Raw genomic sequence first — 55,849 nt, 5'->3', positions numbered from 1 at the left:
GTGACCCATGCGTATAGACCGTTTAACCAGCAAATTGCAGTTGGCGTTGTCCGATGCCCAATCCCTGGCTGTTGGCCACGATCATCCTGCCATCGAGCCGGCGCATTTGATGCAGGCCATGCTTGAACAGCAGGGTGGTTCGATCAAACCCCTGTTGATGCAGGTGGGCTTCGACGTCAACAGCTTGCGTAAAGAGCTGACCAAAGAGCTCGATCAATTACCGAAAATCCAGAATCCGACCGGCGACGTCAACATGTCGCAGGATCTGGCGCGTCTGCTCAACCAGGCCGATCGTCTGGCCCAGCAGAAGGGCGATCAGTTCATTTCCAGCGAGCTGGTGCTGCTCGCCGCGATGGACGAGAACAGCAAGCTCGGGAAGTTGCTGCTCGGCCAGGGCGTGAGCAAAAAGGCTCTGGAAAATGCAATCAACAACCTGCGCGGTGGCGAGGCGGTCAACGACGCCAACCACGAAGAGTCGCGTCAGGCACTGGATAAGTACACCGTCGACCTGACCAAACGCGCCGAAGAAGGCAAGCTTGACCCGGTGATCGGCCGTGACGACGAGATCCGTCGCACCATTCAGGTGCTGCAACGCCGTACCAAGAACAACCCGGTGCTGATCGGCGAGCCTGGCGTGGGTAAAACCGCGATTGCCGAAGGTCTGGCCCAGCGCATCATCAATGGTGAAGTGCCGGACGGCCTGCGCGGCAAGCGTCTGCTGTCCCTCGATATGGGGGCGCTGATTGCCGGTGCCAAGTATCGCGGCGAGTTTGAAGAGCGCCTGAAAGCGCTGCTCAACGAGCTGTCGAAGCAGGAAGGGCAGATCATTCTGTTCATCGACGAACTGCACACCATGGTCGGCGCCGGCAAGGGCGAAGGCTCGATGGACGCCGGCAACATGCTTAAACCGGCCCTGGCCCGTGGTGAGCTGCATTGCGTCGGCGCGACCACGCTCAACGAGTACCGCCAATATATAGAGAAGGACGCGGCCCTCGAGCGACGCTTCCAGAAAGTGCTGGTGGACGAGCCGAGCGAAGAGGACACCATCGCGATCCTGCGTGGCCTCAAGGAGCGTTACGAGGTTCACCACAAGGTGGCGATCACCGACGGCGCGATCATCGCGGCGGCCAAGCTCAGCCATCGCTACATCACTGACCGGCAGCTGCCGGACAAGGCGATCGACCTGATCGACGAAGCGGCCAGCCGCATCCGCATGGAGATCGACTCCAAGCCGGAAGTGCTGGATCGTCTGGAGCGGCGCCTGATTCAACTGAAAGTCGAATCCCAGGCCCTGAAGAAAGAAAGCGACGAAGCGGCGATCAAGCGCCTGGAAAAACTCCAGGAAGAAATCGTCCGCCACGAGCGGGAGTATTCGGATCTGGAGGAAATCTGGAACTCGGAAAAAGCCGAGGTGCAGGGTTCTGCACAGATTCAGCAGAAGATCGAACAGTCCCGTCAGGAGCTGGAAGCCGCGCGCCGTAAAGGCGACCTGAACCGCATGGCCGAGTTGCAGTATGGGGTGATCCCGGATCTGGAACGCAGCCTGCAAATGGTCGACCAGCACGGCAAGAGCGAAAACCAGTTGCTGCGCAGCAAGGTGACCGAAGAGGAAATCGCCGAAGTCGTTTCGAAGTGGACCGGTATTCCGGTGTCGAAAATGCTCGAAGGCGAACGCGACAAGCTGATGAAGATGGAAAGCCTGTTGCATCAACGCGTGATCGGCCAGGACGAAGCGGTGGTGGCAGTAGCCAACGCGGTGCGGCGTTCCCGTGCCGGGTTGTCCGACCCGAACCGCCCGAGCGGCTCGTTCATGTTCCTCGGCCCGACCGGTGTCGGTAAAACCGAGCTGTGCAAGGCGCTGGCCGAATTCCTCTTCGATACGGAAGAGGCGATGGTGCGAATCGACATGTCCGAGTTCATGGAGAAACATTCCGTGGCACGGTTGATCGGGGCACCACCGGGCTACGTCGGCTACGAAGAGGGTGGCTACCTGACCGAAGCGGTACGGCGCAAGCCTTACTCGGTGATCCTGCTGGACGAAGTCGAGAAGGCGCATCCGGACGTGTTCAACATCCTGCTGCAAGTGCTGGAGGATGGTCGTCTGACCGACAGCCATGGCCGCACGGTGGACTTCCGCAATACCGTGATCGTCATGACCTCCAATCTCGGTTCGATGCAGATCCAGGAACTGGTCGGTGATCGTGAAGCACAACGGGCAGCGGTGATGGATGCGATTTCCACCCACTTCCGTCCGGAGTTCATCAACCGCGTTGACGAAGTGGTGATCTTCGAGCCATTGGCGCGGGATCAGATCGCGGGCATCACCGAGATCCAGCTGGGCCGTTTGCGCAACCGTCTGGCCGAGCGCGAGCTGAAGCTGGAACTGAGCCCTGAGGCGATGGACAAGCTGATTGCCGTCGGTTACGACCCGGTCTATGGCGCACGGCCGCTGAAGCGGGCGATCCAGCGCTGGATCGAGAACCCGTTGGCGCAGTTGATCCTGTCGGGACGCTTCATGCCGGGCGAGACCGCAACCGGTGTGGTGGAGAACGACGAGATCACGTTCAACTGACACCTGCCGGTGGTGAAGTAAGGAAGGCCTCGCACTGCGAGGCCTTTTTTTTCGCCAGGCTGTTGAACTCAAAGGAAAAGGCTTGTAAAGTGCGCCCCGCAGTCAGTCACCAACACGGTTTCAGCTCACTGAGCAGAAATCTGAAATAAGTTGCAAATCATTAACTTGAAAGCAATTTAGGGGGTTGACAGAGGTGTTCTAGGTTGTAGAATAGCGCGCCTCAGACACACGAACGCAGCGATGCGAAAACGATGTCGAGAAGCTGCAAGTTTCACCGTTGTAAATTGAAATATGTAGTTCCGTGATAGCTCAGTCGGTAGAGCAAATGACTGTTAATCATTGGGTCCCAGGTTCGAGTCCTGGTCACGGAGCCAATTTCAAACCGGGGTATAGCGCAGTCCGGTAGCGCGCCTGCTTTGGGAGCAGGATGTCAGGAGTTCGAATCCCCTTACCCCGACCATTTTTGGGTCGTTAGCTCAGTTGGTAGAGCAGTTGGCTTTTAACCAATTGGTCGTAGGTTCGAATCCCACACGACCCACCATTTTTGAAACCAGGTAACACTGGGATCGAATCTTAAGATCAGAGGCCAAAAGCGCTGATCGAAGAAGGCGATCTTTGAAAGGTCGCCTTTTTTTTACCGGGGTATAGCGCAGTCCGGTAGCGCGCCTGCTTTGGGAGCAGGATGTCGGGAGTTCGAATCCCCCTACCCCGACCATATTAAAAATCCTCGTATCGAAAGATACGGGGATTTTTTTTGCCCTGCGGAAATGTTTCATTCAAGTCGTCATACAACTTGCCGATAGCCCGCTAACGAAAGGGGCCTGCCGCATCAAGCGCCCCTGAATTCTGCCAATACAAGAAAAAGGGCGTTCGTCATGTTGCTTCGTCAGTTGAATATTGCTCCCCGTGCCGCCTTGGGCTTCGCCCTGATCGCGGTGCTGGTGGCATTGCTGGGGGTGTTTGCGCTGGGGCAGATGTCGAGCATCCGCGACAGCGAAGTGGCAGTGGAGACGCAATGGCTGCCGAGCATTCGCGGCGGTGACGAGATTCGCGAGATCATGCTGCGCATTCGCACCATCTCCCTGCGCATGGCGCTGGATCAGGATCCGGCCAACATCGCCACGTACCGGAGCCAGATGGACACCCGCGACAAGGAACTGAGCGAGAAAATCGCCGCTTACGACCGGCTGGTGACGACCCCGGAAGGTCAGCAGTTGTACGATCAGTTCAAGAAAACCTTCGCCGCCTACCGTACCGGGATCGCTCAGTCATTCACTCTCGCCGAGCAAGGCAAGCGCGATGAGCTGACCAAGCTGCTGCTGGTCGACATGAAAACCGTGGTCGACGGCTCCGGTAAACAACTCAATGACCTGGCAGACCTGTTCGCCCGTCAGGTCGCCGCTGAAAGCCAGAACTCTGCCGCCCACTACGAAACCTCGCGCACTATCGTGAGCTTGTTCATTGCTTTGGCGGCGCTGGCCACCGTCGCCTTGGCCATGTTGCTGACCCGCAGCATCGTCCGCCCCCTGAGCGCCGCCGTCGACGCCGCTGAGCACGTCGCCAGAGGCGATCTGACCCGTCCGATCGAAACTCACGGCAACGATGAGGTCAGCCGTCTGCTCAAGGCGTTGGCGACCATGCAGCAGAACCTGCGCGAAACCCTGCAGGGCATCAGTGGCTCGGCCACGCAACTGGCGACCGCTTCCGACGAACTGAGCGCGGTGACCCACGACAGCACGCAAGGGCTGCAGCAGCAGAACAACGAAATCGAACAAGCCGCCACCGCGGTCAACGAGATGACCACAGCGGTGGAGGAAGTCGCTCGCAATGCGGTGTCGACGTCCGACGCCACCCGCCAGTCCAGCGAGTCGGCGCAGTTGGGCCAGGAGCGGGTCAGTGAAACTGCTGGCGCCATCAACGCCCTGGCCAGTGAAGTCGAGCACACTGGTGAGTTGGTGCAATCGCTGGCCAATCAGTCGCAAGACATCGGCAAAGTGCTGGATGTGATCCGGGCGATCGCCGAACAGACCAACCTGCTGGCGCTCAACGCCGCCATCGAAGCCGCGCGGGCCGGGGAGAGCGGACGCGGGTTTGCGGTGGTCGCCGATGAAGTCCGGGCGCTGGCTTATCGCACTCAGCAATCGACCCAGGAAATCGAGCAGATGGTGCAGGGCATGCGCAACGGTTCGAGCCTGGCGCTGGAGTCGATGCAGGCCAGTGCCTCGCGGGCGGCCACTACGCTGGTGCTGGCGGAGCGGGCCGGTGAAGCGTTGCAGACGATCACGGCCTCGGTAAACGAAATCCACGAGCGCAATCTGGTGATCGCCAGCGCCGCCGAAGAACAGGCGCAGGTGGCGCGGGAAGTGGATCGCAATCTGGTGAACATACGCGATCTGTCGGTGCGCTCGGCGGCGGGTGCCGATCAAACCAACGCGTCGAGCCATGAACTGTCGCAACTGGCCAACGCCCTGCAAGGCATGGTGCGACGCTTCCAGCTGTAATCGTGCAGGCGTGAAAAAGCCGCGCTTCTCGTCAGAGAAAGCGCGGCTTTGTTTTATCGGGCAGGCTGAGAAATCAGGCACCGTCCTGGTCTTTCAGGTGTTCGAACAGACCTTTGGGCATTTTCTTGCCGTTGGCTTCGAAGTTGGCTTTGACGTTGTTGTACGCCTCTTGCTCGTCGATGAAACCGTCGTGGTTGGTGTCGATCTTGTCGAAGTCGGACTTCGGAGCAACTTTCAGAAACTCGGCGCGCGAAACCTTGCCGTCGCCATCGGTGTCGGTCTTGGCCATCGACGCATCGCCGCATTTGCCTTCACCGCATTTGCCTTCCGGGGTTTTCACCGAGGTCTCGGCCGAAGCGACCATGTAGCCCTGGGCCAGCGGTTGCGCGGCGAATACCGAGCCGGACAGCATCAGGCCGCCAGCCAGTACGGCACCGACCAGGCCAAGGGAGTTTTTGCCGATTTTCGAAGTACGGGACATTGCATTCTCCTTCGGTTGCACAGCGCAACCACACGTTAAGGGCGATCAAGCCGGAGCAGGTGTGCTCGGGTGTGGCCATTAAGCTTTGGCGGTGTATCGCGTCTGTGTCGAGGAGCGGGGCGTTTGTAAGCGAAGGTGGGGAAAGCTGGGGCAGATACAGTAGAAAACAAAACACCGTGAGGGCGAGCCCGCCCCCACGGTGTTTTTACATCAGTGCAGCTTCAGGCGCGGCTCGGTGCCGCGTCCGATCTTGCTGCCGAGCATCAGCATCGCCGTGCGGAACGGCCCGTACAGCGCCATCTGGTGCATGCGGTACAGCGACACGTAAAACATCCGCGCCAGCCAGCCTTCGAGCATCACGCTGCCGGTCAGGTTACCCATCAAGTTACCCACAGCCGAAAAACGCGACAGCGAAATCAGCGAGCCGTAGTCGGTGTACTTGTACTCCGGCAAGGTTTTGCCTTCGATCCGCAGTTTCAGCGATTTGGCCAGCAGCGACGCCTGTTGGTGCGCAGCCTGGGCCCGTGGTGGAACGTTGCGATCGGAGCCCGGTTGCGGGCAGGCGGCGCAGTCACCGAAGGCGAAAATATTTTCATCGCGGGTGGTTTGCAGCGTCGGCAGCACTTGCAACTGGTTGATGCGGTTGGTTTCCAGCCCGTCGATGTCCTTGAGGAACGCTGGCGCGCGGATCCCGGCGGCCCAGACTTTCAGGCTGGCCTTGATCTCGTTGCCATCGGCGGTGATCAGGCTGTCAGCGGTGACCTGGCTGACCGAAGCGTTGGTCATCACGTTGACCCCGAGTTTCTCCAGAGTCTTGTGCACCGGCCCGCTGATACGTTCAGGCAGTGCTGGCAGCACCCGTGGCCCGGCTTCGATCAGGGTGATGTGCATGTTTTCCGGTTTGATCCGGTCCAGACCGTAGGCGGCCAGCTCATGAGCGGCGTTGTGCAGTTCTGCCGCCAGTTCGACGCCCGTGGCGCCGGCGCCGACGATGGCCACGCTGATCTGCTGGACCGCATCGGTCTGCCCGGCGTGAGCGCGCAGATAGTGATTGAGCAGTTGCTGGTGGAAACGCTCGGCCTGCTTGCGGGTGTCGAGGAACAGGCAGTGTTGCGCGGCGCCTTGGGTGCCGAAGTCGTTGGTGGTGCTGCCGACCGCGATCACCAGCGAGTCATAGGGCACTTCTCGCGCCGGCACCAGCTCAACGCCGTTTTCGTCGTAGGTGGCGGCCAGCTGGATCTTCTTCTGCTCACGATCGAGCCCGCTCATGCGCCCCAGCTGAAACTCGAAGTGGTTCCATTTGGCCTGGGCGACATAGTTGAGTTCGTCTTCGGAGGAGTTCAGCGATCCGGCGGCCACTTCGTGCAGCAGCGGTTTCCAGATGTGCGTGAGGTTCGCGTCGACCAGCATGATGCTGGCGGTGCCGCGTTTGCCCAGGGTCTTACCCAGACGGGTAGCCAACTCCAGACCGCCGGCGCCGCCGCCGACAATGACAATACGATGGGACATAGGGATAGCTCGCAAGGTTTTGAAAGGAAATCGGTGCAGCTACCCGAGCGAGCGCGATGCAGCTCATAGCGTCAGGTAACTGATTAAACGGCTCAACAGGCCCAGACCAATGGTCACTGCCAGCACCAGCACCAGGAGCATCCACGGCCGGAATGGCCGGCGCTCGACACGGTGTTGGGACAACTGCAGGTACTCTTCGACATGCTTCTGGTCTTCGGGGTTCAGGCGGCTGGTCATAAAGGCCTCGTCAGGTAGACGTTACTGAATGAGAACACGCTACAGCGGTTTTCAACCGGGATTGAACGCAGCATAGCCACTGTCCGGGACCGGTTCGACAGACACACTGTCCCCGAGGCGAATGATCCCGCTTTGTAACACTCGCGCGGTGATTCCGCCATGCCCGCGCACGGCCTGGAACGTTCCGGGGCCAAGGTTGTTTTGCAGACGCGCACACGGCTGGCACCAGCCTGTGGTTTCGAAAATTGCCTGACCAATGCGAAAGCGCCGCCCCTTGAGGCTGAACAGGTTGATCCCGCTTATAACGAGATTGCGCCGCAGATCTTCAGGCGTGACCGGTTGTTCGGCCGACCGGCCCATCAGGCCGCTGATCACGGCCAGATGTTCCCACTGAATCAGCGTCACCTGCCGCGCATTGCGCACACCGGTCCGCGCGTGGTCGCCGGTGAGCCCGGCTTCCAGCCGCGCTTCCACGGCGTCGAGCGCGAGCATCGGCCCCCGTGATTCGGGGCGCACGCCAATCCAGCGCACGCTTCCGGTCTGCGGAACATCGGCGATCAATTGTTGAAGTGGCGTCACAGGCTGATCCCTACATCGAACACGATACTGCGCCCCAGATTGCCGCGCAGGAAGTCCGGCGCGTCGGGATGGGCGAACAGCACCCGTGCAAAGGTCGGCCCGACCAGCGACAACGAGCGCCAGCCCTGACGCAGGTATTCGGTGGGCGGCGGAAAGTGGCTATTGAGGTCGAGCACTTCGCGCTTGAGGCTGGCGAAGGCAATGATGTCCAGCTCGCCGAGATCCATGCCGCGTTCCTTGTAGTTGTGCGCTTTCTTGCGCAAGGTCGGCGCCAGTCTCAGCAGAAATTCATTGGCCGGAATCCGCCGCGGCTTGGCTTCACGCCGCACCAGTTGGCTGAGGGAAAACGCACTGCGCCGACGTTGCAGCTCATCGCGCCATTCGTCGTTCAGCCGACGACCTTCGTCGAGGACGAAAAACACCTCGAAATTGGCGTCGCGAAACAGCACGTCCGGCGGCTCACCGGCCGGGGCGAATTCGTCGGCGCGATAAGGAATGTTCAAGCCTTGCAGCAGGCGCTGGCAGACCCAACGCTCACGCTCCCATTTGCGGGCATTGGACAGAAAGGCGTTGGCTTGCTCGGCCGCGATGGTCAGCAGGCGTAAATAATCTGAGTCATCCATAGGCCCAAGCTTAGCGTTCAATTGCGACAAGCAGAAAGCGTTCGCGCGGCAAAGTGCATCAGTAGGCAGTCCGGAGGGGCGGTGTAGACTGATGGCACCGTGTATCAACGTCGAATGAAAGGGGCTGAATGTGAAATTTCGCTGGCTGTTGTTGTTCGCTGTCGTTCCGCTGTGGGCCCATGCGCTGGAAATCGGCGAGCGGCTGGCACCCTGGACGCTGCTGGATCAGTACGATAAGTCGTTCACTCTCGATAACTCCACTACGACGCTGTTGGTGGCGCGCGACATGGACGGCGCGAAACTGTTCAAGCAAGCCATGGCGGATCAGCCCAAGGGCTATCTGGAGGCGCGGCATGCGGTGTTTGTCGCCGATATCCAGCGCATGCCGGCGCTGATCGCGAAGATGTTCGCCGTTCCGGCGATGCGTGACTACAGCTATCGAGTGCTGCTTGATCGCGAAAGTCGCGTGGCCTCTCGCTACCCCGGGGCCGAAGGTGCGGTGCTCTGGTTGCAGCTCAAGGACGGGCGCTTGCTGGCCCGGCACGAATACACCCAGGTGGCGGAACTGCGCGAGGCGCTGGAGCAGGCGCGCCCATGATCGGCGCCGAGTTGCTGTCGTCCGCAAGCCTGCTACTGGGGTGGCTGGTTTACTTGCCAGTGGTGATTTGGGCGATCTGCCGCGCACCGTGGGTCGAACTGTTCAGCGACAGCCGCCGTCAGCACTTGCTGTTCGGCACGGTGTTCGCGTTGTTTCTGCTGTGGCTGGTACGCAGGGATTTCGATACCGGCGTGTCTTACCACTTCATTGGCATGACGGCAGTGACGCTGCTGCTGGACTGGCCGCTGGCGATCGTCGGCGGACTGGTGGCGCAACTGGGACTGGTGCTGTTGGGGCGTCAGGATCTGGTGGCTGTCGGGGTCAACGGCGCCTTGCTGATCCTGTTGCCGGTGCTGATCACCGAGTGCGTGGCGATCCTGGTCGAGCGCGCCCAGCCGCGCAATCCGTTCGTGTACATCTTCTGTTCCGGTTTTTTCGCCGCGGCGCTGTCGGCGTTGTTCTGCCTGACGCTGAGCCTGACTTTGCTCTGGTACGACGGCCTCTTTGCCATGCCGGAATGGCTGGAAGATTTCATCGGTTACCTGTGGCTGCTGATATTTCCCGAAGCCTTCATCAACGGCATGGTGGTCAGCGCGTTGGTGGTGTTCTGCCCGGAATGGCTGGAGACCTTCAACCGCACCCGCTACCTTTCGGCGCCGTGGAAGGACGACGATCCCAAGTCTTGATCCACATCAAATCCACTCTGCGCGCGGCATTTCATGCTCGGCCAAATCCCTTCAGGAGCAGCGGCATGAGCGTGTACGAGTGGGCGAGGCAGGAAACCCGGCAGAGTCTGGAGATGGCGCAGGAGGTGGGGTTCGATCCGGGCCTGAGCCTGCGCGCCTTGCTCAGTGCGGTGGTGCAGCAGAGCAAGGCGGTGCGCAACGCCGAAGACCTGGCCGACGAGTTGCGCTTTCTGGCGGAAAACCTCGACGACGATCAGGACTACGGCTTCATGCGGCCCTGAGCGCGATCAGTGACGCGGGTCGAAGTCGCCGGAAAACAGTTCGTCCTCGGCATCCGGGGCCACCGGAATCTTGTGTTCTTCCGACGCCCAGGCGCCGAGGTCGATGAGTTTGCAGCGGTCCGAGCAGAACGGACGGTATTTGTTCTCCGGGGTGAATTCCACGGGCGCGCCGCAAGTCGGGCAGTTGACGGTTGGGGTCTGGCTCATGATTGGCCTCCGGATAAAGTCAGGTAAAAGTGATGCAGGCGCTCGACCTCGCTGTGCAGCCAAGCGAGGTCGCGGTCGTTGACCACCACATCGTCGGCACGGCTGATGCGGTCTTCGCGGCTGGACTGGGCTTTGAGGATCGCCTGGACCTGCTGTTCGCTGGTCTGGTCACGCTGCAAGGTGCGTTCGATCTGCAGTTGTTGCGGTGCGTCGATTACCAGAATTCGCTGGGTCATCGCGTATTGCCCGGATTCGATCAGCAGCGGCGAAACCAGAATCGCATAAGGCGATTTTGCCAGCGCCAGGTGATGGGCGATTTCTTCGGCGATCAACGGATGCAATAAGGCTTCGAGCCAGCGCCGTTGCTCCGGCACCTCGAAGATCAGTTTGCGCAGGGCTGCACGATCCAGCGTGCCGTCGGCCTGCAACACGTCGGGGCCGAAGTGTTCGGCGATCTTCGCCAGCGCCGGACGGCCCGGTTCGACCACCCAGCGCGCCGCGTGATCAGCGTCCACCACGTGGATACCAAGATCGATGAAGTGCTGGGCGGCGGCGCTTTTGCCGCTGCCGATGCCGCCGGTCAGGCCGAGAATCCAGGGTTTTTCCACAGGGGTATTCATTTCAAACCGACAAACTGCCAATAGAAGCCGGTTATTTGACCACCCCAGAGCAAGGCAATCCAGCCGGCAATTGCCAGATACGGGCCGAAGGGAATCGGCGTCGAGGTTTTCTGGTCGCGCAGCTTGAGCAAAATCACCCCGAGCACGGCGCCCACCAGCGAAGACAGCAGGATGGTCAGCGGCAGAATCTGCCAGCCGCCCCAGGCCCCGAGCAGCGCCAGCAGCTTGAAATCGCCGTGACCGATGCCGTCCTTGCCGGTGATCAGTTTGAACAGCCAGAACACCGACCACAGCGCCATGTACCCAAGCACCGCGCCCCACAGGGCATCGTGCAGCGGCACGAACAGCTCGAAGCTGTTGACGATCAGCCCCAGCCACAGCAGCGGCAGCACCAGCACGTCGGGCAACAATTGATGTTCGGTGTCGATCAGGCTCATGGCCAACAGGCCCCAGGTCAGCACGATCAGCAGGCACGCCGGCCAGCCGAAACCCAGGTGCCAGGCGATGAACGCCGAGAGCAGGCCGCAGGCCAGTTCGGTCAGCGGGTAACGCTTGCTGATCGGTGCGCTGCAACTTGAACAGCGCCCGCGCAGAAACACGTAACTCAACACGGGAATGTTTTCCCAGGCCCGGATCCGGTGGCCACAGTGCGGGCATTGGGAGTGCGGCAGCATCAGGTTGTAAGTGGGTAACGGTGCTTCACCGGGCAGCCCCAAAACATCGTGAGCCTGCTGGCGCCATTCACGCTCGAGCATTTTCGGCAGGCGCCAGATCAACACGTTGAGGAAACTGCCGACCACCAGCCCCAGCAGCAGGGCGGTGAAGACAAAGGCCAGCGGATACAGGCTGAAGAGTTCGTCGATAGGCATGTCAGATCGCTGAGCCGAGTTGGAAGATCGGCAGGTACATCGCCACCACCAGACCGCCGACGATCACCCCGAGCACCACCATGATGAACGGCTCCATCAGGCTGGTGAGGTTGTCGACCATGTTGTCCACCTCGTCCTCATAGAAACCTGCGACCTTGTCGAGCATCTCGTCCAGTGCGCCGGACTCTTCGCCGATGGCGGTCATCTGCACCGCCATGTTCGGAAAGATGCCGGTGGAGCGCATCGAGAAATTCAGCTGCATGCCGGTGGAAACGTCCTGACGGATGCGCAACACGGCGCGCTTGAACACTACGTTGCCGGTGGCCCCGGCCACCGAATCCAGTGCTTCCACCAGTGGCACGCCGGCCGCGAAGGTGGTCGACAGGGTCCGGGCAAACCGCGCCACGGCGGACTTGTACATCAATGTGCCCACCAGCGGCAGCTTGAGAAACCAGGCGTCACGCCGGTCGCGCAGCGCCTGGGATTTTTTCAGGGCATGGCGGGTGCCGAAAAAACTGGCCACCAGCAAACCGAGAATCGCCCACCACCATTGCTGCATGAATTCGGACAGGCTGATCACCATCAACGTGAAGGCTGGCAGTTCGGCACCGAAGCCAGAGAACACCGACTGGAACTGCGGCACCACCTTGACCAGCAGAATCCCGGTAACCACCGCTGCCACCAGCACCACGGCCGACGGGTAGGTCATGGCCTTCTTGATCTTGGCCTTGAGGCTTTCGCTCTTTTCTTTGTAGGTCGCGACCCGCTCCAGCAGGGTGTCGAGGGCGCCGGACTGCTCGCCGGCATCCACCAGGTTGCAGTACAACTCGTCGAAATATTGCGGTTTCTTGCGCAGCGCGGCGGCGAAACTGTTACCGGCGGCGACCTCCTGTTTCACCTCGTCGACCAGCTTGCGCATGGCCGGGTTTTCGAAGCCTTCGCCAATGATGTCGAACGACTGCAACAGCGGCACGCCGGCCTTCATCATGGTCGCCATCTGCCGGGTGAAGAGGGCAATGTCCTGGGCCTTGATGCGCTTGCCGAAGCTCAGCAACGAGGCGGATTTCTTGCGCACCTTGCCGGGGTTGATGCCCTGCTTGCGCAATTGGGCCTTGACCAGCGCGGGGTTCTGGCCGCTCAGCTCGCCGGTCACCTTGCTGCCTTTGCGGTCCGTGCCTTCCCAGGCATAGACACTGATTTTCGCTGCCTTGACGGCCATGTTCAGTCCTTGGTGACCCGGTTGATTTCTTCAAGGCTGGTGATGCCTTGCATGGCTTTGATCAGGCCCGAGGTGCGCAGGTCGTTGAAGCCGTCCCGGCGCATCCGGGTATCGATTTCCAGTGAGTTGCCCTCGGCCATGATCAGCCGTTGCAACTCGGGAGTGTTCTTCACCACTTCATAAATCCCCACGCGACCCTTGTACCCGCCGTTGCAGTGATCGCAGCCGACGGGCTCATAGATTGTGAAACTGCCGATGCGTTCCTCGGGGAAGCCTTCCTTGAGCAAGGTTTCGCGGGGAATCTCGATGGCTTTCTTGCATTGGCTGCAGAGTTTTCGCGCCAGACGCTGGGCGATGATCAGGCTCACCGACGTGGCGATGTTGAAGCCGGGAATGCCCATGTTGTGCAAGCGGGTGAGTGTCTCGGCGGCGCTGTTGGTGTGCAGCGTGGAGAGCACGAGGTGACCGGTCTGCGCTGCTTTGATGGCGATCTCGGCGGTCTCGAGGTCACGGATCTCGCCGACCATGATCACGTCCGGATCCTGACGCAGGAACGAGCGCAGGGCCTGGGCAAAGTCCATCCCTTGGCGCGGATTGACGTTGACCTGGTTGATGCCTTCCATGTTGATCTCCACCGGGTCTTCAGCGGTAGAGATGTTGATGTCGACGGTATTGAGGATATTCAGCCCGGTGTACAGCGAAACGGTCTTGCCCGAACCGGTGGGGCCGGTGACCAGAATCATTCCTTGCGGCTGTTTCAGGGCGGCCATGTACAGATCTTTCTGCTCCGGCTCATAACCGAGGGCGTCGATGCCGATCTGCGCGCTGGAGGGGTCGAGGATCCGGATCACCACTTTTTCGCCCCACAGGGTTGGCAGGGTGTTGACCCGGAAATCGATCGATTTGGTCTTTGACAGGCGCATCTTCAGGCGCCCGTCCTGAGGTTTGCGGCGCTCCGAGATGTCGAGGCTGGCCATCACCTTCAGGCGTGCGGCGATGCGTCCTGCCAATTGAATCGGTGGCTTGGCCACTTCGCGCAGGATGCCGTCGGTGCGCACCCGCACCCGGTAGTTTTTCTCGTAAGGCTCGAAGTGCAGGTCGGAAGAGCCGCTCTTGATTGCGTCCAGCAGCATCTTGTGCACGAAGCGCACCACCGGCGCATCGTCGGCATCGAGCCCGCCGATGGCGTCCTGCTTGCTGTCATCGATGGACTCGACGTCCAGCCCGTCGAGGTCGACATCGGCCATGTCTTCCAGGCCGGAGGCGTGGGTGTCGAAGAATTTCTCGATGGCGTCGGTGAGCTTGTCGTCCTCGACCAGAATGGCTTCGGTGCTCAGCCCGGTGCTGAACTGGATGTCGTTGATCGCCTGATGATTGCTCGGGTCGGAGATCCCCACGAACAGCTTGTTGCCGCGACGCCACAGGGGCAGGGCATGGTGCTGGCGCACCAGTTTTTCACTGACCAGACCCTTGGGCTGGGTTTCCCTGTCGAGACAGTTGAGGTCGAGGAACGCCATGCCGAAGTGCTCCGAGGCAATCTCGGCGACCTGCGCGCTCTTCACCAGTTTGTTTTGTACCAGATAGCTGACCAGCGACAGGCGATTGCGCTGGGCCTGCTGCCAGGCGTGCTGGGCGCTTTTTTCCGTGAGCAGTTCGGCCTGTACCAATTGCTTGGCCAGACCGCTCAGAGCGATGTCATTCATGGGAATCCCGGATGCAGACAGTTCATGACTTATAGCCTAGTCAAGTGACAGCGCCAAACACGCGGGGTGCAGGTGACAAAAAGTGTCAGATAGTGCGGTTACGGGTTGTAGGAATCGGCAGGGAGTCCGGGTCACGCCCAGCAGGCCGGGGCTGCGAGCGCTTGGCACGGGCTGTGCTGAGTCAATTTCAGATCATGAGATTCCGACTCATGCATGGAGCGTGTCTATGAAGAAACAACAAGGTTTCACTCTGATCGAGCTGCTGATCGTTGTGGCGATCATCGGGATTCTGGCGACGATTGCCTTGCCGCAGTACTCCAAATATCAGGCGCGGGCCAAGGTCACGGCGGGGATTGCCGAAGCGTCGGCGCTGAAGGTCAACTTCGAAGATGTCATCAATGCCGGCTCTACTGATCCGAGCATAACTAACGTCAATGCAGGTACGACTGCTACACAAAATTGCACGCTGGCGGCGAGCGGTAAAGTTGCCGACGGCACAGGGACCATCACCTGCACCTTGCTCAACGCTCCGGCGCCTGTGTTGGGGCAAACCGTCACCCTGACCCGTACAGCGGCAGCAGGTTGGTCGTGCAAGTTCTCTGGTTCGAAAGACTATTCGACCACCAGTTGCCCGGGCGTTTGATCCACACTGCTTAAAGCTGCTGCTCTATAAAGAATGCCCCGCACTGCGGGGCTTTTTTTTGGCTGACGGTTTAATAAAAGCTTCAATTATTTCAGCGAGTTAGGAACTTTCAGAAAAGCCGTAACTTGCACGTCTTTTTGCACAGGGTCATGCAAATTGCATGATTTCGGAGATTTTATTAATTTGTAAGTTGTTGATTTGTAAAGATTTAGTTGATTTTTAAAAGTTGGCACAGCGTTCGCAATATCTCCAGTAACCCTGCTGACAAGACAACCAGCAGACTTTCCAGAAAAACAGGAGTTACTCGTATGAAGAAGTTCGCTATCACTGCCGCTGCTGCTACCGCGCTGACCCTGACCATGGCTTCCGGTGCATTTGCTCAATCGACTCAGACTACTCAGGCTCCAATGACCCTGGCTGCCGGTGAAGTCACCAAGGCGAAAGAAGCTACTTCCGATACCTGGATCACTACCAAAGTGAAAAGCGATCTGGTAACCGAAAAAGGCATTCCTGGTACCGACATCAAAGTCGAAACCAACAAAGGTGTGGTTTCCCTGTCCTCTGATGTCGCGATCACCGAGGCTCAGAAAACTACTGCTGTAAACATCACCAAGAAAATCAAAGGCGTGAAAGCGGTCTCCGCTGACGGCCTGAAAGCCGAGTAAGGCAAGACTTCTCGCCTGGACAGGGAGAAGACGCGACAGGCGGGCCGAGCAATACGTCTGCCGCACTTTAGAGTTCATGCGACCGGCCACACGGAATGTGGCCATTACAGGCCCCGGCATTTATGTCGGGGCCTGTTCTATTTCTGGGGAGGAAAAAGTGCGGAGGTCAGTTGCCGCGTTTGCTGTTGATCTGCTTCAGGCGATTGCCTTCAAAACGCAGGTATTGGTACATGCCGTTGCTCGGGCCGTAGGTCCATTCCTCGACCTGAAACTCTTCCCGGCGGTTGACGCTGCGCTTGTAACCGAGCAGATCGCGACTGACCGGCTCACCGCATTTTTGCAGCACCTCGCTGGCACGGTCGCCAAGGCTTACCAGCTGGCTGCCGCAGCGCAGGGTATCGGACGCCGCAGCCTGGCTGGCGATCAACGCCAGCCCCATTGCAGTCAGCCAGTTTCGGTTCATCACTCGGCATCCAGATGCATTTGCGTCACCACCCGGCCGTCGCTCTCCGCTTCGCCGAGATTGGCGTCGATGAAGTACACGCGATCGTCGGCCAGTTGGCCCTTGTCCACCAGATAGTCCTTGATGCTGCTGGCCCGGTCCTGACCGAGCTGGCGCAGCAGCACGTCGCTGGAGCTCCAGAACTTGATCACGTCGGCGCGCATTTTCGCGGTGCGTTCTTCCTTGCCCAGATCCTTCCACTCGGCCGGTGGCTGGGTTTTCAGGCGAGTGCGATAGATGCCTTCAAGCAGCGGACCTTTTTCGTTTTCCGGTACCTGGATCAGCGAAGCCTGAGCCGGCACCTTGTCGCCGCGGCGCTGGAGCATCTTGTAGTAGTTGTACTGGTATTCACGTTCCAGGCGCTGTTCTGCGAGCAACGGACCGTCACTGCTTTTTGCCGCAGTGCCTTCGATTTCCAGGCGCAGGGCCGGACGCTCCTTCAGCGCTTGCGACAGTTTCACCAGCGCCGCTTCGGCGTCTTTGCTCAGGTCGCTGGAACCCGGTGCGAAGGACACGGTGCCGAGGTCTTCCGAGCCGCCACCGCTGACCAGACCGCCAATCAGCTTGAACGGTGCGGCGGCGGCTTTGACGATCAGGTTGCGCAGGGTCTGCCAGACAATCGGCATCACGCTGAATTGCGGGTTGTTCAGGTCACCGGTGACCGGCAGCTCGATGGAGATCTTGCCGTCGACGTCCTTGAGCAGGGCGATAGCCAGTTTCAGCGGCAGGCTCACGGCATCCGGGCTGTCGACTTTCTCACCCAGTTGCAGCTGCTCGACCACCACTTTGTTCTCGGCCTTGAGCTGGCCTTTGGTGATCAGGTAATGCAGGTCGAGGTTGAGCCGGCCCTTGCGGATCCGGTAGCCGGCGAACTTGCCGGAGTAGGGGGTCAGGGTGGTCAGTTCGACCCGTTTGAAACTGGTGGCGATGTCGAGGCTGGCCATCGGATCGAACGGGTTGACCGCGCCCTTGATGGTCACCGGTGCATAGCGGTCGACCTTGCCCTTGATGTCGACGCTGGCCGGTTTCGCCTGACGGCTGTCGATGGTGCCGATCTGGCCGTTGAGCTGCTGAATCGCGGTGGCGAAGTTGGGGGTCAGGCTGAAGTCGGCGAAGTTGGCCGAGCCGTCGTTGATCGCGATGCCACCGATGTGAATGCCCAGTGGTTTGTCATTGCTCGCCGGTTTCGCCGCAGCGGTCTTCGCCCCGGAGTCGGCCTGCTGCGGGATCAGCAGGTCGTCGATGTTGGTGGTGCGGTCATCGTTGATCATGAACCGTGCATACGGCTGGAACAGGTTGACCCTGTCGATCGACAGGCTGTCGCCGTGCTGATAGTTCAGGCCTTCGACCACCACTTGCTGCCACTTGAGGAAGTCGCGGGTTTTCAGGGTGTCGAGGGTGTGCAACTGATCGATCTGAGCACGACCGGTGACGCTGAGGGCCAGCGGGTCAGTGCTTTTCAGGTTCACTTTCAGGTCGCTGCCGAGCATGCCGCTGCGCAGTTCGAGACGAATGAACGGGTTGATGTAGGACTGCGCGACCCGCAGGTCGATGTCCTGGGTTTTCACGTTGAGCTGCGCGGTGACCGGGGCCAGGTTGACCACGCCGTCGGCGCTGATCTTGCCTTGCTTGCCCAGGCCGGTGTCGAGTTTGAGGTTGAAAGGTGAGCCGTTGAGGCTGTCGAAGTTTTGCAGATCGACGTTCAGCGGGGTGACGTCCAGAGTGACTTCGGGCTTCGCCGAACGATCGGCCAGATGCACTTTGTAGTCACGCAGTTGCACGTCCTTGAGCAGCACTTGCCACGGTTTGCTCGGCGCGGTCGGCTCGGGTTTCGGCGAGTCGGCGGCGGCCGGAGTGCTTTTGGGTTCCGCCGCAGCTTTTGCGGCGGGTTTCGACGGCTGGCTGGCGAACAGTTTTTGCCAATCCAGTTGGCCGTCCGCTTCCAGGGCTGCCCAGGTTTCCAGTTTCTGACTGCGGATCTTGCCAACCACCACTTGCTGCTTGGCCAGGTCCACCGTGGTGTCGCTGACGTCGAGACGCTCGAGTTTCGCCAGCGGGCGTCCGTCCGGCGCCTTGATGGCGAACGGCGCTATATTGACCGCCACGTTGTTCAGCAGCAGTTCGGTTTCCTTGGACAGGTTGAGCTTGTAGTCGGTGCTCAGGCTGACGACCCCGTTTTCCAGCACCAGTGGCACGGCATCACGCACGTAGGGCCAGAAGGCTTTCATCTGGCCGTCGGTGATCTTGAGCGTGCCTTCGGAAGCGATCGGGATCAGGCTGAAGTTGCCTTTCCAGTCGATCTGCCCACCGGCCGGGCCGATCGCGACGAGGGTCATGTCGGCGTTGTCTTCGGGCAGTGTGCTGAGGTTTTTCAGCTCGAAGTCGAGCTTGTCGTAGAGAAATTCGATCGGTTCGCTGGGGCGCGCATCCACGAAATGCAGGTTGCCGCCGGCCAGCTGGATCCGGTCGATGCGCAGCGGAAACGGTTTGGCGTCGGGATCGGCCGGGGTGGGCTCGCTGGCGGGGAGCTTGAACAGGCCGAGCAGGTTGAGCTGACCATCCTTGGCGAACAGGATTTCGGTTTTGGATTTTTCCAGTTCGATGTCGGACAGATGCAGGGCTTTGGTCCACAGGCTGTCGAGTTGCAGGTTGGCGTACAACCGTTCGAAGCCGACCTGTTCCTTGCCCGGCTCACCGATCACCAGGCCCCACAGCGTGAGTTCAAGGCTGAACGGGTTGAGTTCGATGCGCTGCAGATGAGCCGGCACCGTGGCGTAGTTGGCCAGTTGCTGATTCACCACCCTGAGCGCAATGCCCGGCAAAATCAGGAACCCCAGCAGGCTGTAGAGGGCCAGAGCAGTCAACAGGGCGCCAATCGCGCGAATCAATCCTTTGGGCATGTGCGGCTTCATCTGTCTGAATCGGAGTGCCTTGGAGTATGGCACGCGATTCCGGTTCCGAAGTACATCGCGCGAGACAGGATTGTTCAGATTTGTCTGCAATTTCTGTAGGAGCCTCCGAAGACTGCTCCTACAGGGGCAAAGATCAGAGCTGCAGAATCAGTGTCTTCAACGGCGGTTGTTGATCCCGCGAAGGGAAGTCGGCACCTGGCGTCATCACGCTCCATTCACGCACCGGCCGCCCGGCTTTTTCGGCGCAACGCAGCACCTGTTCACGCCAGTCGTCCATGCTGACTTTCGCCAGGTTGTTGCAGGAGATCAGCACGCCATTCTCTGCGGTGGTCAGCAGGGCCGGCTTGAGCAGGCTTTGATAATCGCGCAGCAGATCGACGGTGCCGAACGCACTCTTGGCCCACGCGGGTGGGTCGAGCAGCACCAGATCGTACTGGCGCTGTTCGAGACGCTGATAGCTCGGCAATTTCTGCCCGCGACGCTGGCTGATCGGCAGGCCGGCCAGTTGGCGGATCGCCGGGAAATAGTCGGACTGGATGAATTCCATGGCCGGCAGGTGTGGATTGAGCTGACCATTCTCGCGGCCGACAGCCAGATTGCCCTCGGCGAAATCCAGGTTGCACACTTCGCGCGCACCGCCGGCCGCTGCGCTGAGACCGACGCCGCAGGTATAGGCGAACAGGTTGAGCACACTTTTGCCCTTGGCATGATCCTTGACCCAGCCGCGGGTGTTGCGCAGGTCGAGGAACAGCAGCGGATCCTGTCCGGCGTGGCGCCCGCGCACGCGATAGTTCAGACCCCATTCGTGGCCGACCAGATCGGCCAATGCCGCGTCGTCGGCGCGGTAGACGCTGTCTTCACGGTCGATCCGCGAATTGCCACGGGAGCGGTCGTTGTAGACCAGCAGGGTTTCCAGACCAAGAGTCTGGTTGACCATGGTGTGCAGTTGCAGCAGGTCTTCACGCGCCAGGGTCTGGTGGAAACTTTGCACCATCAGTTGCGGGCCGTAGCGGTCGATGGTCAGGCCGCCGGCACCTTCCTGGCTGCCGTGGAACAGCCGATAGCAGTCGGTGCCCTGACTGTGCAGCTCGGCGAGCAGATCCTGGCGTTGATCGAGAGCGGCGCGCAGCGCCAGGTTCAAGGAAGACATGCGGGCGCCTTGCTGGAGAGAATCGGGGCGCGGGAGTTTAGCAGTTTGGCAGGCAATCGAGGGGGTCCCATCGTGAGCAGGCTCGCTCCCACAGTCGATCATAAGTCCCTGAGGGAGCGAGTCTGCCCGCGATGCTTTTGCAGCCTTACTGGTTCAAGCGTTTATCGATCAAACCCTGCACCACGCTCGGATCCGCCAGCGTCGAGGTGTCGCCAAGGCTGTCGAGCTCGTTGCAGGCGATCTTGCGCAGGATCCGCCGCATGATCTTGCCCGAGCGGGTCTTCGGCAGGGCCGGGGCCCACTGGATCAGGTCCGGTTTGGCGAAGCTGCCGATTTCCTTGCTGACGTGGGCCAGCAGTTCTTTCTTCAGCTCATCGTTGGGTTCGGTGCCATTCATCGGTGTGACGAACGCATAAATCCCCTGACCTTTGACGTCGTGGGGATAACCGACCACGGCGGCCTCTGCAATGCTGTCGTGCAGCACCAACGCACTTTCCACCTCGGCGGTGCCGATGCGATGGCCGGAGACATTGATCACGTCATCGATGCGCCCGGTGATCCAGTAATCGCCGTCCTCGTCACGACGGGCACCGTCGCCGGTGAAGTAGTAACCGGGGTAGGGCTTGAAGTAGGTGTCGACCATGCGCTGCGGATCGCCGTAAACGCTGCGGATCTGCGCCGGCCAGCTCGACTTGATCGCCAGTACGCCACTGCCGGCGCCCTTGATTTCCTTGCCGTGCTCATCGAGCAGCACCGGTTGCACGCCGAACATCGGCCGGGTGGCGCAGCCTGGTTTGATCTGCTGAGCGCTGACCAACGGGCTGAGCATGATGCCGCCGGTTTCGGTCTGCCACCACGTATCGACAATCGGGCAGCGCTGTTCGCCTACGACGTTGAAATACCATTCCCACGCTTCCGGGTTGATCGGCTCACCGACACTGCCGAGCAATCTGAGGCTTTGTCGCGACGTTTCCTGCAAGGGCCCGGCGCCTTCACGCATCAATGCGCGCAGGGCGGTGGGGGCGGTGTAGAAGATGTTGACCTTGTGTTTGTCGATCACCTGCCAGAACCGCGAAGTGCTCGGGTAGCTCGGCACGCCTTCGAAGATCAGTGTGGTGGCGCCGTTGGCCAGCGGGCCGTAGACGATATAGCTGTGGCCGGTAACCCAGCCGACGTCGGCGGTGCACCAGAACACTTCGCCATCGCGGTAGTCGAGGACGTACTTGAAGGTCATCGCCGCTTGCAGCAGGTAACCGCCGGTGGTGTGCAGCACGCCTTTGGGTTTGCCGGTGCTGCCGGAGGTGTAGAGGATGAACAGCGGGTCTTCTGCGTCCATCGGTTCCGGCGGGCATTCGTCGCTGACGTCGCGCACGGCCTGGTGATACCAGAGGTCGCGGCCTTCGACCCAGTCGACTTTGTTCTGGGTGCGCTCGACCACCACGACGGTGCTGACATTCGGACAACTCTGCAGGGCTTTGTCGACGTTCTGTTTCAGCGGCACGAATTTGCCACCGCGCACGCCCTCGTCGGCGGTGATCACGGTGCGGCAGTCGGCGTCGAGAATGCGGTCGCGCAATGAGTCCGGGGAGAAACCGCCAAACACTACCGAGTGAATCGCGCCGATCCGTGCGCAGGCGAGCATGGCGTAGGCCGCTTCGGGGATCATCGGCATGTAGATGCACACCCGGTCGCCTTTTTTTACGCCACGGCTTTTCAGCACGTTGGCCAGGCGGCAGACGTGGTGATGGAGTTTGCTGTAGGTGATTTGCGTCGATTCGGCAGGGTCGTCGCCTTCCCAGAGGATGGCAGTCTGATCGCCGCGCGTTTCCAGATGGCGGTCGATGCAGTTGTAGCTGACGTTCAGCTTGCCACCGGCAAACCAGGCGGCGTCGCCGGTCTTCAGGTCATAGCGCTGGACGGTCTGCCACGGCGTGCTCCAGTCGAGGAAGCGGGTGGCCTGTTCGGCCCAGAAGGTGCTGGGGTGTTCAATGGATTCGCGGTACAGGCGCTGGTAGTCGTCCTGACTCAACTGTGCAGCCCGGCGGACGGCATCGGCTTTGGGGAACGTGCTGATATCGAACATGACGGTTCCTTATTCTTGTTGTGCGACAAGGATAAAGATGCGCCGAGAGCGGAGAGGGTTCAATACCTGTGAACAAACACCCCCTCATGGCGAGGGGGTGTGTTCAGGGCGGGATCAGCCGCGGTGACGGCCGCGGAAGTAGTTGATCAGGCCTTGGGTGGACGCGTCTTCAGCGGCGGTTTCTTCGCTGCCGACCAGACGGTTGTACACGCCCTTGCCCAGTTCCTTGCCCAGCTCCACGCCCCACTGGTCGAAGGCGTTGATGCCCCAGACCACGCTTTGCACGAAGACTTTGTGTTCGTACATCGCCACCAGTGCGCCGAGACGACGCGGGCTGATGCGCTCGACCACCAGGGTGTTGCTCGGACGGTTGCCCGGGATCACCTTGTGCGGTGCGAGTTTCTGCACCTGGTCTTCGCTCATGCCCTTGTCGCGCAGTTCCGCTTCGGCTTCCGGCAGGGTCTTGCCGAGCATCAGCGCCTGGCTCTGCGACAGGCAGTTGGCGTACAGCCACTGATGGTGGTCGGAGACCGGGTTGAAGCTGACGATCGGCACGATGAAGTCGGCCGGGATCAGTTGGGTCCCTTGGTGCAGCAACTGGTGATAAGCGTGCTGACCGTTGCAACCGACGCCGCCCCAGATCACCGGGCCAGTGTCGGTCGACACCGGGGTGCCGTCCTGACGCACGCTCTTGCCGTTGGATTCCATGTCCAGCTGTTGCAAGTGCTTGGTGATGTTACGCAGGTAGTGGTCGTACGGCAGGATCGCGTGGCTTTGCGCGCCCCAGAAGTTGCCGTACCACACGCCGAGCAGGGCCAGCAGCACCGGCATGTTCTGTTCGAACGGCGCGCTCTGGAAATGCTGGTCCATGGTGTAGGCACCGGACAGCAGTTCCTTGAAGTTGGACATGCCGATGGCCAGCGCGATTGGCAGGCCGATGGCCGACCACAGCGAGTAACGACCGCCGACCCAGTCCCACATCGGGAAGATGTTTTCTTCGCGGATACCGAAGGCCACGGCGGCGGCATTGTTGCTCGATACGGCGATGAAGTGGCGATACAGCTCGGCTTCCGAACCACCCTGGGCCAGGTACCAGGCGCGTGCGGCCTGGGCATTTTTCAGGGTTTCGAGGGTGTTGAACGATTTCGACGAAACGATGAACAGCGTGGTCTCGGCGCGCAGTTTTTGCGTCAGCTCGTGGAATTCGCTGCCGTCGATGTTTGCCAGGTAATGGCAACGCACGCCTTTCTGGGCGTAGGACAGCAGGGCTTCGGAGACCAGCTCGGGGCCGAGGAACGAGCCGCCGATGCCGATGTTCACAACGTCAGTGATCGGCTTCTCGGTGTAACCGCGCCACAGACCGTCGTGGATGCGGCCCACGAGATCGGTGATCTGGTTCAGCACCTTGTGTACCTCAGGCATCACGTTGACACCGTTGACCGACAGCTTGTCGCCGACCGGGCGACGCAGGGCGGTGTGCAGTGCCGGGCGGCCTTCGGAGGAGTTGACGATTTCGCCGTCGAACAGCGCCTTGATCGCGCCTTTGAGATCGACTTCATTGGCCAGACCCACCAGCAGGTTGCGGGTCTCGGCGTTGATCAGATTCTTCGAATAGTCGAGAAACAGTCCGCAGCTGCTGAGAGTGAACTGATTGAAGCGCTGCGGATCGGCGTTGAAGGCTTCGCGCATGCTGAAATCCTGCATGGCTTGGCGGTGATCTTTCAACGCTTGCCAGGCAGGCAGAGCGGTAACGTCATGAGGAGTGCGGTAGTACGCCATCGCTGCGGTTTTCCTTTTTACTTGAACGGCCTTTTGAACACTGAAAAGACCTCCCCGCCATGTTTGGGCGAGGGGGCAACTGCGTCGACACGATTACTTTGGCGCAGGGCGAATACAGTAAACCCAGCGCCGCGATCTGTCTTGGCTTTGTCTGACCTGTTTTCGGTACTTTTTTAACATTGATAACAGACGGGGCCGACAAACGGCGGGTAATGCGAGCAGTCCCTGCTATTGGTGTCGAGTCGAACGGCGGGCAGTTTGCCCGATGGGCAGGTGCTCAGCAATACAGTCTGGAAGTGCGTGCAGACGCTGTGGGAGCGGGGTCGCCTCCACAGCGTCTGCCGGTGTTCAGGCGGGGGTATCGAGATTCAGATGCAGGTTGTCGATCAACCGGGTGGTGCCGAGAAATGCCGCGACCAGAATCACCAGATCACGATCTTCCGCCGTTGCCGGACGCAGGGTCAGGGCGTGGCGGATTTCCAGATAATCCGGACGCAGCCCGGCGGCTTCCAGTTGCTGGCGTTGCGCCTGGATCAGGGCAGGGAAGTCGCGTTCGCCCTGCTTGATCGACTCGGCAATGCTGCTCAGGGTGCGATAGACCACTGGCGCCACGGCGCGTTCTTCTTCACTGAGGAAACCGTTGCGCGAGGACAGCGCCAGACCGTCGGCGGCGCGTACGGTCGGCTCGCCGATGATCTGGATCGGCATGTTCAGGTCGTGCACCAGTGCGCGGATCACCGCCAGTTGCTGGAAGTCTTTCTGGCCGAAGATCGCCAGGTCCGGCTGGACCATGTTGAACAGCTTGCTGACCACTGTCGCCACGCCTTCGAAGTGCCCCGGACGGCTGGCGCCGCAGAGGCCTTCGGACAGTTGCGGAACGCTGACCCGGGTCTGCCCGGCCATGCCGTCGGGATACATTTCTTCGACAGTCGGGGCGAACAGCAGATCGCATCCGGCTTCCAGCAGTTTTTCCTGATCCGCCGCCAGGGTACGCGGGTATTTGTCGAGGTCTTCGCCGGCACCGAACTGCAGCGGGTTGACGAAAATGCTCGCGACCACGAAGTCCACGCGCTGGGTGGCCTTGGTGATCAGGGCAATGTGGCCGCTGTGCAGGTTGCCCATGGTCGGCACGAAGCCGATGCGCTTGCCTTCACTGCGGGCGCGCGCCACGGCGGCGCGCAGTTCACGTACGGTTTTGACGGTGTTCATGCAGAGAATCCGTGTTCGATCCCGGGGAAAGTGGTGGCTTTGACTTCACTGACGTAAGCCTTCAGCGCGGACTGGATGCTGTCCTGACCCTGCATGAAGTTCTTCACGAATTTTGGCACACGGCCGCTGATCGACAGGCCGAGCATGTCGTGCAGTACCAGCACCTGGCCGTCGGTGTCGCTGCCGGCGCCAATGCCGATCACCGGAATCTTCACCGCCTGGGTGATTTCAGCCGCCAGTTCGCTCGGCACGCATTCGAGCAGCAGCATGGCCGCGCCGGCCTGCTCCAGGGAGATCGCGTCGGCGCGCATCTGGCGTGCCTGGTTCTCGTTGCGACCCTGCACTTTATAGCCACCGAGAATGTTCACGGCTTGCGGGGTCAGGCCCATGTGAGCGCAGACCGGCACGCCGCGTTCGGCCAGCAGGCGGATCGAGTCCGCCAGCCACAAGGCGCCTTCGACCTTGACCATGTGCGCGCCGGCCTGCATCAGCAGGGCACTGTTGGTCATGGTTTGCTCGAGGGTGGCGTTGGCCATGAACGGCAGGTCGGCCAGGATCAGGGCATCAGAGTTGCCGCGTTTGACGCTGGCAACGTGGTAGGCCATTTCTGCGGTGGTCACCGGCAGGGTGCTGTCGTGACCCTGCAGGACCATGCCGAGGGAGTCGCCCACCAGCAGCACTTCGACACCGGCCTCATTGCAGGCGTGGGCGAAGGTCGCGTCATAGCAGGTCAGCATGGTGATCTTTTCACCTTTCTGCTTGAGGCTCTGGAGCGTGGTCAGGGTGATGGCTGGCATGTAAGAAATCCTCGTTCAGGCGCTCTGGAAACTACTGCGAGTAACGCGCGTGATTCGTCATCTATTCAGGCGCACGCTCTTTTGTCGTGCTTATAAGGCCTGGATTGCGCCCTTGTATGCCGGGTTGGCGGCAGCGGGACGCCTATAGTCGTGATGAGGCCTCAGGAAGTCAATTGCATGTGTTACCGCATTGTTACGAGGGGAGTGTTACCGTCGTTACTGATGCGATTCAGCGGGCCGGCGGGCCTGATCTGCGGGGTTTTTGTCCTACAAGAGCGCAAAATGCGGGAGCCGATGAGCTCCCGCATCAGCGGTTTTTGTCAGGCGTGAGAGAGGCGTTCGAGGTCGACGAACGGGCAGGCTGCGAGAAGATCGGCAAGGGTGCGGCCATCGGCCAGACGCAGATCATCGGGAGCCAGTTCGGCCAGGGGATAGAGAACGAACGCGCGTTCCTGCATGTGGTAATGCGGGACTTTGAGGCGCGGCTCGTCGATCAGGCGATCACCGAACAGCAGAATGTCCAGATCCAGCGTGCGCGGGCCCCAGCGCTCCAGGCGTTCGCGGCCCTGATCGTTTTCGATCGCCTGCAAGGCATCGAGCAGATCCAGCGGGGCGAGCGCGCTGTCGAGCGCGGCAACCGCGTTGGTGTAACGCGGTTGGCCCGGCAGCAGCGAGTCGCTTTGGTAGAAGGCAGATACACCGACCAGTTCGGTGTCGGGCAATTGCTTCAGTGCGTCGACCGCGCTGCGCAATTGTTCGGCCGGGTCAGCCAGGTTGCTGCCCATGCCAATGTAGATGCGTTCCATGCCTTATTCGCCCGTGGCGCTCGGTGCGCCGGCACGTTTGCGCTTGGAACCGCTGCTGCGGCGACGTTTGCGCGGTGCGCCACTGGCGTCATCACCCTTGCCGCTGAGGTCTCGGATCATGTCGCGACGTTCGCTGTCGTTGGCGTCCTGATAATCGGTCCACCATTCGCCCAGGCCATCGGTCTGCTCTCCGGCGCTTTCACGCAGCAGCAGGAAGTCGTAGCCGGCGCGGAAGCGCGGATTGTCCAGCAGCAGATCGGCGCGTTTGCCGCTGCGGCGTGGCAGGCGTTCCTGCATGTCCCAGATTTCGCGGATCGGCATGGTGAAACGTTTTGGAATCGCAATGCGCTGGCACTGTTCGGCGATCAGTTCGTGAGCGCCTTCCTGCATCGCCGGAATCGGCGGCATGCCACGCTCTTGCAGACGCAACACGCGGGCCGGCAGGGCAGGCCACAGCAGCGCGGCGAACAGGAACGCCGGGGTCACCGGTTTGTTCTGCTTGATCCGCAGATCGGTGTTGGTCAGTGCTTCGCTGATCAGCGTGTGGGTGTATTCAGGGTTGTGTTCCAGCGCATCGGCACTGGCCGGGAACAGCGGGGCGAACAGTTGCAGGTCGACCAGCATCTCGAAGGTGATGGCACCGTGACCGGAGAGGAACAGCTTGAGCACTTCCTCGAACAGGCGGGCCGACGGGATCTCGCGCAGCATCGGCGCCAGTTCGCGGATTGGCTGGACGGTGTGCTTCTCGATACCGAAATTGAGCTTGGCGGCAAAACGCACGGCCCGCAGCATCCGCACCGGGTCTTCCTGGTAACGCTGCTTCGGGTCGCCGATCAGACGGATCAGGTGATTGCGGATGTCGTGCACGCCGTTGGCGTAGTCGAGGATGCGCTCGCTGACCGGATCGTAATACAGGGCGTTGATGGTGAAGTCGCGGCGTTGCGCGTCTTCTTCCAGGGTGCCGTAGACGTTGTCACGCAGAATGCGCCCGCTCTCGTTGCGCGAAGACTGGTTGCTGTCTTCGTCGTCTTCGTTTTGCGGGTGATTGGCGCGGAAGGTCGCGACTTCGATGATTTCGCGACCGAAATGGATGTGTACCAGCTTGAAGCGGCGGCCGATGATCCGCGCGTTGCGGAATTCGGCACGAACCTGCTCGGGGGTGGCGCTGGTGGCGACGTCGAAGTCTTTGGGCGTGATGCCCAGCAGCATGTCTCGCACACAACCGCCAACCAGGTAGGCCTGGTAGCCGGCGCCCTGCAGACGTTCGACGATGTTGACCGCGTAACGGCTGAATTGCGCCTTCTGCAGCGAATGTTGGCCGCTGTTGAGGACTTCAGGCGTGCTACGGATGTGTTGCGTACGACGCAGGGGAGTTCGGAATGACTGGAACAGCTTCTTCAGCATGGGATGCACTGTTTGAAGGAATGTTCGGCCATACCAGAGAATGACCGCATGATGGGCCGGGATTCTAGCATTTAGTCGAGGGATGGTGTAGGACGCTGCCGTTTTGCGCTGCAAGCCGCAGGCTAGAGGGGGTGGGGATGCGTCAGAAGGGGGGATTTGCCGGAAAGAAGAAACTACAAGGGGAGCCGAAGCTCCCCAAGAAGTAGTTGCGTGCTCTTTTTATTATTGATTCGGGCTTCTTGTTTTTGTTGAGTGCCCTCGCCATGAAGCTTTTCCTTCATGACCCTCCCAATCGGGAGCCAAGAGCAAACGGATTGCTTTGGTCGCTGTGTTGCAGTGATCTTGCGATCCAACCAGTACAGGCTCTGTCTTAAGACAGTTTTTGTTGTTCTCGGCCTGGTCGTGGGGCTAGCCCCAAATACAACGCCTCTCCAAAAGAATCAGTTAGCTGCGCCTCTCGCCGTCTTGTTTTTATTGTGCGTGAGTCGATTCGTCTTATTTTTATTGTCTTGTGCATTGCTTGTTATTGTTCTTGTACCAAACATATAGCAGGTGCCGTGCCAACTTTTGCGAGCCCCAATAAAACAAGGGGTTAGGTCGATATAACCGTTTTCGCAGGCCAAAAAAAAGCCGGGGTTTCGTTACCGATAACCCCGGCTTCTGTTACGTGAAAAGACTGAGGTAACAGTTTTTTCACCTCTTCAACGGTAACCCGCACACTCGACAGGTAACGTTCAGCTCTCGCTGGCGACCCCGGTCTTGCGCCGTGGAATGCCCAGACGCTGACGACGCTCCCACAGGCATTTGCGGCTGACGCCCAGTTTGCGCGCCAGTTCGGTCTCGGTCATGTGATCCTGATGCTCGAGCACGAAATGCTGGAAGTAGTCTTCCAGTGATAGGTCTTCGGTCGGCTCGTGGCTGCTGTTGCTGGCGTTACCGGCCGGTTGCGCCGGCAGGCCGATGAATTCGTCGTCCTCCAGATCACCCAGCTCGATGTCGATGCCCAGCAGGTCGGCAGAGATTTCCGGGCTTTCGCTCAGAATCACGGCGCGCTCGACGGCGTTTTCCAGCTCCCGTACGTTACCCGGCCAGGAATAGTGCCGGATCGCCTGTTCGGCATCGGCGGCAAATTTCAGGTCGGTGCGGTTGATGCGTGCGCTCTGGCGAGCAAGGAACGCATTGGCGATTTCGTTGACGTCGGCGCCTCGCTCGCGCAGGGCCGGCAGTTTCAACGCGATCACATGGAGGCGGTAGTACAAGTCTTCACGGAACTGGCCGATTTTCGCCAGGCTCTTGAGGTCGCGGTGGGTCGCGGCGATCAACCGGACATCGACTTTCTGCGACTGAACCGAGCCAACCCGGCGAATTTCGCCTTCCTGCAAGACACGCAGCAAACGAGCCTGAGCTTCCAGTGGCAACTCGCCAATTTCGTCGAGGAACAGCGTGCCGCCGTCCGCCGCTTCCACCAGACCGGCGCGACCGGCGCTGGCACCGGTGAACGCGCCTTTCTCGTGGCCGAACAGTTCGGACTCGATCAGGCTTTCCGGAATGGCGGCGCAGTTCACCGAGATCATCGGTGCCTTGGCGCGTTTCGACAGGTTGTGCAGGGCACGGGCCACCAGCTCTTTACCGGTACCGGACTCACCCTGGATCAATACGTTGGAATCGGTCGGCGCGACTTTACGGATCTTGCCGTAAAGATCCTGCATCGGCGGACACGAACCGATGATGCCGATCTCGCCATTGCTGTTGTCGATGGCGGATTTGCCGCTGCCATTGGCCGATTTCGCGGGAGCTGCTTCGCCGGCAGCAGGCGCCGACTGGCGATCGCGCAGGATCCGCGCGACAGCCTGAAGCATTTCATCGTGGTCGAAAGGCTTGGCGATGTAATCCACCGCGCCCATCTTCATCGAGTCGACCGCCGAGCGCAGGCTGGCGTAGCTGGTCATGATCAGCACCGGCGTGCCCTGGCCGAGCTTGATCAGCTCGGTGCCCGGAGCACCCGGCAGACGCAGGTCGCTGACGATCAGATCGAATGTGGGAATACTGAAGCGTTCTTGTGCTTCCTGCACTGAACCGGCTTCGCTGACCTGGTACTGGTTGCGTTCCAGCAGGCGGCGCAAGGCGGAGCGGATAATGGTTTCGTCTTCGACGATCAAAATGTGCGGCATTGATTCGATACTCTCGACGGTCTCAGTTCACAGCGGACGTCGCTTCGACATGGCGCGGCAATGTCACCCGGATACGGGTGCCGCGCTGGCTCTGAACATCAGCCGGGCTGTCGATGGTGATTTGTCCATAATGCTCTTCAACGATGGAATAGACCAGTGCAAGGCCCAGACCGGTGCCTTCGCCAGGATCCTTGGTGGTGAAGAAGGGTTCGAACAATCGATCCATGATGCTCGACGGAATTCCGCTGCCTTCGTCTTCGACGATCAGATCGACCGTGTGTTCGCCGGCTTCGCTCTTGACCCGCACCGCACTGCCGGCAGGCGAGGCGTCACGGGCGTTGGAGAGCAGATTGATGAGCACCTGGGCGAGCCGCTGCGGATCGCCTTCGACCCAGTGATCGGGATCGCACAGGTTGTAGAACTGCACTTCGAAATTGCGCCGGTTGAGGGCCAGCAGGCCGATGGCGTCCTGGGCGACTTCCGCCAGACAGACGGGCTCGTCGCTGTGCTGATGGCTGCCGGCGTGGGCGAAACTCATCAACGACTGGACGATGCGTGACACGCGTTTGGTCTGTTCGAGGATCTGGCCGCTGATTTCCGTCAGCTCACCGTCGTCTTCGCGCTCTTCGCGCAGGTTTTGCGCGAGACAGGCGATACCGGTGATCGGGTTGCCGATTTCGTGGGCAACACCCGCCGCGAGGCGACCGATGCTGGCCAGGCGCTCGGAATGCACCAGTTTGTCTTCGAGCATCTGGGTTTCGGTCAGGTCTTCCACCAGCAGCACCAGGCCGCTATTGCCCGGTGCCAGCGGCTCGTCGATGGCCGCCTTGTGCAGGTTCAGCCAGCGGGTCTGGCCGTCGAGGGCCAGGTGCTGCTTGTGCAAGTGCTCGTCGGGCAGGTGGATGAAGCCTTGCAGCAGATCTTTCCACGGATTGGCGATGGTGCTCAGGCGCGAGCCGACCACCCGTTGCGCGGCAATCCCGGTCAGTTCTTCCATGGCCTTGTTCCACATCAGGATCTCCTGATCCTTGGCCAGCGAGCAGACGCCCATCGGCAGTTCCTGCAGGGTCTGGCGGTGGTAGCGGCGCAAGGCGTCGAGCTCGGCCGCCAGACCGGTCAGGCGCGAGTGGTAATCCTCGAGGCGGCTTTCGATGAAATGGATGTCTTCGGTGACGTAGTTTTCGCCGCCGGCCTTGTACGGCAGGAAGGTTTCCACCATGTCCTGGGCGACGCTCGGGCCCATCAGGCCGGAGAGGTTGGCTTCGATCCGGTCACGCAGGCGGCGCAATGCATAGGGGCGGCGCTCGTCGAACGGCAGATAAAGGTCGCGCAGGGCCTGTTCGACTTCTTTCTGCGCAGCCTTGGCACCCAGTGGCTTGGCCAGTTGCGTGGCGAACTCCTGCGGAGAAGCGGCGTGCAATTCGCGGCGCTGCGGACGGCGTACGTTATCCACAGCGCAAGCTTCGGCGGCGCTGGCCTCTTCGGGGCTGGCATTGGTGAACAACGAAATCAGGGTGAACATCAGGACGTTGGCCGCCAGCGAGGCGATGGCCGCCATGTGCCAGCTGGTGTCGTCCAGTACGTAGATCATGTTCAGTAACGGAATATAGAAACCCTGCAGATTGCCGACCAGCGGCAACAGCATGGTCACGACCCACACCACGATCCCCGCCAGCAGACCAGCGATAAAGCCGCGGCGATTGGCGGTCGGCCAGTACAGCACCGACAGCACGCCCGGCAGAAATTGCAGGGTCGCGACGAAGGCGACGATGCCGAGGTTGGCCAGGTCCTGCTCGGCGCCGAGCATCAGGTAGAAGCAGAAACCGGCCATGATGATCGCGACGATCAGCGCCCGGCGGGTCCATTTCAGCCAGCGATAGATATTGCCCTCGGCCGGTGGCTGGTAGAGCGGCAGCACTAGGTGGTTCAGGGCCATGCCCGACAGCGCCAGCGTGGTGACGATGATCAGGCCGCTGGCCGCCGACAATCCGCCGACATAGGCCAGCAACGCCAGCGACTTGCTGTTGGCGGCGATACCGATGCCGAGGGTGAAGTATTCCGGATTGGTGGTGGCGCCGAGTTTCAGGCCGGCCCAGAGAATCAGCGGCACGGCCAGGCTCATCAACAGCAGGAACAGCGGCAGGCCCCAGCTCGCGCTGACCAGCGAGCGCGGGTTGAGGTTTTCGGTGAAGGTCATGTGATACATGTGCGGCATCACGATCGCCGAGGCGAAAAACACCAGCAGCAACGTGCGCCACGGGCCTTCCTGCAACGGTGTGTGCAGAGCGGCGAGGGCGGTCTGATTCTGCAGCAGCCACAGTTCAAGCTGTTGCGGGCCGTCGAATACGCCGTACAGCGCGTAGAGGCCAACGCCGCCGAGGGCCGCCAGTTTGATCACCGATTCGAAGGCAATCGCGAATACCAGCCCTTCGTGCTTTTCACGGGTGGCGATGTGGCGCGAGCCGAAGAAGATCGTGAACAGGATGATCAGCGCACAGAACGCCAGGGCCACGCGATTCTGCACCGGTTCGCCGGTGAGGATGCCGATGGAGTCGGCCACGGCCTGGATCTGCAACGCCAGCAACGGCAGTACGCCGATCAGCATGAAAATCGTGGTCAGCGCACCGGCCCAGGTGCTGCGAAAGCGAAAGGCGAACAGGTCTGCCAGCGACGACAGTTGATAAGTGCGGGTGATCTTGAGGATCGGATACAGCAGCACCGGCGCCAGCAGAAACGCGCCGGATACCCCGAGATAACTGGACAGAAAACCGTAGCCGTACTGATAGGCCAGACCCACCGTACCGTAGAACGCCCATGCACTGGCGTAGACCCCCAGCGACAGGGTGTAGGTCAACGGATGGCGAATGATCGCCCGCGGGATCATGCCCCGTTCACTGATCCAGGCCACGCCGAACAACGCGGCCAGGTAGGCGGCGCTGATCAGCAGCATCTGGGTCAGGCTAAAGCTCATCGGCATCTTTTTGGCTCTGCAGGATGAAGGTCACGACAATCAGGATCAGCCAGAGCAGATAAGGGCGATACCAGGCGCCCGTAGCGTCGATCCACCAATCCATGATGGCGGGAGAAAACAGATAGATCCCCACGACCAGAAGCAGGACCAAGCGATAGATGTACATCCCGGCCTCTCTTTTTTATGCGCGTGCCCGAAAACGTGCGGCGATGGTAACGGATGGGCGCGCCACTGCAAGTGTCGTCACAGCAGTTGCGCTTCGGGCAGGGTCAGTGTGCGCGGGATTTTCAAGGCATCCCAGTGGGCGCTGCCCCAGTTCAACAGTTCCTGCGGCGAGGCGTGGACCAGTTCGTGCCCCGGGTTTTGCCCCAGTGCACGCAAGGCCCGCAGCAGCAATGGCGTGGCCTGATCGGCTTCAAGCGGTGGCGAGCGGTATGACTTGCCGAGCTTGTTGCCGTCCGGCTGGGTAATCAGTGGCAGATGCAGATAGCGCGGTTGGCGCAGGCCGAGCAACTCCTGCAGATAGAGCTGGCGCGGCGTGGAGTCGAGCAGATCGGCGCCGCGCACGATGTCGGTGATGCCCTGCCAGGCGTCGTCGAGCACCACCGCCAGTTGGTAGGCGTAGAGGCCGTCGCGGCGGCGGATCACGAAATCACCCACGTCGCGGCCCAGATGCTGGCGGTATTCGCCCTGCACCCGGTCGATGAAGTGGTATTCGAGCTCTGGCACGCGAAGACGGATCGCGGCGTCTTCCTGACCGTGGCCGGCATTGCGGCACAGTCCTGGATAAATGCCGTGGTACGGCTCCAGTTGTTTGCGCGAGCAGGTGCAGGCGTAGGCGAGGCCGTGATTGAACAGGCTGTCGAGCACTTGCGCGTAGGCTTCGTGCCGATCGCTCTGGCGAACCATTTCGCCGTCCCATTCGAAACCGTAGCTTTCCAGTGCCTTGAGTATCGCCGCTTGCGCGCCCGGCTCTTCGCGAGGCGGATCGAGGTCTTCCATGCGCACCAGCCAGCGGCCGCCCACCGAGCGTGCGTCCAGATAAGAGGCCAGGGCGGCAACCAGCGAACCGAAGTGCAGGTGCCCGCTGGGGGTCGGGGCAAAGCGGCCAATGTAGGCGGGGGAGGAGTTGGCAGTCATGAGGGCGATGTTACTTGAAGAGTAAAAAATGGCAGAAACAAAAACGGAGCGTTCGCACGCTCCGTTTTTCGTTCAGGCCGGGATTATTTACCGACCTGCTTTTCCTTGATTTCCGCCAGGTTCTTGCAGTCGACGCACATGTCGGCAGTCGGACGGGCCTCGAGGCGCTTGACGCCGATCTCGATGCCGCAAGAGTCGCACCAGCCGTACTCTTCGTCTTCGATCAGTTGCAGTGTCTTGTCGATCTTCTTGATCAGTTTGCGCTCGCGGTCGCGGGCGCGCAGCTCTAGGGCGAACTCTTCTTCCTGGCTGGCACGGTCGGCCGGATCAGGAAAGTTGGCCGCTTCGTCTTTCATGTGATCAACAGTGCGGTCGACTTCCTGCATCAAGTCCAGTTTCCACTTGGTCAGGATCTTGGTGAAGTGCGCGCGCATTGGAGCGCCCATGTACTCTTCGCCCGCTTTCGGGACGTAGGGTTCGAAACCGCTGAGTGTCTGACTTGCCTGTTGCTTTGCTTGGGTGGGCATGAAATGGACCGCCTCTACTCTTGTAATCCATTGCGCAGGATTGCTCCATCACCGACACCTGCCGGCCCTGCGGCTGCAAGCGGGCGAACTTACCAGATCAATTCGGCCCGCGCTACTCCCGGATGTCGAGCGCGTGGCCGTTGGGGCTTGCAAATGTTTGCCAAGCCATGCCCGGTGATGTTGCAGACCTGCTCAATCACTGATTTTAGTCAATCCTGGAGCGTACGCTCGGGTCGTTACAGTCCAGTGTTCTTGTGGCTGTGACCGCTGCGGGTTCTCGCTCGTTCCGGCAGATGGGTAGAATCGTTTCTTTTCCCTCGTTGAAGGAAGGCCAATGGCTCAGCCCTACAGTGCGCGCAGTCGTGCGATCGAACCGTTCCATGTCATGGCGTTGCTGGCGCGGGCCAATGAATTGCAGGCCGCCGGCCACGACGTGATCCACCTGGAAATCGGCGAACCGGACTTCACTACCGCCGAACCGATCATCCGCGCCGGCCAGCAAGCCCTGACAGCCGGGAAAACCCGTTACACCGCAGCCCGTGGCATTCCCGAACTGCGCGAGGCGATTTCCGGCTTCTATCAGACGCGCTACGGCCTGAACATCGATCCGCGCCGGATTCTCATCACCCCCGGTGGTTCCGGCGCGTTACTGCTGGCCAGCGCGTTGCTGGTGGATCCGGGCAAGCACTGGCTGCTGGCCGACCCCGGCTACCCTTGCAACCGACACTTTCTGCGTTTGGTCGAAGGCGCGGCGCAGCTTGTGCCGGTTGGCCCGGACGTGCGTTATCAACTGACGCCGGACCTGGTGGCGCGCCACTGGGATCACGACAGCGTCGGTGCGCTGGTCGCTTCGCCGGCCAACCCGACCGGTACGATTCTGACCCGCGATGAACTGTCCGGGTTATCCACAGCCATCAAGGCGCGTCACGGGCATCTGGTGGTGGACGAGATCTACCACGGCCTGACTTACGGCACCGACGCCGCCAGTGTGCTAGAAGTGGACGACAGCGCCTTTGTCCTCAACAGTTTCTCCAAATATTTCGGCATGACCGGATGGCGTCTCGGCTGGCTGGTGGCGCCGGATGCGGCGGTCAGTGAACTGGAAAAACTCGCGCAGAACCTCTATATCAGCGCGCCGAGCATGGCCCAACATGCGGCGCTGGCCTGTTTCGAACCGGACACCATCGCGATTCTCGAAGAGCGCCGCGCCGAATTCGGCCGTCGCCGTGACTTCCTGCTGCCTGCACTGCGCGAACTGGGCTTCAACATCGCAGTTGAACCAGAGGGCGCGTTCTATTTGTATGCCGATATCAGCCAGTTCGGCGGCGATGCCTTCGCGTTCTGCCGGCATTTCCTTGAAACCGAACATGTCGCGTTCACGCCGGGGCTGGATTTCGGTCGCTATCAGGCCGGTCATCACGTGCGCTTTGCCTACACGCAAAACCTCCCACGCCTACAGGAAGCGGTAGAGCGTATCGCCCGTGGCTTGAAGAGCTGGCAAGGCTGATGCGCTTTCATCCTCCTCTTGAAGAAGGCCGGTTGATCCGGCGTTACAAGCGTTTTCTCGCCGATATCGAAACCGTTGGCGGCGAGTTGCTGACCATTCATTGCCCCAATACCGGCTCGATGCTCAATTGCCAGGTCGAGGGCGGGCAGGTCTGGTTCAGCCGCTCCAATGATCCGAAGCGCAAGCTGCCCGGTACCTGGGAAGTCGGCGAAACCCCGCAGGGCCGGCTGTTTTGCGTGAATACCGGACGCGCCAACGCACTGGTCGAAGAAGCCTTGCAGGCGGGTGTCATCAATGAGTTGAACGGTTTCACCGGGCTCAAGCGCGAAGTGGCGTATGGACAGGAAAAGAGTCGGATCGATTTTCGCCTCGACTATCCGACGGGCCCGGCCTACGTGGAAGTGAAGAGTGTCACGCTGGGTTTCGACGGAACGGCAGTGGCGGCGTTTCCCGATGCGGTGACAGAGCGCGGCGCCAAGCATTTGCGTGAGCTGGCGCATCTGGCGCGGGACGGGATTCGTGCGGTGCAGTTGTACTGCGTCAATCTCACGGGAGTCGAGGCGGTGCGTCCAGCCGAGGAAATCGACTTCGCCTACGCCGCTGCGCTGCGTGAGGCGGTGGCGTGCGGGGTCGAAGTCCTGGCGTACGGCGTGCGGTTGAGCCATGAAGAGATGGTGATCGACCGGCGGCTGGACGTGCTGCTCAACGGTTAGACATCGATCCACAGCCCTTGCGCGTCTTCACGGCAAGGGATGGCCGTCAGCGATTGCCCGGCGCAGGGGCCGGCGACGCATTCTCCGTCCTCGATCAGAAACAGTGCGCCGTGGGTCGCGCACTGGATCAGGCTGTTGCTCGGGTCGAGAAACTGGTCGGTGTGCCATTCCAGGCCGACGCCCCGATGTGGGCAGCGATTGAGATAGACGTAAGCCTGCCCCGCGCGGCGCACGGCCAACAGTTTTTTCCCGTCGATATCGAAACCGCGACTGCCGCCTTCAATCAGATCGGCACCCGCGCAAAGAAACTTCATGGCTATCCTCAAGTGTCGGCTCGTGTCCGGATATGTCCGAGCTTGACGTTCAAATGCAAACAATTATCAAATGGCCGCCTTCGCCCGTAGCGAGGTGAGCGCTGCCGAGGATACTTGGCCTGCCGTTCCGATGCCCGGGAAAACCTTTCAAGGAAGCTGTCTATGCGCCTGAGTACCCGCGTTGCCGTGCTGTGTGTCGGACTTTTGGTCAGCCACCAGGCTGCAGCGGCCGAGTTGCCGCAACGTTGGGTCAGCGCTGGCGGCGCCTTGTCGGAGTGGGTGAGTGCACTGGGGGGTGAAGCCAAACTGGTGGGGGTCGACACCACCAGCCAGCATCCGCAGTCCCTGAAGTCGCTGCCGAGCATCGGCTACCAGCGCAGCCTGTCGGCCGAAGGCATTCTCAGCCTGCGCCCGGACATCCTCATCGGCACCGAAGAAATGGGCCCGCCGCCAGTGGTCTCGCAGGTGCGCAGCGCCAAGGTTCGGGTGGAATTGTTCTCGGCTCAGCCGGATCTGCCGACACTGGAGAAAAATGTCACTCATCTGGGGCAGTTGCTGGGCGCCGAAAGCCAGGCCGCGCAATTGCTGCAAAGTTATCAACAGCAACTCGATACGCAAAAGGCTCGTGTAGCGCAGGCCAAGACCCAACAGAAAGCGCCGGGCGTGCTGTTGCTGCTCGGACATGCCGGCGGCAAGCCGCTGATCGCCGGCAAAGACACCGCTGCCGATTGGCTGCTGCAACAGGCGGGCGGGCATAACCTTGCGACCCACACCGGTTACAAGCCATTTTCCGTGGAGTCCCTGGCCAGTCTCGATCCTGAAGTGCTGGTGTTCGCTGACCGTGCGCTGACCGGCGAGGCGGCGAAAGCGGCGCTGTTCAAGGAAAACCCGATCCTCAATTCCAGCCGTGCGGCCAAGACCGGCCGGGTGCTGGAGCTGGACCCGACGCTGCTGGTCGGCGGGCTCGGGCCGCGTTTGCCGGCTGCGCTGAAGACCCTGTCTGAGGGGTTCTATCCGGCCCAGAGCAGTCAATGACCACGCTGGTCAAGCCCCGTGGCTTGTTTATCGGCCTGATCTTGCTGTGTCTGCTGGCGATCTGGCTGTCGCTGGCGTTGGGGCCGGTGAGTCTGCCGTTGTTCGATACCTTGCGCGCTGCCCTGCGCATGATCGGTGTGCCGCTGGCGCCGGACGGGCTGGAGCAGGCTGAACTGATTCTCGGGCAGATTCGTCTGCCGCGTACGCTGCTCGGGTTGGCAGTTGGCGGTGTGCTGGCGCTGTCCGGGGTGGCGATGCAGGGGCTGTTTCGCAATCCGCTGGCGGATCCAGGTTTGGTTGGCGTCTCGAGTGGAGCGGCGTTGGGCGCGGCGGTGGCGATTGTCGGTGGTTCGTTTTTTGGCGGACTGCCAGAGTGGTTCGGGCCTTATCTGCTGTCGGTTTGCGCGTTTCTCGGTGGCCTTGGCGTAACTGCGCTGGTCTATCGACTCGGCCGCCGTAACGGGCAGACCAATGTGGCGACCATGTTGCTGGCGGGGATTGCCCTGACGGCGCTGGCCAGTTCGGCGGTGGGGCTGTTTACCTATCTGGCCGACGACGCGACATTGCGCACATTGACGTTCTGGAACCTGGGCAGCCTCAACGGTGCAAGTTATGCGCGATTGTGGCCGCTGCTGATCATCACCGCCGGTGTTGCACTTTGGCTCCCACGCCGAGCCAAGGCGTTGAATGCATTGCTGCTCGGCGAATCGGAAGCCGGGCATCTGGGAATCGATGTCGAACGGCTCAAGCGTGAGCTGGTGTTCTGCACGGCGCTGGGCGTCGGTGCGGCGGTGGCCGCGGCGGGCATGATCGGTTTTGTCGGGCTGGTGGTGCCACATCTGGTGCGCTTGCTCGTGGGGCCGGATCACCGGGTGTTGCTGCCGGCATCGGTGCTGGCCGGAGCCAGTCTGTTGCTGTTGGCTGATCTGGTGGCGCGGCTGGCGCTGGCACCGGCGGAGCTGCCGATCGGCATCGTCACCGCGTTCATCGGTGCGCCGTTCTTTCTTTATCTGTTGCTGCGAGGGCGTGCCTGATGCTGCGTGCGCACAACCTGCACATCCGTCGTGGCCGCAAGACCGTTCTGGCCGATGTCAGCCTGCAGCTCGAACCGGGCGAAGTGCTTGGCGTGCTGGGCCCCAATGGCGCCGGCAAAAGCACTTTGCTCGGTGCGTTGTGCGGTGAGCTGAGCGCACACGAAGGGGACGTGCTGCTGGATGGTGAGGCATTGAGCCGCTGGAGTGGCACTCAGCGCGCCCAGCGGCTGGCGGTGCTGCCGCAGGTGTCGACCCTGGATTTCGCCTTTCGTGTCGAGGAAGTGGTCGGCATGGGGCGTCTGCCTTATCAGAGCGGGCGGGTGCGCGATGACGAGATCGTCGCTGCCGCATTACGGGCCGCCGATGCCGGACACCTGAGTGGCCGCAGTTATCTGGCCTTGTCCGGCGGCGAGCGTCAGCGGGTGCATCTGGCGCGGGTGCTGGCGCAACTTTGGCCGGGGCAGGCGGGGCAGACTCTGCTGCTTGATGAGCCGACCTCGATGCTCGATCCGTTGCATCAACACACGACGCTGCAAGCGGTGCGCGAATTTGCCGATCGCGGCGCGGCGGTGCTGGTGATCCTGCATGATCTGAATCTGGCGGCGCGTTATTGTGATCGCATCCTGCTGCTGGAGGGCGGCCGGCCGGTCGCACTGGATACACCGCAGCAGGTCTTGCGCCCGGAATCGCTGAAGGCGGTTTTCGGTCTGGAAGTGCTGGTGCAAACGCACCCGGAGCGCGGGCATCCGCTGATCATCGCCCGCTGATTTCATCATCGAGGGTGAGGGTATGCGCGGGATTTTGCTGTTGGCGGTGTTGTGGCTTGCGGGTTGCCAGCATGTTGCGGCGCCGCCGGTCGTGGGCGAGATTCGTGATCTGCGCAGCGGCGAGCGTCTGACGGCGCAGCAATTACTGACGCAACTGAGCAGACCGGCGCGGGTGATCGTTGGCGAGCAGCATGACAACGCCGATCACCATGCCCTTCAATTGTGGTTGTTGCAGAACCTCGAACAAACGCGTCCACAAGGCAGTCTCCTGCTGGAAATGCTGACGCCCGATCAACAGTCGCGGGTCGATGATGTGCGACATGCTGCAACGCCACCAACTGATCTTCCTGCTGCATTGGCCTGGCAGGATGGTTGGGACTGGAATCTCTACGGCCCGATTGTGCGGTTCGCCCTGACGCAATCCTGGCCGTTGCTGGCAGCCAACCTCGATAACATCGAAATTCGCGCGTTCTATCGCGATCCTCCGGTTCTGAGCGGGGAGCGCAGCAACGCTAAATTTGTGAAAGAAACGCTGTTGGAGCAGATCGGCGATTCTCACTGCGGCTTGCTGCCGTCAGCACAAATGCCGGCGATGCTGGCTGTTCAGCAGCAACGGGATCGGCGAATGGCATCGCGTTTATTGGCGGCCTCCGCGCCTGCCTTGTTGTTGGCGGGTGCTTATCACGCGCGCAAGGACGTGGGGGTGCCGCTGCATGTGCTGGATCTGGGCGCGCCCGAGGCGCCGACGGTGCTGATGCTGGCGGAGCAGGGCAGTCAGATTACGGCGGCGATGGCTGATTATGTCTGGTTCACAGCGACCAAGCCGAAACCGGATTATTGCGCCGAGATGCGTAAGCAGTTCGGCAAGAAATGACTTTTCCACAGGCAAAAAAAGACCCGGTAAAAACCGGGTCAAATAACCGTGATTAGCCTGATGAGGAGATAATCTGAGAGTCCGAACCAAGGGCTTTTCAGAATATCGACTGATCTCGCGATCAGTTGTGATAATCATAGCGATTCTCATTACCAAGTCAACTGCTGTTTTTTCATTTCTGTCGTTTTGTCCCGGCAATGGCGTAAACGCCCCGTGAATACCGGCGTCAGGTCTGGCTGTTAAATCCCGTGAGCTGCTTGTTGAGCTGGTCGATACGCAGCGCCATGCTTTCGATCAGGCTGTGGGCGATTTTCGGATTGGTGCGGGTCATGCTCAGAAACTGATCGCCGGGAATCAGCATCACCGTGCTCGCTTCCCGGGCAATGACCGTTGCGTTGCGCGGCTCGCCAGTGAACACGGCCATTGCGCCGAATATCTCATCCTTGGGCACATCGCCTACCTTGTGCCCGTTAACAAACGCTTCGGCGTGTCCTTCGATAATCACGAACACATGGTCGGCGTCATCGCCCTCGCGGATCAGAATGTCTCCGGCGTCGACCCGCTTGAAACCATTGGTGCTGCGAAACTCACGCGGCTTGAACTCGGCTACCGCGTGCGCCAGTAGTGCCATTTGTCCGAGCAGATAGCGCAGAAATTGCTCAGAGCGCGAGGTTTCTCCATACACATGTTGAAACAAATCGCTTCGGCGATAGGGCAGTAATGTCAGCGGGTTGTCTGAGTACAGCGTGCAATCCGCCCATTCCGGACCCTGTTGCAGGCCGATCAAATCTCCTTCATGCCAATAGAAAAGACCACGACCATCCAGTCGACCAGTGATGACACCTTGTGTGAGCAAGAACAACTGGTCATCCGGCAAACGTGCCAACAGATCATCCGTGGCTTCCAGTTCCAGGGCCGGCCCGCACGGCACCAGGCCTTCAAGCCATTGAGCAGGCAAGCTCTGCAAGTGGTTGATCAATGCATCGGCCTGGGCCGATTGTTCCCCGAGCAGGTACATGGCGGTCAGTGCCCGTCAGTTCTTGTGGCGAGAGGAAATGGCTTCGAGCTGCTTGTTCAAAGCATCCTTGCGTTCGGCGGGAATGTCGTTCCAGTGCACATCCATCAGCGCCCCTTCGATCGCGTACAACAACACCTTCGACGCCCGAAACCCGCGAGTGCGCACGGCCCGGTAGGCATCCACCGCGCCCAGGCGACGCAGATCCGAGGCGCTATGGATGCCCACGGCATGCAGCCATTGCGCCGACGTCTTGCCAAGATTCTTCAGGTGTTGCAGTTCATCATTCATCAAGCCTCCTTGCGACGGCCGAATGGTGCGTGGGCGAGCTTCTCAGGAGTGTAGCCATCAGTAGGAAAAGCGTGGTTGTTTGGTCGGATTCAACGCAAACGCTTCTAAGAAACGTCAGTTTTTGCTGATGAATAACGGGAGGAGGGCGAGGGAGGATTACGAATGGCACGCAGTCCAGCGCAAAGCGGGGGCGCTGGACGAGTTTGGGTAGTGCGAGGCTCAGCGGGTGCGATAACGCAGGCGCGTACCGAAATTCATCGACATCAGGATTTCGTCCGCACTCAGCTCCGGCGGGAAGTAGGCCCCGGAGATCTGCGCATGAGCCAGGCTCGCGCCTTCCAGCGAAGCGTTGCGAAAGTCGATGCCGCGCAGGTCGGCGGAACGGAAGTAGGCGTCCCGGAAGTCCACGCCATCGGCGTTCAGTTCGCGCAGGTCGAGGCCGCGAAAGTCACCGCCCACCATGTCGATCGGGCCGTCTTTCGGGCGTTCATTGTTGAAACCTGTGATGTCGTCTTTGTGCAGCAAGGCATAAAGCGGGGTGTCGAGAAGTTTCGGCTGGCTCATGTCAAATCACCTGTTGGTTTTATGACGCCAGTATAGTGCCACTATTTGACGGCCGTGAAGCGGGCGAGGGCTTCACGGCCGAAATAGTTTCTTACAGACCTGGCAGGCGCTGGCGGATCTGCGCCACAACGGTGTCCAGGGTGCCGGACTCATTGGTCTGCACGCGTTTGCTGCGCAGGATTTCTTCCGGCGTCAGGGCTTCGCGGTTGGCCTGTTGTGCTTCGATCACGGCAAGGGTCGCGTCGGACGGATCCTTTTTGTCTGCCTGACGAATCGCCAGCCAGCTCTCGATCACTGCCTGCGGAGCGTTGCAGTCAAGGATCAGGAAAGGCGTGCCAGTGGCTTCAGCGACTTTGGCGGCGTTGTCGCGTTGTTCGCGCTTGAGGTAAGTGGCATCGATCACCACCGGGAAACCGGCGTGCAAAATCACTTCGGCAATTTCATGCAGACGCGCATAGGTTGCAGTGCTGGCGTCGGTGCTGTAGATCCCGGCCTGAACATCATTGGCAACGGTTTGCTCACCGAACAGACGTTTGCGCTCGACATCGGAACGCAGGCGGATCGCGCCCAGTGCTTCGACCAGACGCATGGCCACATGGCTTTTACCGACAGCGGAAACGCCATGGGTGATCGCCATGAAGCGCGAAGGAATGGTGCTGTAGCTTTCCGCCAGGTTGGCGTAGTTGCGGTACTGGCGCAGGGTGGTGGCGCGCTGCACCGGTGTCGCGTCGGCCGGCATGCTGAACAGTGCGACTTTCGCACGCACCAGCGCACGGTACGCTTTGTAGAAGTTCAGCACTTCCAGGCCTTGATAGTCGCCGGTCAGTTCCAGGTATTGGCTGATGAAACGACGGGCCAGGGATTTCAGGCCACGGTCTTCAAGGTCCATCGCCAGGAAGCCGGTGTCGGCCCATACGTCGGTGAAGCGGAACGGTTCGTTGAATTCGATGCAGTCGAAGATCACGACCTTGCCGTCGATCAGCGTGGCGTTGCCCAGGTGAATGTCACCGTGGCATTCGCGAGTGAAACCGTCGGTCTTGCGTTGGGCGAACAGCGGCTTGAGGCGATCGAAGCTGCTTTCAGCCCATGCTTGCAGAGCGTCGAGTTGCAGCAGATCGTTCTTGTCGCTGAGGAACGGCAGGATCTGTTCGAAGTTCTGGCGTACCGGCGCCATCACGCTTTCAGGCGTGCCGGCATCGTGCTCGGCCGGGACTTTCGGCGCGTTGAGGTGGAAGCGGGCGATTTGCTCGGCCATCGCGTCGATGTGCGCGGTGGTCAGCTCGCCGTTGGCTTGCAGGGTGCTGAGCAGGCCGGACTGCGGGAACTGACGCATTTTCAGCACGTACTCGATGGCCGGGCCGTCGCCACCCAGTTGCGGGGCTTCGGCGCTGCCGGTCACTGGAATCACTTCCAGATACAAATCTTCGGTCAGGCGCTGGTTCAGGCGCAGCTCTTCACCGCAGAAGTGCTCACGGGATTCGAGGCTGGTGAAGTCGAGGAAACCGAAGTTCACCGGTTTCTTCACTTTATAGGCGTAGGGACCGGTGAGCAGTACCCACGAGATATGGGTTTCGATGACCTGGAACCCTTCGACGGGATGCGGGTAGAGGGCCGGGTTTTGCAGGGCAGCGATCAGGGACTGGCTCACGGACGATCCTTCAGAGACTGGGGGAAGTTCAAGGCGCTCATTATGGCCGCTCGCCAGCCCGACGCAAACCTCGGAGCGCTCCTGTTGAGTATGAATAAAGTGCGTATAATCCGCCGCCATGACTCGTACTCGATCCCCCCGTACCCCTAAAAAACCAGCTTCCCGGGGCCTGCGCCCATGGTTGGGCTGGGCCCTTAAACTCAGTCTGGTCGGCCTTGTGGTGCTGGCCGGCTTCGCCGTTTACCTCGATGCGGTGGTGCAGGAGAAGTTCTCCGGCAAGCGCTGGACCATCCCGGCCAAGGTATACGCGCGTCCGCTCGAGCTGTTCGTCGGACAAAAGCTGAGCAAGGACGATTTCCTCACCGAACTCGATGCCTTGGGCTATCGCCGCGAAGCTGTGAGCAACGGTCCCGGCGCGGCGGCGGTCAATGGCAACACGGTTGATCTGAACACCCGTGGCTTCCAGTTCTATGAAGGCCTCGAGAAACCGCAGCCGGTGCGCGTGCGTTTCTCCGGCGATTACGTGGCCGAACTCTCGGCGACCAACGGTTCGAAGCTTTCCGTGGTGCGCCTGGAGCCGCTGATGATCGGCGGTATCTACCCGAAAAACCTTGAAGACCGGATTCTGATCAAGCTCGATCAGGTGCCGCCGTATCTGCTGGAAACCCTGGTCGCCGTGGAAGACCGGGATTTCTACAGCCACTGGGGCGTATCGCCGAAATCGATTGCCCGCGCCGTCTGGGTCAACACTTCGGGCGGCAAGATGACTCAGGGCGGCAGTACGCTGACCCAGCAACTGGTCAAGAACTTCTACCTCACCAACGAACGCAGCCTGACCCGCAAGCTCACCGAAGCGATGATGGCGATGCTGCTCGAGCTGCATTACGACAAAAAGGAAATCCTCGAGGCTTACCTCAACGAAGTCTTTGTCGGTCAGGACGGTCAGCGTGCGGTGCACGGTTTCGGTCTGGCCAGCCAGTTCTTCTTTGCTCAGCCTTTGTCCGAGCTGAAGCTGCACCAGGTCGCGCTGTTGGTCGGGATGGTCAAAGGCCCGTCCTATTACAACCCGCGCCGCAATCCGGAGCGGGCGCTGGAGCGACGCAATCTGGTGCTCGACGTGCTTGAACAGCAGGGCGTCGCTTCCGCCGAACAAGTGGCTGCCGCGAAGAAAATGCCGCTGGGCGTAACCACGCGCGGCAAGCTGGCCGACAGTTCGTTTCCGGGTTTCATCGATCTGGTCAAGCGCCAGTTGCGTGAAGACTACCGCGACGAAGACTTGACCGAAGAAGGCCTGCGGATTTTCACCAGCTTCGATCCGATTCTGCAGATGAAAGCCGAAGCGTCGGTCAACGACACTTTCAAGCGCCTGTCCGGTCGCAAGGGTTCCGACGACGTGGAAGCGGCGATGGTCGTTACCAACCCGGAAACCGGCGAAGTCCAGGCCATGATCGGCAGCCGTCAGGCGAGTTTTGCCGGGTTCAACCGGGCACTGGATGCGGTGCGGCCGATTGGCTCGCTGATCAAACCGGCGGTTTATCTGACGGCGCTGGAGAAGCCGAGCCAGTACACGTTGACCAGTTGGCTGTCGGACGAGCCGCTTTCAATCAAGGGTGCGGATGGTCAGGTCTGGAAACCGCAGAACTATGACCGCCGCTCCCACGGTACGGTGTTCCTGTATCAGGGGCTGGCACATTCCTACAACCTGTCGACCTCGCGCCTCGGTCTGGCGGTTGGCGTTCCGAATGTCCTCAAGACGCTGGGTCGCCTGGGCGTGACCCGCGAGTTTCCGGCGTTCCCGTCGATGCTGCTCGGTGCGGGCGGAATGACCCCGATTGAAGTCGCGACCATGTACCAAACGCTTGCCAACGGTGGTTTCAATACGCCGATGCGCGGGATTCGCAGCGTGCTGACTGCCGACGGCGAACCGCTCAAGCGTTATCCGTTCCAGATCGAGCAGCGTTTCGATCCGGCCTCGATCTATCTGATCCAGAACGCCATGCAGCGGGTCATGCGTGAAGGCACCGGCAGTTCGGTTTATAACGTGTTGCCAAGAACCCTGACGCTGGCGGGCAAGACCGGCACCAGTAACGATTCGCGCGACAGCTGGTTCGCCGGCTTCAGCCAGGATCTGCTGGCGGTGGTCTGGCTCGGCCGCGACGACAACGGCAAGACGCCGTTCACCGGGGCCACCGGTGCGTTGCAGGTCTGGACCAGCTTCATGCGCAAGGCCGATCCGCTGCCGCTGGACATGCCGCAACCGGATAACGTGGTGCAGGCCTGGGTCGATTCGCGTACCGGCCAGGGATCTGATGCCAACTGTCCGGGCGCCGTGCAGATGCCGTATATTCGCGGCAGCGAACCGCCACCCGGCGCCTCCTGCGCGGGCGAAAGCCCGGCCTCGGGCGAGTCGGTGATGGATTGGGTCAAGGGCTGGATGAATTAAGCAAAGAGGGTTTCAAGTGAACAAGTGGTTGATTCCAGCGGTGACCGCCGTGGCTTTGCTCAGCGGCTGCTCCACCGTACAGCGTGGTTCGATCCCGGTTGTGGACTCCGGCACCGCCGTGTCCAACAGCGAGCGGATTTCGGCCAATGGCGGTTTCCGTCAAACGACGGTGAAACGTCCTGCACAGGCCCAGGCTCAGGCGATCCCGCAAGGCGATACCGGTGTGGTAGTGATGGTGCCGGGCGGCGCAGCGGCTTCGGCGCCGATCAGCACTTCGCCAATCGTTCCGGGCCCGGCGTCCGGTGGCATCACGCCGGGGCCGTATAACCCTTCGCCGGTCGAGTCGGCGCCGATCAGCTCCGGCAGTTACAGCATGCCTTCGACGCCGAGCGGCATTCCTTCGGCCAGCAGTGGTGGCGGTCTGTCTGCCGATGAGCAGCTGGACGGCCCGGTTCTCGCACTGTTGACCACTGCGCAACAGCAGCAGGCCGGTGGCGACCTCAATGGTGCGTCCTCCAGCCTGGAACGCGCCCAGCGTGTAGCGCCGCGCGAGCCGCAAGTGCTTTACCGTCTGGCGCAGGTGCGCATGGCCCAGGGCGATGCGCCGCAAGCCGAGCAGACCGCTCGTCGCGCACTGACCATGGCCAATGGTCGTCCGGACTTGCAGGCCAGTCTGTGGGAATTGATCGCTCAGGCACGTGAGAAGCAAGGTGATTCCGCCGGCGCCACTCTGGCCCGTCAGAAGGCCAAGGTTTCGCTGTGATGGACAGTCGTTTCTCCAAGGTCGCCGATCAATTGCTGTTGATCGAGCGTGAACTGCGCGCCCAGGGCTGGTGGGATGACGTCCAGCCCTCGGTCGAAGCCCTGAGCAGCGTCGAGCCGTTTTCGGTCGACACCCTCGATTTCGAGCAGTGGCTGCAATGGATCTTCCTGCCGCGGATGAAGATTATTCTTGAGCAGAATCTGCCATTGCCCAATGCCTCGGGCATTCAGGAAATGGCTGAGATGGTCTTCGCCCAGCGCAATCTGCAGGGCAAGGATCGGCAGCTTCAGGTGTTGCTCAAAGAGTTCGACCTGCTGATCACCGCTTCACGCTGAACCGGGAGCTGCCAGTCGTTACTGGCAGTTTTCCGCTATCTGTTTCTTTGCCTCTTCAGTACGTTGCTGGCGCTGCTCGTCATTCAGCCGCCGCAATTCTCCCTCCACTTCCTCCCTCAAGCGCGGATTGTTCTGCAGTTGCGCGAGATTCGTTCGCGCCTGTTCGCAAAATGCCTTGAGTTGGTTCTGCTGCTCCGCCACTTGCTTCTTGACCTTGTCATCGATGGCTTTCTGATCGCCCAGCGCGCCGCTGCCAGGCAGTGCCGCTGGTTTGGGTGCGGTAGAGGAGGGCGTCTTCACGGCGGTGGATGACTGCCCTTGTGGTGGCTGTTGATCGAAATGGGTGACCCCCTGGGCATCGACCCATCTGTAGATCTGACCGGCCATACACCATGGGCTGACGCTGATTAGCAGAGTTAAGAGAAGCGTTCGCATGCTGATTCCTTGGCAAAACTGCGCAATTGAAGCTAACAGAGTAGCGGTTTCCGGGTTTTTTCTTGCGTTCTCATGTGCTTACCCACAATTAAGCACATTGACGGCTTGACTTGCAGAGGGCGAAACAGAAGAATCCAAAGTCCGCTGTACAGGGACTGCCAGAAGCAGACCCTCTCGGCAGATCATGAGGCGCATATCCGCGTCGACCTGTTACACCCGCAACGCGTTACCTCGCGCTGGGTGGGAAAGGCCCGCAACACTTGGGACGATCCCAATACTTGCTCAGTCAGTGCTGACGTAGTCGGCGACCACCGTCGCTCATGCTCTGCCGAGAAGTAAACCTATTAAGACCCGTTCGCTTTTTTGTGGACGGTATTCTGGCGTTTTAGAGGTGAACAACGTGGAGCTTTTATCTGGCGGTGAGATGCTCGTCCGCTTTTTGCGTGACGAAGGCGTCAAATATATCTACGGGTACCCGGGTGGTGCTCTCCTTCATGTTTACGATGCCCTGTTCAAAGAGCCGGAAGTGACTCACATCCTGGTTCGCCACGAACAAGCGGCTACCCATATGGCTGACGGCTACGCCCGTGCCACCGGTAAAGCCGGCGTGGTATTGGTGACTTCCGGTCCAGGCGCCACAAACGCCATCACCGGTATCGCCACCGCCTATATGGACTCGATTCCAATGGTGATCATTTCCGGTCAGGTGCCAAGCACCATGGTCGGCACCGATGCGTTCCAGGAAACCGACATGATCGGTATCTCACGGCCGATCGTGAAGCACAGCTTCATGATCAAGCACGCTTCGGAAATCCCGGAAGTCATGAAGAAAGCCTTCTACCTGGCGCAATCCGGTCGTCCGGGCCCGGTCGTGGTCGATATCCCGAAAGACATGACCAACCCGGCCGAGAAGTTCGAATACATCTTCCCGAAGAAAGCCAAACTGCGTTCCTACAGCCCGGCCGTTCGCGGTCACTCCGGGCAAATCCGCAAAGCGGCAGAAATGCTCCTGGCGGCCAAGCGTCCCGTGCTGTACTCCGGCGGTGGCGTGATCCTCGGCAACGGCTCCGCGCCGCTGACCGAACTGGCAAAAATGCTCAACCTGCCGGTTACCAATACCTTGATGGGCCTGGGTGCCTATCCTGGCACTGATCGTCAGTTCATCGGCATGCTCGGCATGCACGGCAGCTATACCGCCAACCTGGCGATGCACCATGCCGACGTGATCCTGGCGGTCGGTGCGCGTTTTGACGATCGCGTGATCAACGGCGCGCCGAAGTTTTGCCCGAACGCCAAGATCATCCATATCGACATCGACCCGGCTTCGATTTCCAAGACCATCAAGGCCGACGTGCCAATCGTTGGTCCGGTGGAGAGCGTCCTGACCGAAATGGTCGCGATCCTCAAGGAAATCGGCGAAACCCCGAACAAGGAAGCCGTTGCCAGCTGGTGGAAGCAGGTTGATGAATGGCGCGGTGATCGTGGCCTGTTCCCTTACGACAAGGGCGACGGCAGCAAGATCAAGCCACAGACCGTGATCGAGACCCTGTGCGAAGTGACCAAGGGCGATGCCTTTGTGACCTCGGACGTGGGCCAGCACCAGATGTTTGCTGCGCAGTACTACAAGTTCAACAAGCCTAACCGCTGGATCAACTCCGGTGGCCTGGGCACGATGGGCTTTGGTCTGCCGGCCGCGATGGGTATCGCTTTGAGCTTCCCTGACACCGATGTTGCGTGCGTCACCGGTGAAGGCAGTATCCAGATGAACATCCAGGAACTGTCGACCTGCCTGCAATATGGTTTGCCGGTCAAGATCGTCATCCTGAACAACGGTGTTCTGGGCATGGTTCGTCAGTGGCAGGACATGAGTTACGGCAGCCGTCACTCGCACTCCTACATGGAATCATTGCCTGACTTCGTCAAGCTGGCTGAAGCCTATGGCCACGTCGGCGTGCGCATCACCGAATCGAAAGATTTGAAGTCGAAGATGGAAGAGGCGTTCGCCATGAAAGATCGCCTGGTGGTGATCGACATTTCGGTCGACACCAGCGAGCACGTCTATCCGATGCAGATCAAAGACGGCTCCATGCGCGATATGTGGCTGAGCAAGACGGAGCGTACCTAATCATGCGGCACATTATTTCCTTGCTTCTGGAAAACGAACCCGGTGCTTTGTCTCGCGTAGTCGGCCTGTTCTCGCAGCGCAACTACAACATCGAAAGCCTGACCGTGGCGCCAACCGAAGACCCGACCCTGTCGCGTCTGACGCTGACCACCGTCGGTCACGATGAAATCATCGAGCAGATCACCAAAAACCTGAACAAGCTGATCGAAGTGGTCAAGCTGGTGGACCTGTCGGAAAGCGCTCACATCGAGCGCGAACTGATGCTGGTCAAGGTCAAGGCCACTGGCGCTCAGCGCGCCGAGATCAAACGCACCACCGATATTTACCGTGGACAGATCGTCGACGTCAGCGCCAGCGTGTATACCGTTCAACTGACCGGTACCAGCGACAAGCTCGACAGCTTCATTCAGTCCATCGGCACCGCATCGATTCTGGAGACCGTCCGCAGTGGCGTCACCGGTATTGCCCGCGGCGACAAAGTACTCAGCATCTAAACCAAATTAGCGAATGGCCTGAACGGCCTGGATATAAAGGGGAAATTCATGAAAGTTTTCTACGATAAAGACTGCGACCTGTCGATCATCCAGGGCAAGAAAGTTGCCATTATCGGTTACGGCTCCCAAGGCCACGCCCAGGCGTGCAACCTGAAAGATTCCGGTGTCGACGTTACCGTCGGTCTGCGTAAAGGTTCGGCTACCGTTGCCAAGGCTGAAGCCCACGGCCTGAAAGTGACCGATGTAGCTGCCGCTGTTGCCGGTGCCGACCTGGTCATGATCCTGACCCCGGACGAGTTCCAGTCCCAGCTGTACAAGAACGAAATCGAGCCGAACATCAAGAAAGGCGCCACCCTGGCCTTCTCCCACGGCTTCGCGATCCACTACAACCAGGTTGTTCCGCGTGCCGACCTCGACGTGATCATGATCGCGCCGAAAGCCCCGGGCCACACCGTGCGTTCCGAGTTCGTGAAAGGCGGCGGTATCCCTGACCTGATCGCGATCTACCAGGACGCCTCGGGCAACGCCAAGAACGTTGCGCTGTCCTACGCCGCTGGCGTTGGTGGCGGTCGTACCGGCATCATCGAAACTACCTTCAAGGACGAGACCGAAACCGACCTGTTCGGCGAACAAGCCGTTCTGTGCGGCGGTACCGTCGAGCTGGTGAAAGCCGGTTTCGAAACCCTGGTTGAAGCTGGCTACGCGCCGGAAATGGCCTATTTCGAGTGCCTGCACGAACTGAAACTGATCGTTGACCTCATGTACGAAGGCGGTATCGCCAACATGAACTACTCGATCTCCAACAACGCTGAATACGGCGAGTACGTGACGGGTCCGGAAGTGATCAACGCCGAATCCCGTCAGGCCATGCGCAACGCCCTGAAACGTATTCAGGACGGCGAATACGCCAAAATGTTCATCAGCGAAGGCGCAACCGGCTACCCTTCGATGACTGCCAAGCGTCGTAACAACGCCGCTCACGGTATCGAAATCATCGGCGAGCAACTGCGCTCCATGATGCCGTGGATCGGTGCCAACAAGATCGTCGACAAAGCCAAAAACTAAGTCGTCGAACCTTGTATGAAAAAAACGCGGCCTCGGCCGCGTTTTTTCGTATGGGCGTGCGGTTCTGGTATAAAGCTGCATCGTTTGTGGCCGAACCGTCGTCCCAGACACCTGTCGAAAATGTCCAATCCGTTGCAAGGTACTGTCCATGAGCGAACGTCCCGAAGAGCCGAACCAGGCTTCCGACGCCGAAAGCCTGCTGCCCATCGATGAGCACATCGAAGAAGGGCATGACGCAGAAGGCCGTAAAGTCCGGCATCGTGGTATCTATCTTCTGCCAAATCTGTTCACCACTGCGAACCTGTTCGCAGGGTTCTATTCCATCATCAATTCGATGAGTGCCCAGGCTGCGTTGAGCGCCGGTGACTCGGCGAATGCGAGCAAGTACTTTGCCTTTGCCGCCATCGCGATTTTTGTCGCCATGGTGCTCGACGGTCTTGATGGTCGCGTAGCGCGCATGACCAATACCCAAAGTGCCTTCGGCGCCGAGTACGACTCGCTGTCGGACATGGTCGCCTTTGGTGTCGCGCCGGCATTACTGGCATTCGGCTGGGCGCTGGGTGACATGGGCAAGGTCGGCTGGATGGTTGCCTTCATCTATGTGGCGGGTGCGGCGTTGCGTCTGGCGCGCTTCAACACTCAGGTGGGTACCGCCGACAAGCGCTACTTCATCGGCCTGGCCAGCCCGGCTGCTGCCGGTGTGGTCGCGGGGATTGTCTGGGCGTTCAGCGATTACGGGATCCAGGGTTCGAAGATGTCGTTCCTGGTTGCGTTGATGGTGGCGGCCGCCGGCATGCTGATGGTCAGCAACATCAAGTACAACAGCTTCAAGGAGCTGGACCTGAAGGGGCGGGTGCCTTTCGTGGCGATCCTTGCAGTGGTGCTGGTGTTTGCCGTGGTGTTCAGCGATCCGCCTCGCATTCTGCTGCTGGTGTTCCTCGCCTATGCCGCTTCGGGCCCGGTGCAGTATCTGTTGCATCTTCGTCGTCACAAACACGCCGAGTGATGTAATTTCCCTCATACTCCGCAGTCTATGGTGCATCTGTCCTCCAAAGCTGCGGAGTTGCCATGCTGATCAAAGTCCCCAAAGCGTCCGATTGCCATGAGTCGGACGTCACGCCTGAATCCATTTATCTCTCTCGCCGGCAATTGCTCGGAGCGACCGCGGCTGGTTTGGCCATGAGCAGTCTGCCGCGCTGGGCCAGTGCCGAAGAGGCTGCCCGCTATGCCGATGTCGAGGCCGGAAAGGCGCCCGCCTGGTTCAACGAGAAATTACCCTCTGTCAAATGGGGTGCGGTGAGCGTCAAGGATGAGGCGATCACACCTTTCAAAGACGCGACCCATTACAACAACTTCTATGAATTCGGCACCGACAAGGGCGACCCGGCGGCCAATGCCGGTTCGTTGAAAACCGAACCGTGGAGTGTTGTCGTGGACGGGGAGGTCGGTAAACCGGGGCGTTATGCCCTGGAAGACTTCATGAAACCGTACCAGTTGGAGGAGCGTATCTATCGCCTTCGTTGTGTCGAGGCGTGGTCGATGGTGATTCCCTGGATCGGTTTCCCCATTTCGGCGTTGTTGAAGCAGGTAGAGCCCACTTCCAATGCCAAATACATTCGCTTCGAAACCTTGCAGGATCCGAAGAGCATGCCCGGACAGCGTTCGGGATTTGCCTTGATCGATTGGCCCTATGTAGAAGGCTTGCGTCTGGATGAGGCGATGAATCCCTTGGCGATTCTGGCGGTGGGTATGTATGGCCGTGAATTGCCAAACCAGAACGGTGCGCCGTTGCGTCTGGTGGTGCCGTGGAAGTATGGCTTCAAGAGCGTCAAATCTATCGTGCGGATCAGTCTGGTCAGCGAACAGCCGAAGACAACCTGGCAAAGCATTGCGGCGGATGAGTACGGGTTCTATGCGAATGTGAACCCCACGGTCGACCATCCTCGTTGGACTCAGGCGCGGGAGCGGCGACTGCCTAACAGTCTGTTCAAACCGAATGTGCGTGATACGCAGATGTTCAACGGTTATGCGGACGAGGTCGCTTCTTTATATACAGGGCTCGATTTGCGGAAGAACTACTGATGCGATATCCGATCTGGCGCGTAGGTGTTTTCCTGGCTGCGGCGATCTGGCCGCTGTTGTGGTTCTATCAGGCCTTTGCGGATCTGCTTGGGCCTGATCCCGGGAAAGTCCTGGTTGATCGGCTGGGACTTGGGACATTGGTGTTGCTGTTGATCACCCTGAGTATGACGCCGCTGCAGAAAATTACCGGCTGGGCCGGGTGGATTGCTGTGCGTCGGCAGTTGGGGCTCTGGTGTTTCGCCTATGTGGTTCTGCATCTTTGCAGCTATATGGCGTTCATCCTCGGTTTTGACTGGTCGCAACTGGGTGTCGAGTTACGTAAGCGTCCATACATTATTGTGGGTGCTCTGGGTTTTCTGGGGCTACTGGCATTGGCGGTTACCTCCAACCGATATAGTCAGCGTCGTTTGGGTACGCGCTGGAAAAGGTTGCACCGGCTGGTGTACGTGATTCTGGGGTTGGGACTGCTGCATATGTTGTGGATTGTGCGTGCTGATCTTAAGGAGTGGGCAATCTATGCCTTTGTAGGTGTTTTCCTTTTGGCGCTGCGTATTCCTCCCTTGACCCGCCGGATCCCGCGTTTGATGGGTAAAAAGCAGGTTTTTCAGGAAAAGCGAAATTAAGGGTTGACGGCAGATTCTGAGTCTCTATAATTCGCCCCACTTCCGGCGCAGTCGAAACGGAAAACTCCTTGATATTCAATGAGTTAAGTAGGTTTCGAAGCGGGTTGCTTCAGTTCATCGAAGCCTGGAAGGGGTTGGAAATGCCGGTTTGTTGGGTGCTTTCAACGGTTCGATCTTCTCGGTCGAAAGCGGAGAAAAGAGGTGTTGACAGCAGCGTGTAACGCTGTAGAATTCGCCTCCCGCTAACGAGAGATCGGAAGCGCAAGTGGTTGAAGTTG

Annotated in this window: 52 protein-coding genes and 4 tRNA genes; 26 read left to right on the top strand and 30 right to left on the bottom strand. The window is 60.2% G+C overall.

Features of this window, described 5'->3' with window-relative positions:
- The first annotated feature begins 7 nt into the window (after positions 1-7).
- From clpB to JKA62_RS28580, 6 genes are all read left to right on the top strand, one after another.
- On the top strand, positions 8-2,572 hold the full coding sequence (gene clpB, locus JKA62_RS28605; protein ID WP_201820514.1) for an ATP-dependent chaperone ClpB: 2,565 nt from the start codon (positions 8-10) through the stop codon (positions 2,570-2,572).
- Between the two features lie 298 nt (positions 2,573-2,870).
- Positions 2,871-2,946, top strand: a tRNA-Asn gene (locus tag JKA62_RS28600).
- A 9-nt stretch (positions 2,947-2,955) separates the two neighbouring features.
- A tRNA-Pro gene (locus JKA62_RS28595) sits at positions 2,956-3,032 on the top strand.
- A 5-nt stretch (positions 3,033-3,037) separates the two neighbouring features.
- A tRNA-Lys gene (locus tag JKA62_RS28590) sits at positions 3,038-3,113 on the top strand.
- A 97-nt stretch (positions 3,114-3,210) separates the two neighbouring features.
- Positions 3,211-3,287, top strand: a tRNA-Pro gene (locus JKA62_RS28585).
- Positions 3,288-3,447: 160 nt separating this feature from the next.
- Positions 3,448-5,073, top strand: coding sequence for a methyl-accepting chemotaxis protein (locus tag JKA62_RS28580; RefSeq protein ID WP_201820511.1), 1,626 nt, complete (start codon positions 3,448-3,450; stop codon positions 5,071-5,073).
- Between the two features lie 73 nt (positions 5,074-5,146).
- Here JKA62_RS28580 and JKA62_RS28575 read toward each other — a convergent pair whose 3' ends face one another.
- The 5 genes from JKA62_RS28575 to JKA62_RS28555 all read right to left on the bottom strand — a co-directional run bounded on the left by JKA62_RS28575 (position 5,147) and on the right by JKA62_RS28555 (position 8,502).
- Entirely contained in the window at positions 5,147-5,554 is a 408-nt protein-coding gene (locus JKA62_RS28575) for an HvfA family oxazolone/thioamide-modified RiPP metallophore (RefSeq protein ID WP_007959573.1), read from the bottom strand.
- A gap of 210 nt (positions 5,555-5,764) precedes the next feature.
- Positions 5,765-7,063 carry an NAD(P)/FAD-dependent oxidoreductase gene (locus JKA62_RS28570; RefSeq protein WP_011335987.1) on the bottom strand — a complete coding sequence of 433 codons (1,299 nt, stop codon included), beginning with the start codon at positions 7,061-7,063 and terminating at the stop codon, positions 5,765-5,767.
- Positions 7,064-7,126: 63 nt separating this feature from the next.
- On the bottom strand, positions 7,127-7,300 hold the full coding sequence (locus JKA62_RS28565) for a DUF3094 family protein (protein ID WP_003228304.1): 174 nt from the start codon (positions 7,298-7,300) through the stop codon (positions 7,127-7,129).
- Between the two features lie 51 nt (positions 7,301-7,351).
- Complete coding sequence (locus tag JKA62_RS28560) at positions 7,352-7,879, bottom strand: MOSC domain-containing protein (protein ID WP_011335986.1); 528 nt, start codon at positions 7,877-7,879, stop codon at positions 7,352-7,354.
- On the bottom strand, positions 7,876-8,502 hold the full coding sequence (locus JKA62_RS28555) for a DUF1780 domain-containing protein (RefSeq protein WP_007959580.1): 627 nt from the start codon (positions 8,500-8,502) through the stop codon (positions 7,876-7,878). Before JKA62_RS28555 ends, JKA62_RS28560 begins: the two co-directional genes overlap by 4 nt.
- 130 nt (positions 8,503-8,632) lie before the next feature.
- Here JKA62_RS28555 and JKA62_RS28550 point away from each other — a divergent pair, with 130 nt between their 5' ends.
- From JKA62_RS28550 to JKA62_RS28540, 3 genes are all read left to right on the top strand, one after another.
- A complete protein-coding gene (locus JKA62_RS28550) occupies positions 8,633-9,100 on the top strand; it encodes a hypothetical protein (RefSeq protein ID WP_011335985.1) in 468 nt (155 codons plus the stop codon).
- Positions 9,097-9,786, top strand: coding sequence for an energy-coupling factor ABC transporter permease (locus JKA62_RS28545; protein ID WP_011335984.1), 690 nt, complete (start codon positions 9,097-9,099; stop codon positions 9,784-9,786). The genes JKA62_RS28550 and JKA62_RS28545 overlap by 4 nt, the downstream gene beginning before the upstream one ends.
- Positions 9,787-9,851: 65 nt before the next feature.
- Positions 9,852-10,067 (top strand): hypothetical protein, encoded by a 216-nt coding sequence (locus JKA62_RS28540; RefSeq protein WP_007959584.1) that lies wholly within the window; start codon positions 9,852-9,854, stop codon positions 10,065-10,067.
- A gap of 6 nt (positions 10,068-10,073) precedes the next feature.
- Here JKA62_RS28540 and yacG read toward each other — a convergent pair whose 3' ends face one another.
- The 5 genes from yacG to pilB are packed head-to-tail and all read right to left on the bottom strand — an operon-like array spanning position 10,074 to position 14,685.
- Complete coding sequence (gene yacG, locus JKA62_RS28535) at positions 10,074-10,274, bottom strand: DNA gyrase inhibitor YacG (RefSeq protein ID WP_011335983.1); 201 nt, start codon at positions 10,272-10,274, stop codon at positions 10,074-10,076.
- A complete protein-coding gene (coaE, locus tag JKA62_RS28530; protein WP_011335982.1) occupies positions 10,271-10,894 on the bottom strand; it encodes a dephospho-CoA kinase in 624 nt (207 codons plus the stop codon). The genes yacG and coaE overlap by 4 nt, the downstream gene beginning before the upstream one ends.
- Entirely contained in the window at positions 10,891-11,763 is an 873-nt protein-coding gene (locus tag JKA62_RS28525; RefSeq protein WP_011335981.1) for a prepilin peptidase, read from the bottom strand. Before JKA62_RS28525 ends, coaE begins: the two co-directional genes overlap by 4 nt.
- 1 nt (position 11,764) lies before the next feature.
- Entirely contained in the window at positions 11,765-12,982 is a 1,218-nt protein-coding gene (locus JKA62_RS28520) for a type II secretion system F family protein (RefSeq protein WP_011335980.1), read from the bottom strand.
- A 2-nt stretch (positions 12,983-12,984) separates the two neighbouring features.
- A complete protein-coding gene (pilB, locus tag JKA62_RS28515; protein ID WP_011335979.1) occupies positions 12,985-14,685 on the bottom strand; it encodes a type IV-A pilus assembly ATPase PilB in 1,701 nt (566 codons plus the stop codon).
- A gap of 226 nt (positions 14,686-14,911) precedes the next feature.
- Between pilB and JKA62_RS28510 the strand changes: the two genes are divergently transcribed.
- Both JKA62_RS28510 and JKA62_RS28505 read left to right on the top strand, forming a co-directional pair.
- Positions 14,912-15,328 (top strand): pilin, encoded by a 417-nt coding sequence (locus JKA62_RS28510; protein WP_011335978.1) that lies wholly within the window; start codon positions 14,912-14,914, stop codon positions 15,326-15,328.
- Between the two features lie 308 nt (positions 15,329-15,636).
- Positions 15,637-15,993 carry a BON domain-containing protein gene (locus JKA62_RS28505; RefSeq protein WP_011335977.1) on the top strand — a complete coding sequence of 119 codons (357 nt, stop codon included), beginning with the start codon at positions 15,637-15,639 and terminating at the stop codon, positions 15,991-15,993.
- A gap of 166 nt (positions 15,994-16,159) precedes the next feature.
- Here the strand turns inward: JKA62_RS28505 and JKA62_RS28500 are convergent, their stop codons facing one another.
- The 14 genes from JKA62_RS28500 to dksA form a co-directional block, all read right to left on the bottom strand.
- A complete protein-coding gene (locus tag JKA62_RS28500; protein WP_011335976.1) occupies positions 16,160-16,456 on the bottom strand; it encodes a DUF2845 domain-containing protein in 297 nt (98 codons plus the stop codon).
- On the bottom strand, positions 16,456-19,407 hold the full coding sequence (locus JKA62_RS28495) for a DUF748 domain-containing protein (RefSeq protein WP_011335975.1): 2,952 nt from the start codon (positions 19,405-19,407) through the stop codon (positions 16,456-16,458). Before JKA62_RS28495 ends, JKA62_RS28500 begins: the two co-directional genes overlap by 1 nt.
- A 133-nt stretch (positions 19,408-19,540) precedes the next feature.
- Positions 19,541-20,557, bottom strand: coding sequence for a class I SAM-dependent rRNA methyltransferase (locus JKA62_RS28490; RefSeq protein WP_201820508.1), 1,017 nt, complete (start codon positions 20,555-20,557; stop codon positions 19,541-19,543).
- A gap of 145 nt (positions 20,558-20,702) precedes the next feature.
- Positions 20,703-22,640, bottom strand: a complete 1,938-nt coding sequence (gene acs, locus JKA62_RS28485; RefSeq protein WP_201820505.1) for an acetate--CoA ligase — start codon at positions 22,638-22,640, stop codon at positions 20,703-20,705.
- A 114-nt stretch (positions 22,641-22,754) separates the two neighbouring features.
- Positions 22,755-24,419 carry a glucose-6-phosphate isomerase gene (pgi, locus tag JKA62_RS28480; protein ID WP_011335972.1) on the bottom strand — a complete coding sequence of 555 codons (1,665 nt, stop codon included), beginning with the start codon at positions 24,417-24,419 and terminating at the stop codon, positions 22,755-22,757.
- Between the two features lie 348 nt (positions 24,420-24,767).
- The gene (panC, locus tag JKA62_RS28475; protein WP_011335971.1) at positions 24,768-25,628 is read right to left on the bottom strand and encodes a pantoate--beta-alanine ligase; all 861 of its coding nucleotides are present in this window, start codon (positions 25,626-25,628) and stop codon (positions 24,768-24,770) included.
- Complete coding sequence (panB, locus tag JKA62_RS28470) at positions 25,625-26,425, bottom strand: 3-methyl-2-oxobutanoate hydroxymethyltransferase (protein ID WP_011335970.1); 801 nt, start codon at positions 26,423-26,425, stop codon at positions 25,625-25,627. Before panB ends, panC begins: the two co-directional genes overlap by 4 nt.
- A 320-nt stretch (positions 26,426-26,745) precedes the next feature.
- On the bottom strand, positions 26,746-27,231 hold the full coding sequence (gene folK / locus JKA62_RS28465; RefSeq protein WP_011335969.1) for a 2-amino-4-hydroxy-6-hydroxymethyldihydropteridine diphosphokinase: 486 nt from the start codon (positions 27,229-27,231) through the stop codon (positions 26,746-26,748).
- Positions 27,232-27,234: 3 nt separating this feature from the next.
- Entirely contained in the window at positions 27,235-28,635 is a 1,401-nt protein-coding gene (locus tag JKA62_RS28460; RefSeq protein WP_007959609.1) for a polynucleotide adenylyltransferase PcnB, read from the bottom strand.
- A 734-nt stretch (positions 28,636-29,369) separates the two neighbouring features.
- Entirely contained in the window at positions 29,370-30,806 is a 1,437-nt protein-coding gene (locus tag JKA62_RS28455) for a sigma-54-dependent transcriptional regulator (protein ID WP_011335968.1), read from the bottom strand.
- 22 nt (positions 30,807-30,828) lie between these two features.
- Positions 30,829-33,783, bottom strand: a complete 2,955-nt coding sequence (locus JKA62_RS28450; protein ID WP_181457900.1) for a sensor histidine kinase — start codon at positions 33,781-33,783, stop codon at positions 30,829-30,831.
- Entirely contained in the window at positions 33,767-33,943 is a 177-nt protein-coding gene (locus JKA62_RS28445) for a hypothetical protein (RefSeq protein WP_003176118.1), read from the bottom strand. Before JKA62_RS28445 ends, JKA62_RS28450 begins: the two co-directional genes overlap by 17 nt.
- A 77-nt stretch (positions 33,944-34,020) precedes the next feature.
- Positions 34,021-34,917, bottom strand: coding sequence for a tRNA glutamyl-Q(34) synthetase GluQRS (gene gluQRS, locus JKA62_RS28440; RefSeq protein WP_011335966.1), 897 nt, complete (start codon positions 34,915-34,917; stop codon positions 34,021-34,023).
- An 83-nt stretch (positions 34,918-35,000) separates the two neighbouring features.
- On the bottom strand, positions 35,001-35,444 hold the full coding sequence (gene dksA / locus JKA62_RS28435; protein WP_007959616.1) for an RNA polymerase-binding protein DksA: 444 nt from the start codon (positions 35,442-35,444) through the stop codon (positions 35,001-35,003).
- Positions 35,445-35,778: 334 nt separating this feature from the next.
- Here dksA and JKA62_RS28430 point away from each other — a divergent pair, with 334 nt between their 5' ends.
- Both JKA62_RS28430 and sfsA read left to right on the top strand, forming a co-directional pair.
- A complete protein-coding gene (locus JKA62_RS28430) occupies positions 35,779-36,951 on the top strand; it encodes a pyridoxal phosphate-dependent aminotransferase (RefSeq protein WP_011335965.1) in 1,173 nt (390 codons plus the stop codon).
- Positions 36,951-37,664 carry a DNA/RNA nuclease SfsA gene (sfsA, locus tag JKA62_RS28425; RefSeq protein WP_011335964.1) on the top strand — a complete coding sequence of 238 codons (714 nt, stop codon included), beginning with the start codon at positions 36,951-36,953 and terminating at the stop codon, positions 37,662-37,664. Before JKA62_RS28430 ends, sfsA begins: the two co-directional genes overlap by 1 nt.
- Here the strand turns inward: sfsA and JKA62_RS28420 are convergent.
- Complete coding sequence (locus JKA62_RS28420; protein WP_011335963.1) at positions 37,661-37,978, bottom strand: Rieske (2Fe-2S) protein; 318 nt, start codon at positions 37,976-37,978, stop codon at positions 37,661-37,663. The two genes, sfsA and JKA62_RS28420, sit on opposite strands and share 4 nt — an antisense overlap.
- Positions 37,979-38,140: 162 nt before the next feature.
- On the opposite strand from JKA62_RS28420, the gene JKA62_RS28415 reads away from it, so the two are divergent.
- From JKA62_RS28415 to JKA62_RS28400, 4 genes are read left to right on the top strand one after another with little or no spacing between them, the layout of a single operon-like run.
- Positions 38,141-39,013, top strand: a complete 873-nt coding sequence (locus JKA62_RS28415; RefSeq protein WP_011335962.1) for a heme/hemin ABC transporter substrate-binding protein — start codon at positions 38,141-38,143, stop codon at positions 39,011-39,013.
- Between the two features lie 50 nt (positions 39,014-39,063).
- Positions 39,064-40,047: a FecCD family ABC transporter permease gene (locus JKA62_RS28410; RefSeq protein ID WP_181457903.1), complete on the top strand. Its 984-nt coding sequence runs from the start codon at positions 39,064-39,066 to the stop codon at positions 40,045-40,047.
- Positions 40,047-40,814 carry a heme ABC transporter ATP-binding protein gene (locus tag JKA62_RS28405; RefSeq protein ID WP_011335960.1) on the top strand — a complete coding sequence of 256 codons (768 nt, stop codon included), beginning with the start codon at positions 40,047-40,049 and terminating at the stop codon, positions 40,812-40,814. Before JKA62_RS28410 ends, JKA62_RS28405 begins: the two co-directional genes overlap by 1 nt.
- Before the next feature lie 22 nt (positions 40,815-40,836).
- Complete coding sequence (locus JKA62_RS28400; protein ID WP_011335959.1) at positions 40,837-41,688, top strand: ChaN family lipoprotein; 852 nt, start codon at positions 40,837-40,839, stop codon at positions 41,686-41,688.
- Between the two features lie 226 nt (positions 41,689-41,914).
- On the opposite strand, the gene JKA62_RS28395 is transcribed toward JKA62_RS28400, so the two are convergent.
- The 4 genes from JKA62_RS28395 to JKA62_RS28380 form a co-directional block, all read right to left on the bottom strand.
- A complete protein-coding gene (locus JKA62_RS28395) occupies positions 41,915-42,706 on the bottom strand; it encodes a Crp/Fnr family transcriptional regulator (protein ID WP_011335958.1) in 792 nt (263 codons plus the stop codon).
- 15 nt (positions 42,707-42,721) lie between these two features.
- Complete coding sequence (locus tag JKA62_RS28390; RefSeq protein WP_003228231.1) at positions 42,722-42,994, bottom strand: TfoX/Sxy family protein; 273 nt, start codon at positions 42,992-42,994, stop codon at positions 42,722-42,724.
- Positions 42,995-43,213: 219 nt separating this feature from the next.
- A complete protein-coding gene (locus tag JKA62_RS28385; protein WP_007959639.1) occupies positions 43,214-43,558 on the bottom strand; it encodes a pentapeptide repeat-containing protein in 345 nt (114 codons plus the stop codon).
- Between the two features lie 91 nt (positions 43,559-43,649).
- On the bottom strand, positions 43,650-45,206 hold the full coding sequence (locus tag JKA62_RS28380; RefSeq protein ID WP_011335957.1) for a bifunctional aminoglycoside phosphotransferase/ATP-binding protein: 1,557 nt from the start codon (positions 45,204-45,206) through the stop codon (positions 43,650-43,652).
- Between the two features lie 118 nt (positions 45,207-45,324).
- Here JKA62_RS28380 and mrcB point away from each other — a divergent pair, with 118 nt between their 5' ends.
- The 3 genes from mrcB to JKA62_RS28365 are packed head-to-tail and all read left to right on the top strand — an operon-like array spanning position 45,325 to position 48,747.
- Positions 45,325-47,649 carry a penicillin-binding protein 1B gene (gene mrcB / locus JKA62_RS28375; RefSeq protein ID WP_011335956.1) on the top strand — a complete coding sequence of 775 codons (2,325 nt, stop codon included), beginning with the start codon at positions 45,325-45,327 and terminating at the stop codon, positions 47,647-47,649.
- A 16-nt stretch (positions 47,650-47,665) separates the two neighbouring features.
- Positions 47,666-48,412, top strand: coding sequence for a hypothetical protein (locus JKA62_RS28370; RefSeq protein WP_011335955.1), 747 nt, complete (start codon positions 47,666-47,668; stop codon positions 48,410-48,412).
- Positions 48,412-48,747 (top strand): YqcC family protein, encoded by a 336-nt coding sequence (locus tag JKA62_RS28365; RefSeq protein ID WP_011335954.1) that lies wholly within the window; start codon positions 48,412-48,414, stop codon positions 48,745-48,747. Before JKA62_RS28370 ends, JKA62_RS28365 begins: the two co-directional genes overlap by 1 nt.
- Before the next feature lie 18 nt (positions 48,748-48,765).
- Here the strand turns inward: JKA62_RS28365 and JKA62_RS28360 are convergent, their stop codons facing one another.
- Positions 48,766-49,182, bottom strand: coding sequence for a DUF4124 domain-containing protein (locus tag JKA62_RS28360; RefSeq protein ID WP_011335953.1), 417 nt, complete (start codon positions 49,180-49,182; stop codon positions 48,766-48,768).
- Positions 49,183-49,582: 400 nt separating this feature from the next.
- Between JKA62_RS28360 and JKA62_RS28355 the strand changes: the two genes are divergently transcribed.
- The 6 genes from JKA62_RS28355 (at position 49,583) to msrQ (ending at position 55,571) form a co-directional block, all read left to right on the top strand.
- Positions 49,583-51,307, top strand: a complete 1,725-nt coding sequence (locus tag JKA62_RS28355) for an acetolactate synthase 3 large subunit (protein WP_011335952.1) — start codon at positions 49,583-49,585, stop codon at positions 51,305-51,307.
- 2 nt (positions 51,308-51,309) lie between these two features.
- Positions 51,310-51,801 carry an acetolactate synthase small subunit gene (ilvN, locus tag JKA62_RS28350; RefSeq protein ID WP_003205610.1) on the top strand — a complete coding sequence of 164 codons (492 nt, stop codon included), beginning with the start codon at positions 51,310-51,312 and terminating at the stop codon, positions 51,799-51,801.
- 48 nt (positions 51,802-51,849) lie between these two features.
- Positions 51,850-52,866, top strand: coding sequence for a ketol-acid reductoisomerase (gene ilvC, locus JKA62_RS28345; protein ID WP_007959661.1), 1,017 nt, complete (start codon positions 51,850-51,852; stop codon positions 52,864-52,866).
- A 148-nt stretch (positions 52,867-53,014) separates the two neighbouring features.
- Positions 53,015-53,872: a CDP-diacylglycerol--serine O-phosphatidyltransferase gene (pssA, locus tag JKA62_RS28340; RefSeq protein ID WP_007959662.1), complete on the top strand. Its 858-nt coding sequence runs from the start codon at positions 53,015-53,017 to the stop codon at positions 53,870-53,872.
- 62 nt (positions 53,873-53,934) lie between these two features.
- Positions 53,935-54,948: a protein-methionine-sulfoxide reductase catalytic subunit MsrP gene (gene msrP, locus JKA62_RS28335; protein WP_011335951.1), complete on the top strand. Its 1,014-nt coding sequence runs from the start codon at positions 53,935-53,937 to the stop codon at positions 54,946-54,948.
- Positions 54,948-55,571, top strand: a complete 624-nt coding sequence (gene msrQ / locus JKA62_RS28330; protein WP_011335950.1) for a protein-methionine-sulfoxide reductase heme-binding subunit MsrQ — start codon at positions 54,948-54,950, stop codon at positions 55,569-55,571. The genes msrP and msrQ overlap by 1 nt, the downstream gene beginning before the upstream one ends.
- The last annotated feature ends 278 nt before the right edge of the window (positions 55,572-55,849 follow it).

Source organism: Pseudomonas sp. B7 (assembly GCF_016735645.1).
Taxonomy (GTDB): Bacteria; Pseudomonadota; Gammaproteobacteria; order Pseudomonadales; family Pseudomonadaceae; genus Aquipseudomonas; species Aquipseudomonas glycinae.
The sequence above is the reverse complement of the archived record's forward strand: the minus strand, read 5'-3'. Positions and strand labels throughout refer to the sequence as shown.

Excerpts from the sequence above, each read along its gene's own strand:
- JKA62_RS28490 (WP_201820508.1), bottom strand. The coding sequence starts at position 20,557 with ATGTCTTCCTTGAACCTGGCGCTGCGCGCCGCTCTCGATCAACGCCAG.
- JKA62_RS28390 (WP_003228231.1), bottom strand. The coding sequence starts at position 42,994 with ATGAATGATGAACTGCAACACCTGAAGAATCTTGGCAAGACGTCGGCG.
- folK (WP_011335969.1), bottom strand. The coding sequence starts at position 27,231 with ATGGAACGCATCTACATTGGCATGGGCAGCAACCTGGCTGACCCGGCC.
- JKA62_RS28430 (WP_011335965.1), top strand. The coding sequence starts at position 35,779 with ATGGCTCAGCCCTACAGTGCGCGCAGTCGTGCGATCGAACCGTTCCAT.
- acs (WP_201820505.1), bottom strand. The coding sequence starts at position 22,640 with ATGTTCGATATCAGCACGTTCCCCAAAGCCGATGCCGTCCGCCGGGCT.
- panC (WP_011335971.1), bottom strand. The coding sequence starts at position 25,628 with ATGAACACCGTCAAAACCGTACGTGAACTGCGCGCCGCCGTGGCGCGC.
- msrQ (WP_011335950.1), top strand. The coding sequence starts at position 54,948 with ATGCGATATCCGATCTGGCGCGTAGGTGTTTTCCTGGCTGCGGCGATC.
- JKA62_RS28445 (WP_003176118.1), bottom strand. The coding sequence starts at position 33,943 with ATGTACATCTATCGCTTGGTCCTGCTTCTGGTCGTGGGGATCTATCTG.
- JKA62_RS28505 (WP_011335977.1), top strand. The coding sequence starts at position 15,637 with ATGAAGAAGTTCGCTATCACTGCCGCTGCTGCTACCGCGCTGACCCTG.
- coaE (WP_011335982.1), bottom strand. The coding sequence starts at position 10,894 with ATGAATACCCCTGTGGAAAAACCCTGGATTCTCGGCCTGACCGGCGGC.
- JKA62_RS28455 (WP_011335968.1), bottom strand. The coding sequence starts at position 30,806 with ATGCCGCACATTTTGATCGTCGAAGACGAAACCATTATCCGCTCCGCC.
- JKA62_RS28525 (WP_011335981.1), bottom strand. The coding sequence starts at position 11,763 with ATGCCTATCGACGAACTCTTCAGCCTGTATCCGCTGGCCTTTGTCTTC.
- pgi (WP_011335972.1), bottom strand. The coding sequence starts at position 24,419 with ATGGCGTACTACCGCACTCCTCATGACGTTACCGCTCTGCCTGCCTGG.
- JKA62_RS28365 (WP_011335954.1), top strand. The coding sequence starts at position 48,412 with ATGGACAGTCGTTTCTCCAAGGTCGCCGATCAATTGCTGTTGATCGAG.
- ilvN (WP_003205610.1), top strand. The coding sequence starts at position 51,310 with ATGCGGCACATTATTTCCTTGCTTCTGGAAAACGAACCCGGTGCTTTG.
- JKA62_RS28555 (WP_007959580.1), bottom strand. The coding sequence starts at position 8,502 with ATGGATGACTCAGATTATTTACGCCTGCTGACCATCGCGGCCGAGCAA.
- msrP (WP_011335951.1), top strand. The coding sequence starts at position 53,935 with ATGCTGATCAAAGTCCCCAAAGCGTCCGATTGCCATGAGTCGGACGTC.
- JKA62_RS28400 (WP_011335959.1), top strand. The coding sequence starts at position 40,837 with ATGCGCGGGATTTTGCTGTTGGCGGTGTTGTGGCTTGCGGGTTGCCAG.
- JKA62_RS28545 (WP_011335984.1), top strand. The coding sequence starts at position 9,097 with ATGATCGGCGCCGAGTTGCTGTCGTCCGCAAGCCTGCTACTGGGGTGG.
- JKA62_RS28500 (WP_011335976.1), bottom strand. The coding sequence starts at position 16,456 with ATGAACCGAAACTGGCTGACTGCAATGGGGCTGGCGTTGATCGCCAGC.
- JKA62_RS28495 (WP_011335975.1), bottom strand. The coding sequence starts at position 19,407 with ATGAAGCCGCACATGCCCAAAGGATTGATTCGCGCGATTGGCGCCCTG.
- gluQRS (WP_011335966.1), bottom strand. The coding sequence starts at position 34,917 with ATGACTGCCAACTCCTCCCCCGCCTACATTGGCCGCTTTGCCCCGACC.
- ilvC (WP_007959661.1), top strand. The coding sequence starts at position 51,850 with ATGAAAGTTTTCTACGATAAAGACTGCGACCTGTCGATCATCCAGGGC.
- JKA62_RS28510 (WP_011335978.1), top strand. The coding sequence starts at position 14,912 with ATGAAGAAACAACAAGGTTTCACTCTGATCGAGCTGCTGATCGTTGTG.
- sfsA (WP_011335964.1), top strand. The coding sequence starts at position 36,951 with ATGCGCTTTCATCCTCCTCTTGAAGAAGGCCGGTTGATCCGGCGTTAC.
- JKA62_RS28405 (WP_011335960.1), top strand. The coding sequence starts at position 40,047 with ATGCTGCGTGCGCACAACCTGCACATCCGTCGTGGCCGCAAGACCGTT.
- pilB (WP_011335979.1), bottom strand. The coding sequence starts at position 14,685 with ATGAATGACATCGCTCTGAGCGGTCTGGCCAAGCAATTGGTACAGGCC.
- JKA62_RS28520 (WP_011335980.1), bottom strand. The coding sequence starts at position 12,982 with ATGGCCGTCAAGGCAGCGAAAATCAGTGTCTATGCCTGGGAAGGCACG.
- JKA62_RS28385 (WP_007959639.1), bottom strand. The coding sequence starts at position 43,558 with ATGAGCCAGCCGAAACTTCTCGACACCCCGCTTTATGCCTTGCTGCAC.
- JKA62_RS28360 (WP_011335953.1), bottom strand. The coding sequence starts at position 49,182 with ATGCGAACGCTTCTCTTAACTCTGCTAATCAGCGTCAGCCCATGGTGT.
- panB (WP_011335970.1), bottom strand. The coding sequence starts at position 26,425 with ATGCCAGCCATCACCCTGACCACGCTCCAGAGCCTCAAGCAGAAAGGT.
- JKA62_RS28460 (WP_007959609.1), bottom strand. The coding sequence starts at position 28,635 with ATGCTGAAGAAGCTGTTCCAGTCATTCCGAACTCCCCTGCGTCGTACG.
- JKA62_RS28415 (WP_011335962.1), top strand. The coding sequence starts at position 38,141 with ATGCGCCTGAGTACCCGCGTTGCCGTGCTGTGTGTCGGACTTTTGGTC.
- mrcB (WP_011335956.1), top strand. The coding sequence starts at position 45,325 with ATGACTCGTACTCGATCCCCCCGTACCCCTAAAAAACCAGCTTCCCGG.
- JKA62_RS28565 (WP_003228304.1), bottom strand. The coding sequence starts at position 7,300 with ATGACCAGCCGCCTGAACCCCGAAGACCAGAAGCATGTCGAAGAGTAC.
- JKA62_RS28450 (WP_181457900.1), bottom strand. The coding sequence starts at position 33,783 with ATGCCGATGAGCTTTAGCCTGACCCAGATGCTGCTGATCAGCGCCGCC.
- clpB (WP_201820514.1), top strand. The coding sequence starts at position 8 with ATGCGTATAGACCGTTTAACCAGCAAATTGCAGTTGGCGTTGTCCGAT.
- JKA62_RS28395 (WP_011335958.1), bottom strand. The coding sequence starts at position 42,706 with ATGTACCTGCTCGGGGAACAATCGGCCCAGGCCGATGCATTGATCAAC.
- JKA62_RS28420 (WP_011335963.1), bottom strand. The coding sequence starts at position 37,978 with ATGAAGTTTCTTTGCGCGGGTGCCGATCTGATTGAAGGCGGCAGTCGC.
- JKA62_RS28575 (WP_007959573.1), bottom strand. The coding sequence starts at position 5,554 with ATGTCCCGTACTTCGAAAATCGGCAAAAACTCCCTTGGCCTGGTCGGT.
- JKA62_RS28570 (WP_011335987.1), bottom strand. The coding sequence starts at position 7,063 with ATGTCCCATCGTATTGTCATTGTCGGCGGCGGCGCCGGCGGTCTGGAG.
- dksA (WP_007959616.1), bottom strand. The coding sequence starts at position 35,444 with ATGCCCACCCAAGCAAAGCAACAGGCAAGTCAGACACTCAGCGGTTTC.
- JKA62_RS28580 (WP_201820511.1), top strand. The coding sequence starts at position 3,448 with ATGTTGCTTCGTCAGTTGAATATTGCTCCCCGTGCCGCCTTGGGCTTC.
- JKA62_RS28540 (WP_007959584.1), top strand. The coding sequence starts at position 9,852 with ATGAGCGTGTACGAGTGGGCGAGGCAGGAAACCCGGCAGAGTCTGGAG.
- yacG (WP_011335983.1), bottom strand. The coding sequence starts at position 10,274 with ATGAGCCAGACCCCAACCGTCAACTGCCCGACTTGCGGCGCGCCCGTG.
- pssA (WP_007959662.1), top strand. The coding sequence starts at position 53,015 with ATGAGCGAACGTCCCGAAGAGCCGAACCAGGCTTCCGACGCCGAAAGC.